This is a genomic window from Streptomyces sp. NPDC041940 (assembly GCF_055589465.1).
In genome coordinates, this window is the sequence record NZ_JBVJBP010000032.1 from 1 (window position 1) to 57,671 (window position 57,671).

At 71.2% G+C, this 57,671-nt stretch carries 43 protein-coding genes and 2 riboswitches (1 of these 45 running past the window's edge); of the genes, 24 read left to right on the forward strand and 19 right to left on the reverse strand.

All coding sequences use genetic code 11. The features are described from left to right. Positions 1-143 precede the first annotated feature (143 nt). From ACZ6I3_RS36570 to ACZ6I3_RS36590, 5 genes are all read right to left on the reverse strand, one after another. Positions 144-1,910, reverse strand: coding sequence for an ABC transporter substrate-binding protein (locus ACZ6I3_RS36570; RefSeq protein ID WP_469420651.1), 1,767 nt, complete (start codon positions 1,908-1,910; stop codon positions 144-146). 8 nt (positions 1,911-1,918) lie between these two features. Next, a complete protein-coding gene (locus tag ACZ6I3_RS36575; protein ID WP_469420653.1) occupies positions 1,919-2,917 on the reverse strand; it encodes an ABC transporter permease in 999 nt (332 codons plus the stop codon). 328 nt (positions 2,918-3,245) lie between these two features. Next, positions 3,246-4,046 carry an enhanced serine sensitivity protein SseB C-terminal domain-containing protein gene (locus tag ACZ6I3_RS36580; protein ID WP_469420655.1) on the reverse strand — a complete coding sequence of 267 codons (801 nt, stop codon included), beginning with the start codon at positions 4,044-4,046 and terminating at the stop codon, positions 3,246-3,248. Between the two features lie 163 nt (positions 4,047-4,209). Further along, the gene (locus ACZ6I3_RS36585) at positions 4,210-4,998 is read right to left on the reverse strand and encodes an enhanced serine sensitivity protein SseB (RefSeq protein ID WP_469420656.1); all 789 of its coding nucleotides are present in this window, start codon (positions 4,996-4,998) and stop codon (positions 4,210-4,212) included. Positions 4,999-5,220: 222 nt separating this feature from the next. Next, positions 5,221-5,889, reverse strand: a complete 669-nt coding sequence (locus tag ACZ6I3_RS36590; RefSeq protein WP_469420711.1) for an AAA family ATPase — start codon at positions 5,887-5,889, stop codon at positions 5,221-5,223. A 182-nt stretch (positions 5,890-6,071) separates the two neighbouring features. Then, positions 6,072-6,172, forward strand: a riboswitch (glycine riboswitch). A 1-nt stretch (position 6,173) separates the two neighbouring features. Beyond that, a riboswitch (glycine riboswitch) is annotated at positions 6,174-6,300 on the forward strand. A gap of 35 nt (positions 6,301-6,335) precedes the next feature. Between ACZ6I3_RS36590 and gcvT the strand changes: the two genes are divergently transcribed. The 6 genes from gcvT (at position 6,336) to ACZ6I3_RS36620 (ending at position 12,962) form a co-directional block, all read left to right on the forward strand. Further along, positions 6,336-7,463 carry a glycine cleavage system aminomethyltransferase GcvT gene (gene gcvT, locus ACZ6I3_RS36595; protein WP_469420657.1) on the forward strand — a complete coding sequence of 376 codons (1,128 nt, stop codon included), beginning with the start codon at positions 6,336-6,338 and terminating at the stop codon, positions 7,461-7,463. A gap of 134 nt (positions 7,464-7,597) precedes the next feature. Continuing rightward, positions 7,598-7,975: a glycine cleavage system protein GcvH gene (gene gcvH, locus ACZ6I3_RS36600; RefSeq protein ID WP_469420658.1), complete on the forward strand. Its 378-nt coding sequence runs from the start codon at positions 7,598-7,600 to the stop codon at positions 7,973-7,975. 14 nt (positions 7,976-7,989) lie between these two features. Continuing rightward, entirely contained in the window at positions 7,990-9,252 is a 1,263-nt protein-coding gene (gene glyA, locus ACZ6I3_RS36605; RefSeq protein ID WP_469420659.1) for a serine hydroxymethyltransferase, read from the forward strand. Positions 9,253-9,396: 144 nt separating this feature from the next. Further along, the gene (locus ACZ6I3_RS36610; protein WP_469420660.1) at positions 9,397-10,764 is read left to right on the forward strand and encodes an L-serine ammonia-lyase; all 1,368 of its coding nucleotides are present in this window, start codon (positions 9,397-9,399) and stop codon (positions 10,762-10,764) included. Between the two features lie 103 nt (positions 10,765-10,867). Next, complete coding sequence (locus ACZ6I3_RS36615; RefSeq protein WP_469420661.1) at positions 10,868-12,274, forward strand: MFS transporter; 1,407 nt, start codon at positions 10,868-10,870, stop codon at positions 12,272-12,274. A gap of 130 nt (positions 12,275-12,404) precedes the next feature. Beyond that, positions 12,405-12,962 (forward strand): glycoside hydrolase family 25 protein, encoded by a 558-nt coding sequence (locus ACZ6I3_RS36620; RefSeq protein ID WP_469420662.1) that lies wholly within the window; start codon positions 12,405-12,407, stop codon positions 12,960-12,962. A 120-nt stretch (positions 12,963-13,082) separates the two neighbouring features. On the opposite strand, the gene ACZ6I3_RS36625 is transcribed toward ACZ6I3_RS36620, so the two are convergent. Then, complete coding sequence (locus tag ACZ6I3_RS36625) at positions 13,083-13,295, reverse strand: EF-hand domain-containing protein (RefSeq protein ID WP_469420663.1); 213 nt, start codon at positions 13,293-13,295, stop codon at positions 13,083-13,085. Between the two features lie 48 nt (positions 13,296-13,343). Beyond that, positions 13,344-14,258 (reverse strand): MerR family transcriptional regulator, encoded by a 915-nt coding sequence (locus ACZ6I3_RS36630; RefSeq protein ID WP_469420664.1) that lies wholly within the window; start codon positions 14,256-14,258, stop codon positions 13,344-13,346. On the opposite strand from ACZ6I3_RS36630, the gene ACZ6I3_RS36635 reads away from it, so the two are divergent. Further along, positions 14,257-14,979 (forward strand): GNAT family N-acetyltransferase, encoded by a 723-nt coding sequence (locus ACZ6I3_RS36635; RefSeq protein ID WP_469420665.1) that lies wholly within the window; start codon positions 14,257-14,259, stop codon positions 14,977-14,979. The genes ACZ6I3_RS36630 and ACZ6I3_RS36635 overlap by 2 nt on opposite strands. A gap of 43 nt (positions 14,980-15,022) precedes the next feature. On the opposite strand, the gene ACZ6I3_RS36640 is transcribed toward ACZ6I3_RS36635, so the two are convergent. The 5 genes from ACZ6I3_RS36640 to ACZ6I3_RS36660 form a co-directional block, all read right to left on the reverse strand. Beyond that, complete coding sequence (locus tag ACZ6I3_RS36640; protein WP_469420666.1) at positions 15,023-16,201, reverse strand: YncE family protein; 1,179 nt, start codon at positions 16,199-16,201, stop codon at positions 15,023-15,025. Between the two features lie 123 nt (positions 16,202-16,324). Beyond that, complete coding sequence (locus tag ACZ6I3_RS36645) at positions 16,325-16,828, reverse strand: ATP-binding protein (protein ID WP_469420667.1); 504 nt, start codon at positions 16,826-16,828, stop codon at positions 16,325-16,327. 274 nt (positions 16,829-17,102) lie between these two features. After that, entirely contained in the window at positions 17,103-17,870 is a 768-nt protein-coding gene (locus tag ACZ6I3_RS36650) for an enoyl-CoA hydratase/isomerase family protein (RefSeq protein WP_189727742.1), read from the reverse strand. A 78-nt stretch (positions 17,871-17,948) separates the two neighbouring features. Continuing rightward, complete coding sequence (locus ACZ6I3_RS36655; protein WP_469420668.1) at positions 17,949-19,175, reverse strand: L,D-transpeptidase; 1,227 nt, start codon at positions 19,173-19,175, stop codon at positions 17,949-17,951. Between the two features lie 154 nt (positions 19,176-19,329). Next, positions 19,330-20,574 (reverse strand): L,D-transpeptidase, encoded by a 1,245-nt coding sequence (locus tag ACZ6I3_RS36660; protein WP_469420669.1) that lies wholly within the window; start codon positions 20,572-20,574, stop codon positions 19,330-19,332. Between the two features lie 187 nt (positions 20,575-20,761). On the opposite strand from ACZ6I3_RS36660, the gene glgX reads away from it, so the two are divergent. Together glgX and ACZ6I3_RS36670 are read left to right on the forward strand one after the other, a co-directional pair. Further along, a complete protein-coding gene (glgX, locus tag ACZ6I3_RS36665) occupies positions 20,762-23,014 on the forward strand; it encodes a glycogen debranching protein GlgX (protein WP_469420670.1) in 2,253 nt (750 codons plus the stop codon). 161 nt (positions 23,015-23,175) lie between these two features. Then, positions 23,176-24,582 (forward strand): sulfatase family protein, encoded by a 1,407-nt coding sequence (locus ACZ6I3_RS36670; protein WP_469420671.1) that lies wholly within the window; start codon positions 23,176-23,178, stop codon positions 24,580-24,582. Here the strand turns inward: ACZ6I3_RS36670 and ACZ6I3_RS36675 are convergent. The 4 genes from ACZ6I3_RS36675 to ACZ6I3_RS36690 are packed head-to-tail and all read right to left on the reverse strand — an operon-like array spanning position 24,579 to position 28,165. Then, positions 24,579-25,226, reverse strand: coding sequence for a response regulator (locus tag ACZ6I3_RS36675; RefSeq protein WP_469420672.1), 648 nt, complete (start codon positions 25,224-25,226; stop codon positions 24,579-24,581). The two genes, ACZ6I3_RS36670 and ACZ6I3_RS36675, sit on opposite strands and share 4 nt — an antisense overlap. Beyond that, positions 25,219-26,472, reverse strand: coding sequence for a sensor histidine kinase (locus tag ACZ6I3_RS36680; RefSeq protein WP_469420712.1), 1,254 nt, complete (start codon positions 26,470-26,472; stop codon positions 25,219-25,221). Before ACZ6I3_RS36680 ends, ACZ6I3_RS36675 begins: the two co-directional genes overlap by 8 nt. A 44-nt stretch (positions 26,473-26,516) precedes the next feature. Then, a complete protein-coding gene (locus tag ACZ6I3_RS36685; RefSeq protein ID WP_469420673.1) occupies positions 26,517-27,266 on the reverse strand; it encodes an ABC transporter permease in 750 nt (249 codons plus the stop codon). Beyond that, positions 27,263-28,165, reverse strand: a complete 903-nt coding sequence (locus ACZ6I3_RS36690) for an ABC transporter ATP-binding protein (protein ID WP_469420674.1) — start codon at positions 28,163-28,165, stop codon at positions 27,263-27,265. The genes ACZ6I3_RS36685 and ACZ6I3_RS36690 overlap by 4 nt, the downstream gene beginning before the upstream one ends. A gap of 184 nt (positions 28,166-28,349) precedes the next feature. Here ACZ6I3_RS36690 and ACZ6I3_RS36695 point away from each other — a divergent pair, with 184 nt between their 5' ends. The 7 genes from ACZ6I3_RS36695 (at position 28,350) to ACZ6I3_RS36725 (ending at position 40,229) form a co-directional block, all read left to right on the forward strand. Continuing rightward, positions 28,350-30,134, forward strand: a complete 1,785-nt coding sequence (locus ACZ6I3_RS36695) for an ABC transporter ATP-binding protein (protein ID WP_469420675.1) — start codon at positions 28,350-28,352, stop codon at positions 30,132-30,134. Further along, a complete protein-coding gene (locus ACZ6I3_RS36700) occupies positions 30,131-31,993 on the forward strand; it encodes an ABC transporter ATP-binding protein (protein WP_469420676.1) in 1,863 nt (620 codons plus the stop codon). Before ACZ6I3_RS36695 ends, ACZ6I3_RS36700 begins: the two co-directional genes overlap by 4 nt. A gap of 22 nt (positions 31,994-32,015) precedes the next feature. Continuing rightward, positions 32,016-33,770, forward strand: a complete 1,755-nt coding sequence (locus tag ACZ6I3_RS36705) for an ABC transporter ATP-binding protein (RefSeq protein ID WP_469420677.1) — start codon at positions 32,016-32,018, stop codon at positions 33,768-33,770. Next, positions 33,767-35,554, forward strand: coding sequence for an ABC transporter ATP-binding protein (locus tag ACZ6I3_RS36710; RefSeq protein ID WP_469420678.1), 1,788 nt, complete (start codon positions 33,767-33,769; stop codon positions 35,552-35,554). The genes ACZ6I3_RS36705 and ACZ6I3_RS36710 overlap by 4 nt, the downstream gene beginning before the upstream one ends. Before the next feature lie 152 nt (positions 35,555-35,706). Beyond that, the gene (locus ACZ6I3_RS36715) at positions 35,707-37,788 is read left to right on the forward strand and encodes a M4 family metallopeptidase (RefSeq protein WP_469420679.1); all 2,082 of its coding nucleotides are present in this window, start codon (positions 35,707-35,709) and stop codon (positions 37,786-37,788) included. A gap of 206 nt (positions 37,789-37,994) precedes the next feature. Continuing rightward, positions 37,995-39,638, forward strand: a complete 1,644-nt coding sequence (locus tag ACZ6I3_RS36720; protein ID WP_469420680.1) for a M4 family metallopeptidase — start codon at positions 37,995-37,997, stop codon at positions 39,636-39,638. 69 nt (positions 39,639-39,707) lie between these two features. Further along, entirely contained in the window at positions 39,708-40,229 is a 522-nt protein-coding gene (locus ACZ6I3_RS36725; RefSeq protein ID WP_469420681.1) for a DUF1990 domain-containing protein, read from the forward strand. Between the two features lie 120 nt (positions 40,230-40,349). Here ACZ6I3_RS36725 and ACZ6I3_RS36730 read toward each other — a convergent pair whose 3' ends face one another. Further along, on the reverse strand, positions 40,350-42,968 hold the full coding sequence (locus ACZ6I3_RS36730; RefSeq protein ID WP_469420682.1) for a glycosyltransferase family 1 protein: 2,619 nt from the start codon (positions 42,966-42,968) through the stop codon (positions 40,350-40,352). A 290-nt stretch (positions 42,969-43,258) separates the two neighbouring features. Here ACZ6I3_RS36730 and ACZ6I3_RS36735 point away from each other — a divergent pair, with 290 nt between their 5' ends. The 6 genes from ACZ6I3_RS36735 (at position 43,259) to ACZ6I3_RS36760 (ending at position 53,484) form a co-directional block, all read left to right on the forward strand. Continuing rightward, positions 43,259-44,461: a S8 family peptidase gene (locus tag ACZ6I3_RS36735; protein WP_469420683.1), complete on the forward strand. Its 1,203-nt coding sequence runs from the start codon at positions 43,259-43,261 to the stop codon at positions 44,459-44,461. A 215-nt stretch (positions 44,462-44,676) separates the two neighbouring features. Then, complete coding sequence (locus ACZ6I3_RS36740) at positions 44,677-46,797, forward strand: alpha-1,4-glucan--maltose-1-phosphate maltosyltransferase (protein WP_469420684.1); 2,121 nt, start codon at positions 44,677-44,679, stop codon at positions 46,795-46,797. After that, entirely contained in the window at positions 46,794-48,494 is a 1,701-nt protein-coding gene (gene treS / locus ACZ6I3_RS36745) for a maltose alpha-D-glucosyltransferase (protein WP_469420685.1), read from the forward strand. Before ACZ6I3_RS36740 ends, treS begins: the two co-directional genes overlap by 4 nt. 156 nt (positions 48,495-48,650) lie before the next feature. Beyond that, positions 48,651-50,093, forward strand: a complete 1,443-nt coding sequence (locus ACZ6I3_RS36750) for a maltokinase N-terminal cap-like domain-containing protein (protein WP_469420686.1) — start codon at positions 48,651-48,653, stop codon at positions 50,091-50,093. Between the two features lie 31 nt (positions 50,094-50,124). After that, positions 50,125-52,926, forward strand: coding sequence for a 1,4-alpha-glucan branching enzyme (gene glgB / locus ACZ6I3_RS36755; RefSeq protein ID WP_469420687.1), 2,802 nt, complete (start codon positions 50,125-50,127; stop codon positions 52,924-52,926). An 87-nt stretch (positions 52,927-53,013) separates the two neighbouring features. Further along, positions 53,014-53,484: a hypothetical protein gene (locus tag ACZ6I3_RS36760; RefSeq protein ID WP_469420688.1), complete on the forward strand. Its 471-nt coding sequence runs from the start codon at positions 53,014-53,016 to the stop codon at positions 53,482-53,484. A 94-nt stretch (positions 53,485-53,578) separates the two neighbouring features. On the opposite strand, the gene ACZ6I3_RS36765 is transcribed toward ACZ6I3_RS36760, so the two are convergent. Together ACZ6I3_RS36765 and ACZ6I3_RS36770 are read right to left on the reverse strand one after the other, a co-directional pair. After that, positions 53,579-55,840 (reverse strand): HelD family protein, encoded by a 2,262-nt coding sequence (locus ACZ6I3_RS36765; protein ID WP_469420689.1) that lies wholly within the window; start codon positions 55,838-55,840, stop codon positions 53,579-53,581. Positions 55,841-55,991: 151 nt separating this feature from the next. Next, positions 55,992-56,501 (reverse strand): Lrp/AsnC family transcriptional regulator, encoded by a 510-nt coding sequence (locus ACZ6I3_RS36770; RefSeq protein ID WP_469420690.1) that lies wholly within the window; start codon positions 56,499-56,501, stop codon positions 55,992-55,994. A gap of 45 nt (positions 56,502-56,546) precedes the next feature. Between ACZ6I3_RS36770 and ACZ6I3_RS36775 the strand changes: the two genes are divergently transcribed. Together ACZ6I3_RS36775 and ACZ6I3_RS36780 are read left to right on the forward strand one after the other, a co-directional pair. Next, positions 56,547-57,461: an NAD-dependent epimerase/dehydratase family protein gene (locus ACZ6I3_RS36775; RefSeq protein ID WP_469420691.1), complete on the forward strand. Its 915-nt coding sequence runs from the start codon at positions 56,547-56,549 to the stop codon at positions 57,459-57,461. A 1-nt stretch (position 57,462) separates the two neighbouring features. Further along, positions 57,463-57,671, forward strand: the beginning of a protein-coding gene (locus ACZ6I3_RS36780) for an aldo/keto reductase (protein ID WP_469420692.1). Its footprint extends 694 nt past the window's final position; 209 of the gene's 903 nt are visible here — the first part of the coding sequence; its start codon is at positions 57,463-57,465; its stop codon lies beyond the right edge, outside the window.

A 57,671-nucleotide genomic window follows, 5' to 3' on the forward strand; every position in this document is an offset into this window, starting at 1 on the left:
AAAAACCCACCCCCCCCCACCCACTACCACCGGCGCCCCCCCCCCCCCCCCCCCCCCCCCCCCCCCCCCCCCCCCCCCCCCCCCCCCCCCCCCCCCCCACCCGGTGCCTTCACCTGCCTTTCGAAAGGATCCGGCCTGCTGACTTACTTCGCGGAGCTCATCAGCAGGTAGTCGTACATGCCGAGGTAGGCCTGCGTCACCGTGACGTTGGCCGCGGACTTCGGCCTGAGCAGCAGGTTCTTGCGGTAGATGACGGGAACGACCGAGGCGTTGTCGAGCACCATCTTGTCGATGTCACCCCAGGCCTTGGTGCGGGCCGCGTCGTCGGTGTTGGCGATCGCGTCCGTCAGAGCCTTGTTGATCTTCGGGTCGTCCAGCTCCATCAGGTTGTTGCCGCCCGAGGGCTTGATGGCAGCGCCGTTGATGATCTGGTCGAGGAAGCCGTAGCCGGTCGGCCAGTCGGCGCCCCACGCCATCGAGAGCATGCCGAGCTTCTTGTCGTGGACGTAGCTCGGGACACCGGCGAAGTTGGAGAAGTACTTGCCGGAGGGGAACTGCTTGATCTCGACGTTGATGCCGATCTTCTTCAGCGACGCCTGGACGGCCGTGGCCTGCGCGATCTCGGCGGGCCGGTCGGAACGGGCCGTCAGGATCGTGTCGAAGCCGTTCGGCTTGCCGCACGCCTTCAGCGCCGCCTTGGCCTTGGCCACGTCACCCTTGTGACCCTCGGTCGCGTAGGTGTCGAACTTGGTGTAGCCGTTGACCGACGGCGGCAGCAGCGTGGTCGCCACATCGCCCTTCGGCGAACCGCCCATGGCGTCGAGAACCGACTGCTTGTCGAGGCCCCACTGCACGGCCTTGCGGCAGTCGGCGTTGTCGAACGGCTTCACGTTCACGTTGAGCGCGATGTACTGCGTGGCGCCCGCGTAGGAGCCGTCCGTCTGGGCGGCGAGCTTGCCGCGCAGCACCGTCGGCTGGGTCTGCGGCTGCACACCGGTGCCGGCCGCGTCAGCCGTGATCTTGTCGGCGATCAGGTCCTTGTCGACCGTGACCGGGTTGACCTTGAACTTGATGGTGATCTTGTCCGGCAGGGCCTTGCGGATCGGGTCCGTCTTGGCGTCCCACTGCTTGTTGCGCACGAGGGTGGCACTGCGGCCCTCGGCGTATGACTGGAACTGGTAGGGGCCCGTGGACTGGATGGCCTGCACGTACTTCGCGCCGGTGTCCTTGGACTGCTGCACCGGGGCCGTCTGCGAGAACGTCGCCAGGTAGTCGAAGTCGGCGAACGGCTGCTTCAGCTTGAAGACGATCGTCTGGTCGTCCGGCGTCTCGATGGACTTGATGCCCTCGGCGGACTTGTCCTTGTAGGGGCCCTTGTACTTGTCGCCGCCGTCCAGGTACGCCTTGAAGTACGTCGGGCCGTTGGACAGCGCCTCGGGCGCGAAGTTGGAACGCTCGATGGCGTACTTCACGTCCTTGGACGTCACCGGGGTGCCGTCCTGGAACTTCACACCCGTACGCAGCTTGTACGTCCAGGTCTTGGCGTCCGTGCTGGACTTGCCGAGGCCCTCGGCGAGGTCCGGCACGACCTCCAGGCCGTCCTTGCCCGCCGCCGGTTTGAACGTGGTGAGCGTTCTGCCGTAGAGGCGGGAGAAGTTCTGCACCCAGCCGTAGTACGTGTTGCCCGGGTCGAGCGAGTCGGGCACGTCCGAGTGCTCGTACGAGACCGTCCCGCCCTTCTTGTCCGACGCGTTGACGATCGAGTTCAGCGCGGCGTCCTTCTTGCCGCTGCCTCCCCCGTCGTTGTCGTCGCCTCCGCCGCCGCACGCGGCAGCACCCAGCGACAGTGCCAGGACCGACGCAACGCCGGCGGTCACCCTTCTCGTCTTCACCTGAGGAAGCCCCCTCATTCGATGGATCACTTGCTGCGAGGGTCGAGGGCGTCACGCAGCCCGTCACCCAGCAGGTTGAAGGCCAGGACGGTGATGAAGATCGCCAGTCCGGGCACGAACATGTACTGCGGATCAGCCGTGTAGAGATCCACAGCGTTGCTGAGCATGCCGCCCCAGGAGGCCTGCGGCGGAGCGATGCCGACACCGAGGAAGCTCAGCGCGGCCTCGAAGAGGATGTTCGTCGGGATGATCAGCGTCGAGTAGACGATGATCGGCGCGACGAGGTTGGGGAGCAGTTCCCGGAACAGGACGTACGGACCGCGTGCTCCGAGGCTGGTGGCCGCCTCGATGAACTCCCGCTTGCGCAGGGTCATGGTCTGCGCCCGCACGATGCGTCCGATGTACGGCCAGCTGAAGAAGCCGATCACGAAGATCAGCACGCAGATGCGCAGGGACAGGCCGTCGAGACCGAAGAAGCCGTCCTGCACCGCTGCCGAGATGGAGATGGCGAACAGCAGCAGCGGGAACGCGAGGAAGGTGTCCATCATCCGGCTGATGACGCTGTCGATCCAGCCGCCGTAGTAGCCGGCGACGACACCGAGCACGGTGCCGATGCACACGGACAGCAGCGTGGCGCCGCCCGCGACCAGCAGGGAGACCCAGGAGCCGTCGATGATGCGGGCGAGCATGTCCCGGCCGTACTGGGGGTCCACGCCGAGCGGGTGGTCCCAACTCATGCCTCCCCAGCCGCCCTTGGGTGCGAGCAGCGCGGGGTCGATGAGGTCCTGGTTGAACTTGTCGGGATCGAGGTTGAAGATCCACTGGATCGGCTTGGAGAGGATCGCCATCAGGACGAGCAGGATGACGACGACGCCTCCCGCCATCGCCACCTTGTCCCGCTTGAAGCGCATCCAGGCGATCTGGGTGAGCGAGCGCCCCTCGATCTGGCTCTTCTTGACCCCGGCGAGCACGGCCTCGGGCTGTGCTCCGGCTTCCGCCCCGGTGGTCTCGATCGGTGCGGTCACGGTGCGATTGACCCCTCTCGACCCGGCGATCGCCGAGCCCCTGGCTGCCGCTGTAGCGGTTTGTTTGTCTCGTACACGAGACCGACCCGGCCCGTGTCTTGCCGGGAGTCTTCAACGCTTTGGCGATCTGTTGCCAGACTTGGCGATGAAAGGATGCGTAAACGTGATGCTGTCTGCGGGGTTCCGTTATCCGGACAACGGGTAGCAGGGGTCGGACACGCTGCGACAGGGGCATATTAGGACAGCGATGCCCTTTTCACCCTTATCTACGCGCGGAGAGTTGAGCGGCTGTCGCGTTCCGGAACGGCTTCGCGAGATCCGGTGCGGGTCAGTACCTGCCCTGGGCAGGGGGGTACCCGTAGCCCGAGGCGGGGGCCTGGACGGGGGCGGTGGCGTGGGCCTCACGGTCGTAGAAGGGGCGTGCGCCGGAGCGCAGCCACATGGCGACCGGGTCGTGCTCGTCGGACATCGCGACGGTCGACACGGGCAGTCCGTCCGGTACCGCGCCGAGGGACTGCTGCATCATCGCGCGCACCGCGTCCACGGCCGGCGGCGAGGTGTCGTAGACGTCGAGTCCGATGGCGAGGTACGGCGCCCCGAGCGCGGGTTGGACCCAGGCGCGGCGCAGCGAGCGGACGGCCGGGGTGCGGTGGGCGTTCTGCGCGAGCAGGGCGTAGAACTGCGGGATCTCGATGGCCGGTTCGGACAGCCGCAGGGGTCCGGCGGGCTGGCGGTCCAGGCCCGTGGCGATGCGGCGCAGGTCGAGCCAGGGGATGCCGACGCCGCCGCCGGGGGCGTGCGGGTTGAGCCAGAGGCCGTAGCGGTCGGGGTAGAGGGCGCGGGCCACGTCGATGCCGTCGACGACCTCGTAACTGCGGTTCCAGCCGCTGGCCGAGAGCTCCTGCGCGGAGGTCACACAGGGGGCGTAGCCGTGGCCCTCGACCTCCATGTTTCCGTACTGGGCGTCGGGGGATCCGGCCTGGCCGTGCCACAGCAGCATCCAGATCTGGCCGCTGTGCGGGGTCGCGAGCGCGCGCAGGAGGGCCTCATAGGCGTCATAACGCCCGGGCGTGACCTGGCGCAGCATGTGCTCGACCTGTCCGGCCGCGGCCGTGCCGCTCGCGCTCACCTTTACCGCCCCTTCGTACAACGCCTCGACCGTGACCTAGCTTAAGCCCGCCCACCGACTAGGGACTTGCCCTCGTCCGGCGGGTGCGGGTCCGTCTGTGGCTTGTCGCGCCCACGCGGCGGAGCCGCATGGTGTCACAGCCCGCGCCCCTCAGTGCGTTGCCCTACCGCTGATAGAAGGGCCGGACCCTGTTTCGCATCCACTCGCCGACCGGGTCCTCCGCCACGTCCAGAAGCACCAGGTTGACCGGCCAGGGGGCCGGGGCGGCGGTGACGGCGCGGGTGAGGGCGTCCAGCGGGAGGGCGCGCAGGTCGCCTTCCCACTGGGAGAGTTCGACGCCGACGAACATCACCGGGTCGGCGGTCTCGATCGCGGCGAGGCAGCGACGGGCGGTGACGACGACGCCGATCGCCTCGAACTCGGCGGAGGCGGCGGCGAGGAAGTCCACCGGGTCGTCCTGCCAGTCGGGCTCGAAGAGGCGGACCCGGCCGCCGCTCGCGGGGCCGTCCAGCGGGGTCCGGCCGGCCCGGCACAGCTCGGCCACGGCCGGCGGCGGGAGCGGGATGCCGACGACGCCGCCCGGGTTGATGGCCATCCCCGCGTGCGGGGGCAGACCGCGGGCGAACTCCACGGCCGGCGCGATGGTGTACGACATGTGCGAGCCGACGACCTGGCGGAACTGCTCCTCGGAGCTGAACACCGGCACGTACGCCTGGCCGTCGATCTCGATGCCGGGGAGGTCGAGGGGGCCGCTCTGCGGGCCGCCGCCGCTGGGCAGCGGGATCCACACGAAACTCCGGCCGAGCACCTCGACGATCCGCCCGCCGGCCGAGGGGCCGGCGCCGAGGGAGGCCGAGAGCACCTCCTCCAGCTCGTTGCCGGGCCATCCGCCGTGCGGGTGGGTCTGCGTCTGCGCCGGGAAGTCCGCGGAGAAGTCCGCCGGGAAGTCCATCTGCCTACCGCCTGCCTGAAACCACTGCTGTGGCTCAAAGGCTAGCGGCTCGGGAACGACGGACGGCCACCCCGTGAACCACGAACCGCGGACACCCCTCCCGGGCCGGGAGCCCCTGCCCCACGAACACGGCTCACGGGCCACGCCCGACCGCCCCATGAACACCGGCTCACAGGCCGGGGACAGCCGGGCCCAGAAGCACCCGCCCGCCGGTCTGGGTGGTCAGCCGACGAAGCCGATGCGGTGCAGGGTGTTCGCCGCGTCGCGGTCGGCGAGGATCGCTGAGCCGCAGCCGGTGGGCAGTTCGCCCCGTTCGACCTCGCGGAGCAGCCGGGTGGTGGCCGCGCGGTGGCGCAGGAACGCGTACCGCGAGACGCCGCGGCCTCGGTCGCGCTGGCCGGCCAGGGCCTGCTCGGGGGTGACGTCGAGCATCAGCAGGTGGAGCGTGCCGCCCCGGCGGCGGGCCTCGCGGGCCAGCCAGCGGCGGACCCAGGCCTGTGTGCCGCAGTCGTGCACGACGACGGCCTCGCCCCCGCGCAGGGCGCGGCGCAGCCCGGCGTAGTGGGCGAGGCGGACGAGCGGACGGTAGACCGCGTACGGCAGGGCACGCGGCATACGGCGGGCCCAGTGGTCGCGGGTGTCCTGGGAGTCGATGCGCCGGCCCGGCACGGTGCGCCGCATCAGCGTGGACTTGCCGCTGCCGGGCAGGCCCGTGACCACGACGATGTCGCGGGGGCCGAACAGCAGCGCGTGCGGACCGCGGCCGGCGCGCTCGCGCAGATCGCGGACGACCGGCACCGGCTGCGGGCCGCAGGCCGCACGCGCCGGAGCGGTCGGCTGCTCGGGCAGCGCGATGCCCGACGTCGTGGCGTACGCGGTGGTCCTGTTCACCGTGATCGTCCTCCCCTGGGGCCAGGTACGGAGTCCCATGCCCGCCGAGTGTAAAGAGAAGGTAATGCCCGATGTCTCTGGATTTAGTCCTCTTCCTGCAACATCCCTGCTACAGGGTGGTCCCCCTGCCACCCCGCGACAATGCGTGCAATGATGTGCCCGCCAACTGCATACCGGCCGTTTGAATCCGCGCGGGAGAGTCCCCAGCACCGTCCGACGCTGGGGCGCCGAAGGAGCAAGTCCCTCCCTTGAATCTCTCAGGCCCCGTTACCGCGCGGGCGAGGCACATCTGAAAAGCGGGCCGCAGCCTTCTCCGGAGTCCGGGAAGCCGCGTGGCCCCACCCAAGGTGCAAGCCGTTGACCCGCGCGGTCATGGCGAACCTCTCAGGTTCCGATGACAGATGGGGAGGAACGACCTCGCCGTCATGCCTGGGAGACAACGACCGATGAGCAGTAGCAGTACAGGAGAACTCCGCCACACCGCGCTCGATGCCCTGCATCGTGCGCTCGGCGCGACGATGACCGACTTCGCCGGCTGGGACATGCCCCTGCGCTACGGCTCCGAGCGCGACGAGCACAACGCCGTGCGTACGAAGGCCGGGCTGTTCGACCTCTCCCACATGGGCGAGATCACCGTCACGGGGCCGGAGGCCGCCGCCCTCCTCGACCACGCGCTGGTCGGCAACATCGGCGGGGTCAAGCCCGGCCGCGCCCGCTACACCATGATCTGCCAGGCCGACGGCGGCATCCTCGACGACCTGATCGTCTACCGGCTGGCCGAGCAGGAGTACATGGTCGTCGCCAACGCCTCCAACGCCCAGGTGGTCCTGGACGCGCTGGTGGAACGTTCCGCCGGCTTCGACGCCGAGGTGCGCGACGACCGGGACGCCTACGCGCTGCTCGCCGTACAGGGCCCGGAGTCCCCGGGGATCCTGAAGTCCCTGACCGACGCCGACCTCGACGGCCTGAAGTACTACGCCGGTCTGCCCGGCACGGTCGCGGGCGTCCCGGCCCTCATCGCCCGCACCGGGTACACCGGCGAGGACGGCTTCGAGCTGTTCGTGAAGCCGGAGCACGCCGTCGAGCTGTGGCAGGCCCTGACCAAGGCGGGCGAGGGCGCCGGCCTGGTCCCGTGCGGGCTGTCCTGCCGCGACACGCTGCGCCTGGAGGCGGGCATGCCGCTGTACGGGCACGAGCTGAGCACCTCCCTGACGCCCTTCGACGCCGGGCTCGGCCGGGTGGTGAAGTTCGAGAAGGAGGGCGACTTCGTCGGCCGCGAGGCCCTGACCGAGGCCGCCGCACGCGCCGAGCAGAACCCGCCCCGCGTCCTGGTCGGACTCGTCGCCGAGGGCCGTAGGGTCCCGCGCGCCGGGTACCCGGTCGTCACCGGCGGCGAGGTGATCGGCGAGGTCACCTCCGGCGCCCCCTCCCCCACGCTCGGCAAGCCGATCGCGATGGCGTACGTCGACCCCGCGCACGCGGCGCCCGGCACACCCGGTGTGGCCGTCGACATCCGGGGCAGTCACGAGCCGTACGAGGTCGTGGCGCTGCCGTTCTACAAGCGCCAGAAGTAGAGACCGGCCAAGCGCCGGAAGCGGACACCGGCCGCGGGCCGCCACAGCGGTCCCGGGCGTCTCACCCCCGCTCACCAGCGGTTTCCTTCGTCAGCATTCATCAGCACTCCCGCGCGTACAGGAGAATCCAGGCCATGAGCAACCCCATAGAGCTGCGGTACAGCAAGGAACACGAGTGGCTGTCGGGCGCCGAGGACGGCATCTCGACGATCGGCATCACGGAGCACGCCGCGAACGCGCTCGGCGACGTCGTCTTCGTCCAGCTCCCCGAGGTCGGTGACGCCGTGTCCGCGGGCGAGACCTGCGGCGAGCTGGAGTCGACCAAGTCCGTGTCCGACCTCTACTCCCCGGTCTCCGGTGAGGTCACCGAGGTCAACGAGGACGTCGTGAACGACCCGTCCCTGGTGAACTCGGCCCCCTTCGAGGGCGGCTGGCTGTTCAAGGTGCGCGTCACGGACGAGCCGGGCGACCTGCTCTCCGCCGACGAGTACACCGCCTTCTCCGCCGGCTGAGGAGTCATAGCCGTATGTCCGTCCTGAACACATCCCTGCACGAGTTCGACCCGGCCGTCGCCGCCGCGGTCGACGCCGAGCTGCACCGGCAGCAGTCCACGCTCGAGATGATCGCCTCGGAGAACTTCGCCCCGGTCGCGGTCATGGAGGCGCAGGGCTCGGTCCTCACCAACAAGTACGCCGAGGGCTACCCTGGCCGCCGCTACTACGGCGGCTGCGAACACGTCGACGTGGTCGAGCAGATCGCGATCGACCGGGTCAAGGAGCTGTTCGGCGCCGAGCACGCCAACGTCCAGCCGCACTCCGGTGCCCAGGCCAACGCCGCCGCGATGTTCGCGCTGCTCAAGCCGGGCGACACCATCATGGGTCTGAATCTCGCGCACGGCGGGCACCTGACCCACGGCATGAAGATCAACTTCTCCGGCAAGCTCTACGACGTCGTCGCCTACCACGTCGGCGACGACGGCCGGGTCGACATGGCCGAGGTCGAGCGGCTGGCGAAGGAGTCCCGGCCGAAGCTGATCGTCGCAGGCTGGTCCGCCTACCCGCGGCAGCTGGACTTCGCCGAGTTCCGCCGGATCGCGGACGAGGTCGGCGCGTACCTGATGGTCGACATGGCGCACTTCGCCGGGCTGGTGGCGGCGGGCCTGCACCCGAACCCCGTGCCGCACGCGCACGTGGTGACCACGACCACCCACAAGACGCTGGGCGGCCCGCGCGGCGGTGTGATCCTCTCCACGGCCGAGCTGGCCAAGAAGATCAACTCCGCTGTCTTCCCCGGTCAGCAGGGCGGTCCGCTGGAGCATGTGATCGCGGCCAAGGCGGTCTCGTTCAAGGTCGCGGCCTCCGAGGACTTCAAGGAGCGCCAGCGCCGTACGCTGGAGGGTGCCCGCATCCTGGCCGAGCGTCTGGTGAAGGACGACGTCCGGGCCGTGGGCGTGGACGTCCTGTCCGGCGGCACGGACGTGCACCTGGTCCTGGTCGACCTGCGCCACTCGGAGCTGGACGGACAGCAGGCCGAGGACCGCCTCCACGAGGTGGGCATCACGGTCAACCGCAACGCGATCCCGAACGACCCGCGCCCGCCGATGGTGACGTCCGGTCTGCGGATCGGCACGCCGGCCCTGGCGACCCGGGGCTTCACGGCCGAGGACTTCGCGGAGGTCGCGGACGTCATCGCCGAGACGCTGAAGCCGTCCTACGAAGCGGACGCCCTGAAGGCCCGGGTGAAGGCCCTGGCCGACAAGCACCCGCTGTACCCGGGCCTGAACAAGTAACGCCTGCACAAGTAACGCCTGCACAGCAACACCTGCACAAGCAACACCTCACAAGTAACGAAGAAACCTTTCAGGGCGCCGTGCCCGCCACAAGCGGTCGCGGCGCCCGGCCCCACTGCACCACCCCCGTAGTCAGGAGTTCCCGTGGCCATCTCGGTCTTCGACCTGTTCTCGATCGGCATCGGCCCGTCCAGCTCCCACACGGTCGGCCCGATGCGCGCGGCCGGCCTGTTCGCCCGGCGGCTGCGCAACGAAGAGCTGCTGGAGTCGGTCGGCTCCGTCCGTGCCGAGCTGTACGGCTCGCTCGGCGCCACCGGCCACGGCCACGGCACGCCCAAGGCGGTCCTGCTCGGCCTGGAGGGCGACTCGCCCCGCACGGTCGACGTGGAGAAGGCCGACGACCGGGTCGAGGCGATCAAGACCGACGGCCGGCTGAATCTGCTGGGCGAGCACGAGATCGCGTTCTCCTTCGACGACGACATGGTCCTGCACCGCCGCAAGGCCCTCCCGTACCACGCGAACGGCATGACCCTGTGGGCGTACGACGCCTCGGGCGCGGAGCTGCTGACGAAGACCTACTACTCGGTCGGCGGCGGCTTCGTCGTCGACGAGGAGGCCGTCGGCGCGGACCGCATCAAGCTCGACGACACCGCCCTGAAGTACCCGTTCCGCACGGGCGACGAGCTGCTGCGCCTGGCCCAGGAGACGGGCCTGTCCATCTCGGCGCTGATGCTGGAGAACGAGCGCGCCTGGCGCACCGAGGAGGAGATCCGGGCCGGCCTGCTGGAGATCTGGCGGGTGATGGAGGCCTGCGTCGCGCGCGGCATGTCCCGCGAGGGCATCCTGCCGGGCGGCCTCAAGGTGCGCCGCCGCGCCGCGAACACCGCGCGCAAGCTCCGCTCCGAGGGCGACCCGCTGGCCCTCTCCATGGAGTGGATCACCCTCTACGCGATGGCGGTCAACGAGGAGAACGCGGCAGGCGGCCGGGTCGTCACCGCCCCCACCAACGGCGCGGCCGGCATCATCCCCGCGGTCCTGCACTACTACGTCAACTTCGTGCCCGGCGCCGACGAGGAGGGCGTGGTCCGCTTCCTGCTCGCCGCGGGCGCGATCGGCATGCTGTTCAAGGAGAACGCCTCCATCTCCGGCGCCGAGGTCGGCTGCCAGGGCGAGGTCGGCTCCGCCTGCTCGATGGCCGCGGGCGCCCTGGCCGAGGTCCTCGGCGGCTCACCGGAGCAGGTCGAGAACGCCGCCGAGATCGGCATGGAGCACAACCTCGGCCTCACCTGCGACCCGGTCGGCGGGCTGGTCCAGATCCCGTGCATCGAACGCAACGGCATGGCCGCGGTCAAGGCCGTCACCGCCGCCCGCATGGCCATGCGCGGCGACGGCTCCCACAAGGTCTCCCTCGACAAGGTCATCAAGACGATGAAGGACACCGGCGCCGACATGTCGGTGAAGTACAAGGAGACGGCCCGGGGCGGGCTGGCGGTGAACATCATCGAGTGCTGAGCGCCGTACCCACAGGCGTCTCACCATGCGGGAAGTCGATACCGAAAAACGAGATGGCTGACATCGTTGCAGGGTCCATGTTTCATGCGTGAAGGACCGATCGATGCCCGCCCCAGCCACTGCCCCGACGCCCGTCAACCCGCGGTCCCGCGTCCTCGTCGCCAGCCTCATGGGCACGACGATCGAGTTCTACGACTTCTACATCTACGCGACCGCCGCGGTACTCGTCTTCCCCCAGCTCTTCTTCCCGAGCAGCGACCCGACGACCGCGCTGCTGTCGTCCTTCGCGGTCTTCGGCGCCGCGATGGTGGCCCGCCCGATCGGCGCCGTCGTCTTCGGGCACCTCGGTGACCGGCTCGGCCGCAAGAAGACGCTCGTCGTCTCGCTCCTGACCATGGGCATCGCCACGTTCCTCATCGGCGTCCTGCCCACCTACGCCCAGGCCGGCTGGGTGGCCACCGCGCTGCTCGTGCTGATGCGGCTCGCGCAGGGGTTCGCGCTCGGCGGCGAGTGGAGCGGCGCCGCCCTGGTGGCGACCGAAAACGCCCCCAGCGGCAAGCGCGCCCTGTACGGCACCTTCCCGCAGCTGGGCGCCCCGCTCGGCTTCATCATCGGCAACGGCCTGTTCCTGGTCATCGGCGCGCTGCTGCCGTCCGCGGCGGGCGCCGACCCCTCGCAGCCCTCGGACGCCTTCGTCAGCTGGGGCTGGCGCATCCCGTTCCTGTTCTCCGCCGTGATGGTTGCGATCGGCCTGTGGGTGCGCTCCCGGCTCGTCGAGTCGGCGGTCTTCGCCAAGACCCGCGAGTCCGGCGGGGTGCGGCGGCTGCCGCTCGTCACCGTGGTGCGCGGCCACGGGAAGCAGCTGGTCCTGGGCACCTTCATCATGCTGGCGACCTACGTGCTCTTCTACCTGATGACCACGTTCTCGCTGAGCTACGGACGCACCGCGAAGGACGCCGCCGTGCCCGGACTGGGGTACGACTACACCACGTTCGTGCTCATGATGATCTTCGGTGTGCTGTTCTTCGCCGCGTTCACCCTGATCTCCGGTCCGCTCGCGGACCGGTACGGGCGGCGCACGACCCTGATCTGGATCACCGCCGCGATCCTGGTCTTCGGACTGGTCTGGGTGCCGCTGATCGACCTCGGCACGCTCGGCGTGGTGCTGTGGCTCGTCCTGGGCTTCACCCTCATGGGCATGACGTTCGGCCCGATGGGCGCGCTCCTGCCCGAGCTGTTCCCGACCAGCGTCCGCTACACCGGCTCCGGCATCGCGTACAACGTCAGCTCGATCCTCGGGGCGGCGGTCGCCCCGTTCATCGCCGTGGCGCTGTGGGAGGCCGGGGACGGCTCGCCGTGGCTGGTCGGCGTCTACCTCTCGGCGATGGCCGTGCTGACGCTGATCGCGCTCCTGCTCGGCAAGGAGACCAAGCACGTCTCCCTCGACGACCGCGAGGCCGTCCCCGCCGACGACGCGACCCGCGCCCCCGCTCCCTCCCCCACCTCCTGAAACCGACCGGCGTTCACCACCGCCGGGCCGCGAGCCTCCTCGCGCCCGGCGTACCGCCGCCGTCTCGGGGCATAACAACAACCCCCGAACCAAGGGAACTTCAGCCCCACCCGCACCAGAGGGAGCCCCCATGCTGCGCGGCATCGACGTGAGCGCCTACCAGTCCTCCTCCTACGGCACCGACGGCCTCTCCTTCGTCTTCGTCAAGGCGACCGAGGGGCGTTCCTACGTCAACCCCAAGCTCGCCGCCCAGACGAAGCGGGCGCGTGACGCCGGACTGGTCGTCGGCTTCTACCACTTCCTGTGGCCCGGCAACCTCACCGCCCAGGCCGAGTACTTCGTCGGCAAGGCCCCGGACCGGGCGGGCGACATCCTCGCCGTCGACTGGGAGACGACCAGCAACGGCACGCACGCGAGCAACGCGGAGAAGGACCTGTTCATCCGCAAGCTGAAGGACCTCCGGCCGAACAACCAGGTGGTGCTCTACTGCAACCGGAACTTCTGGCTGACCGTCGACAAGACCTCCTACGCGGGCGACGGCCTGTGGATCGCCGACTACGTCTCCGCGGGCAAGCCCCGCATCAAGGCGAAGTGGCGCTTCCACCAGTACACCGACGACCCGCTGGACAAGAACGTGGCCGACTTCGAGAGCAAGGCGGCGCTGCGGAGATGGGCCGAGGACGCCTGACCGGCGGGACGGCCGCTGGAGCGTGCGTGCGGCTCGCGGGGCATGACGAGGGGCCCGGTCCGACCTGGGTCGGACCGGGCCCCTTCGTTCAGGAAGCGGAGCGCCTCCGGCAGCGGGCGACTACTTGTTCAGGTAGGACCAGAACTCGTCGAAGCTCAGCTGCTTGTCGCCGTCGAGGTCGCGGGTCTTGATGACGACCTCGGCGACGGACTCGGTGACGTTCCAGTCACCCGACCGGGCCAGGGCGGTCTTGAACTCGGCAGCGGTGATGTATCCGTCGCCGTCCGTATCGATCCGCTCGAACTGCTTGCGTGCTTCCTCGATGTCCGCCACCGATCCGCCCCTACTCTCGTGTTCTGCGTCGTGCTGACGCAGGTCAGATTAACTGGCCGTGCGTGCCTCCAGCGCGGCGACCACCCAGGCGAACTCCTCGTCGTAGGTCGGCTGGGGGCCGAGGCCGTTGACGAGGGCCTGGAGTTCGCGGTAGCGGGCGACCCGTACGTCGGATGCGGCCGAGAGGCGTTCGAGTACGGCGGCCCGGTCGGTGTCGCCGAGCAGATCCCTCAGGACGCCGTCGGCCTCCGGTGCCCCGGGGGCGATGCCGCGCTGCCGGGCGTCCGCGGCGAGCTGTACGAGCCGGCTGATGAACCACAGGGACGATCCGGCCGGTACGTCCGGCCCCCGGTCGGCCGCGTTGAACTCGATCATCTGCCGCATCTGGGCGCGGAAGCCGGGGTCCTGGATCAGCTCGGCGAGCTCCACCCAGGCGTCGACCTGCTCGGGAGTGGGGTCGTCGGGCAGCTCGGCGGCCGCGAGACGCAGCCGGTGGCGGATGTCCGGGTCTGCCGTGTCGATCCCCTCGAAGACCTCCGCCATGAAGTCCTCGACGATCTGCCGCCGTTCGGCCGTCGAGAGCCGTGCCAGTCTGTTCATGAGTGTCATCTCCTCCTCGCTGGAGCCCCGCTTCGCCACCGTCGACAGCACCGCGCGGGTCACCGTGAGCGACCGGATCTGTGCGTCCAGCGCGACCACGTGCGCTGCGGCGACCTGCGCGACCGTCGTCTCGCCGGCCAGGACCCGGCGGACGTCCGCCAGGCCGAGGCCGAGTTCGCGCAGGGTGCGGATCAGCTCCAGGCGGGCCACGGACGCGGCGTCGTACAGCCGGTAGCCGCCCGCGGACCGGGCCACCGGGGGCAGGGCACCCTCGTCGGACCAGTAGCGGATGGTGCGCACGGTCAGCCCGGTGACCCGGGCCAGTTCCCCGATGGTGAGCATTCCGGTGCCGTCGTCGATCATGTCTGCGAGTCTGGGCCCTCCAGTGGGTGGAGACTCAAGGAGCGCGTCGGTGGCGGACACTCTGCAGGGCATTCTGGACGCGGCGGCCCGAGGCGTCTTCCCGCCGGCGGACGGCGGGACGACGATCGTGAACCAGCCCTCGCACCGGGACGCGGGGGTCCTCGCCTTCACGGCCCACTCGGTCGTCTTCACCGACGAGGATCCCGGGTGGATACGCCGGACGCTGGCCGGCACCGACTGCGACGGTCTCGCGGCCACGATGAACGCCCGTTTCCTGGCGGCCCTCATGGACCGGACCGGGCGTACGTCCGACACGATCGACGTGCTGCTGACCGGCGCCGCGCTGCCCGGGGAGCCTCCGCTCGCGTTGACGGAGATCGACGATCCCAGTCATCCACGGGTGGTCTCCGCACGCCGTCGGCGGGACGACGTGCGGGTGTGGGCGGCGGACGGCGGGGTTCTCGTCCTCGGCCGCGGGGTGGCCGGGCGGTGGGAGGTCGCCGTCGAGGTGGCGGAGGAGGCGCGGCAGCGGGGGCTGGGGCGGCGGCTGGTGGCGGCGGCGCGGCACCTGGTCGGGGACGCCCCGGTGTGGGCCCAGGTGTCGGCGGGGAACGCCCGTAGTCTGCGGGCGTTCCAGGCGGCCGGCTACCGGCCCGTGGGCTCGGAGGCGCTGCTCAGTGCCAGGGCTCGGAGTGCGGATTGCTCTCGCACTTGCTCATGATCGCCGAAGTGTCGACTTCCCTTCGGTGGACGGCAGATGGCGCTCACCGGAAGATGCCCGTGTGGCCGAGGGAGTAGCGGCCGGGCTGCGGGTAGACCGCGAGGCCGTGCGGGCCGCTGCCGACGGGGATGCGGGCGAGCTGGGCGCCGGTGCGGGTGTCGATGGCGTAGACCTCGGCGTCGTAGCGGCCGGAGAGCCACAGGACCTTGCCGTCGGCGGAGACGCCGCCCATGTCGGGGCTGCCGCCGTCGGGCAGGTCCCACTTCTTGGTGAGCTTGTTCCGGGTGAAGTCGAAGACGGAGACGGTGCCTTCGCCTCGGTTGGAGACGTACATCTCGCGGGAGTCGCGGCTGACGTAGAGGCCGTGGCAGCCCTTGCCGGTGGGCAGCAGGGTGGGCTCGGTGAACCGGTCGCCGTCCAGGACCCACATCCCGTGGGCCATCATGTCGGCGATGTAGAACCTCTTGCCGTCCGGTGAGACCTTCACGTCCTGCGGCATGGCGCCCTCGAACGGCAGCCGCTGCTGCCCCACGACCTTCATCTTCTCGGTGTCGACCTTGAGCAGCTCGCCGCTGAACTCGCAGGAGACGATGAAGTAGCGGCCGTCGAGGGAGAAGTCGGCGTGGTTGACGCCGTAGCAGGAGACCGGGACGGTCTTCTTGATCTCCATGGTGTGCGGGTCGCGGAAGACCAGCTCGCGGTCGAGGGAGGCCATCACGACGGCGTACCTGCCGTTGGGCGTGAAGTAGAGGTTGTACGGGTCGTGGACCTCGACCTCCTTGCCCGCCTTGCCGGTCTTCGGGTCGATCGGGGTGAGGGTGTGGCCGCGGTTGTTGTTGACCCAGAGCGTCTTCAGGTCCCAGGAGGGCACGACGTGCTGGGGCTGCCGGCCCACTCGGATGGTCTCGATGATCTCGTACGTCTTCGGGTCGATGACGGAGACGGTGTCGGACTCGGTGTTGGGGACGTAGACCCGGGACGGGAAGCCCTTGACCACGGGCGACAGCTTGTTGGGGCGGTCGGCCGCGTACACGTCCTTGGGGTCGAGGACGGGTGGCATGCCCGGCAGGCCCTGGACGGTCTTCTTCTCGGCCGGAGCGGGCACGGCGGCCTTGGTGGGGCGTGTCCCGGAGGTCCGCTCCTCGCCCTGGGTGCCGCAGGCGGCGAGGACGGCGAGGGCGGCGCCCGCGACGAGGGTGCTCTTGAGGAAGTGGCGGTGCATTGGACCATTTAAGGGGCGCTTCGCAGGGAAATCGGTGATTCGCCCGATCGACATCCAGGTGAGTCGTCGCAGGTCACACCCCCGGTCGAGCCCGTGCCGCCGCCGGTGGGCCGTGAGCGGGCGTCAGCGGTCGGCGACCCGCATCTCGAACCACGTCGTCTTTCCCCGGGGCAGCAGATCGACCCCCCAGCGGTCGGCCAGCTTGTCGACGAGGAAGAGGCCCCGGCCGCTGACGTCCATCTCCTGGACCGGCATCAGACAGGGCAGCCCCCGGGAGGGGTCGCGGACCTCGACACGGATCCAGCCCCGGCGCCGGTGCAGACGCAGCCCGAAGACGCGGGCGCCGGTGTGGCGTACGGCGTTGCCGACCAGTTCGGAGACGAGCAGGACCGCCTCCTCGGTGATCTTGGGGGTGAGTCCCCAGTGGCGCAGGACCACGACTTGAGTGAGCCGTCTGGCGGTGGCGGCGGACTCGGGGCGGGACGGCAGTGGAACCTCTGCCTCCGTCGGATTGCCGTACAACTCCAGTGCCTTGAGCGCCCGTTCGTCCTCGACGGTCGGCGACCAGCGCGCCGCGGCCGCATGTGCGTGTCCCCGCGGCTGTTCCATACCCTCCAGCCCCGCCATGCCCCCCATCATGGCCGTCCGGGGCGCCCGACGGGGCCGTTCCCTGGGAATAGACCCCCCGGAACGGGCCCCGAAACGGCAGTCCAAAGGCATATGCCATGGGCACTTCGGAGCCTTCCACGGCCCGTGTGACCTGCGGATACGGCCTGCTTGGGGGCAAGCGACGACGCATCCCGACCAGACAGGCTTAAGGCTCCCTTAAGGCTGCGATAAACCGCCCCTTCGAGGGATCCGGATCAGACGCCGTGTCAATTGCAAGCCCCTGGAGGGGTGTTCACAGGAACTTGGCCTTGCCCGGCCCCTCCTCCACGAAGCTGCGCATGCCGCGCTCGCGGTCCTCGGTGGCGAACAGGCCCGCGAACCAGTTGCGTTCGATGGTCAGGCCCGTCTCGATGTCCGTCTCCAGGCCGGCGTCGATCGCCTCCTTGGCGGCGCGCAGCGCGAGGGCCGGGCCCTGTGCCAGCTTGGCGGCCCAGGCGTGCGCCTGCGCGTACACCTCGTCGGCGGGGACGACCCGGTCCACCAGGCCGATCTCCCGGGCCTCGTCGGCCTTCACCATCCGGCCGGTGAAGATCAGGTCCTTGGCCTTGGAGGGGCCGACCAGGCGGGCCAGGCGCTGGGTGCCGCCCGCGCCGGGGATCAGGCCGAGCAGGATCTCGGGCTGGCCGAGCTTGGCGTTCTCGCCGGCGATGCGGTAGTCGGCGCACAGCGCGAGTTCGCAGCCGCCGCCGAGCGCGTAGCCCGTCACGGCCGCGACGACCGGCTTGGGGATGCGGGCCACCGCCGTGAAGGAGTCCTGCAGGGCGCGGGCGCGCAGGACCATCGCGGCGTGGTCCATCGCCTGCATCTCCTTGATGTCCGCGCCGGCCGCGAACACCTTCTCGCCGCCGTAGACCACCACGGCCCGCACGTCGTCGCGGCGCGTGGCCTCCTCGGCGAGTTCCTTCAGCCGGTCCTGTGTGGCGATGTCCAGCGCGTTCATGGGCGGGCGGTCGAGACGCAGCGTGCCGACGCCTTCAGCGACTTCGAGAGAGACGGTCATGGGCAGCAGGTTAACCAGGACTAACGCCGAAGGCCCCGGTGCGGTCCGTCACACCGGGGCCTTCAGGTCATCGTGGAGCTACTTCTTCCACTTCTCCCACGACATGTTCCAGCCGTTGAGCCCGTTGTCCGGGTCGACGACGCGGTCCTCGGAGTTCTTGACGACCACCACGTCGCCGATCATCGAGTGGTTGAAGAACCAGGCGGCCGGCACCTTCTTGTCCCAGCCGCCGCGCACGTCGCGCAGGCCGATGCAGCCGTGGCTGGCGTTGTACTCGCCGAAGGCGCCGCCCGCCCAGTAGTTGCCGTGCAGGAAGGTGCCGGAGGTGGTGAGGCGGATCGCGTGCGGGACGTCCTTGATGTCGTACTCGCCGCCGTAGCCGACGGTCTCGCCGTTCATCCGGGTCACCGGGAGCATCTCGCTGACGACCATCTGGCCGTTCCAGGTCTCCATGCCGGGCTTGCCGGTGGTGACCGGGATGGTCTTGAACAGCTTGCCGTCGCGCATGACCTTCATCGTGAGCTTCTTGGCGTCCACGACGGAGACCTGGTTGCGGCCGATGGTGAAGTCGACCGTCTTGTCCTGCTCGCCGTAGACGCCGGAGCGCCCCTCGACGCCGTCGAGGTTCAGGTCGACCGTCACCTTGGTGCCGGTCTTCCAGTACTTCTCGGGACGGAAGTCGAGACGGTCGTTGCCGAACCAGTGGCCCTCGACGTCCACGGCCGGCTCCGTCTTGATGCGGATGGCCTTCTCGACGTCGTCCGGGTTGGTGATGCCCCGGTCGAAGCGGATGGAGAACGGCATCCCGACGCCGACCTTCGAGCCGTCCTCGGGAGTGAAGGTGCCGGTGAAGGTGTTCTTGGGCGTCAGCGTGGTGAAGTCCGCGTCCTCGGCGGCCGTGCGGCCCTCGGAGTCCTTGGCCAGCGCGTGGACCGTGTACTTGGTGGCGGCGGCCAGATGGCCGGCCGGCGTCCAGGTGGCGCCGTCGCCGGATATCTCGCCGTCGACCTTCTTGCCCTTGGCGTCCTTGACCTCGACCTCGGTCAGTTTGCCCTTGGCGGCCGTGACCTTCAGCTTCCCGCTGGTGTCGACGGACTTGGCGCCGTCCTTGGGGGTGATGCTCACCACGGCCTCGGACTGTTTGCTCTGCGCGGTGTCCGAGCCCTTGCCGGTGCCCCCGCCGGCACCGGCTCCGCTCTCCCCGCCGCCACACGCCGTGACGGCGAGGAGCATCCCGCCGAGTATCAGCGCGAGCAGTCCGTGCCTGCCCCCAACCGACGCCCCCGATATCGGTCGCCCGTTCAAGTCGTTCTCCCCTCCCCGGGCCTGGTCAGGCCCACAACCCCTGCGCGTCCCCCGCGCCCCGGCGCATAGTAACCACAAGGTGCCGGGCACCGGCGGCCCTCGAATGTCACTGTTCCGTCCCAACGGAACGCCGGGTCGATCCGCCCCTGTCGGACTACTTCACCGCACTGCCCGCTTTCCACGCGTTCCAGCCCATGTTCCAGCCTCCGAGGCCGTTGTCGGGAGCGACCTCCTCGTCCTTGCTGTTGACGACCTCGACGACGTCCCCGACCAGGCTGCGGTCGAAGAACCAGCCGGCCGGGGTGGCCGAGCCGCCGCCCTTCACATCGCGCAGTCCGATGCAACCGTGACTGACGTTGCTCCGCCCGAAGACGGTGTGGTCCGCCCAGTAGTTGCCGTGCAGGAAGGTGCCGGAGTCGGTCAGGCGCATGGCGTGCGGGACGTCCGGGATGTCGTACTCGCCCTTGCCGTCGCGCTTCTTGAAGCCGACGGTGGCGCCGTTCATGCGGGTGACGTCGAGCATCTCGGTCACCACCATCTTCCCGTTGTACGTGGTCGTCTCGGGGGCGCCTGCCGTGACCGGGACGGTGGCGAGGGTCTCGCCGTCGCGCCGGACCTCCATGGTGTGCCGGGCGGCGTCGACCACGGAGACCTGGCCGCGGCCGACGGTGAAGGAGAACGTCTTGTGCTGCAGACCGTAGACCCCGGGCGCGCCCTCGACGTCGCGCAGGCGCAGGTCGACGGTGACCTGGGTGCCGGGCTTCCAGTAGTCCTCGGGGCGGAAGTCGAGGCGGCTCCGGCCGAACCAGTGCGGGCGGATCTCGACGGCCGGGCGGGAGGTGACCCGCACCGCGCGTTCGACGACGGCCCGGTCGACGATCTCCCGGTTGAACTCCAGGGAGACGATCATGCCGGTGCCGACCGTGGCACGGTTCTCCGGGGCGACGTAGCCGATGAAGCGTTCCTCGGGGACGTACGTCGTGAAGGTGGTGTGCCGGGCCGAGCGGTGGCCGTCGCCGTCCACGGCCACCGCGTCGACCGTGTACTCGGCGGCGAGCCCCAGGCGCTTCTCGTCGGGCTCCCAGGTCAGGCCGTCGGGCGAGACCCGCCCGGGCACCGGGGACTCCTGCGCGTCCTGGGACCGGGTGACCTTCACCGACTCCAGCCTGCCGTCGGGCACGCGCACCCGCAGCGTCCTTCCGGGGCGCACGCCCCTGCTGCCGTCGTCCGGCGAGACCTTGATGACGTCCTCGGGCGCCGGGGGCGCGCCGAACGCCCCGGCGATCCCGCCCGCGTCGTCCGAGGTACAGCCCGTGGCCCCGGCCAGCAGCCCTGCCCATGTCACTACGGCGGCCAGCGCGGCCCTCGCGCGCCGCGCGCGCCCTTGTACGTGCCTCACGGGTACCCAACGACCGGCCGCGTCCCCGGGAAACGACCATGCCCGCCCCCGGTGAAACGTGAGTGCGACCCACGCTCTGGGCAGAACAGTGGGGAGGACGACGCGCAGGGGAGCCGCGGCCCGGGCCGCAGTACAGGACCGCACCCCTCTGTCACCCGTCGTTCCACGAGCCGCGGGAGGCTGACAGGTGTCCAGCGCAGCCGAGCAGGAGGCGGTGGCCGGCCGTCAGGCCACCGGGAACGGGCGCCAGGCCGCCGCCGCGAACGGCGTACGGCGGCCCGCACCGCCGCCCATGGTGCCCGTCTGGCCGGGCGCGTCGACACCGCTGGGCGCCCGGTTCCGGGTCGGCCCGGACGGGGTGGCGGGGACCAACTTCGCGTTGTGGGCGGGCGGGGCGGAGGGGGTCGAGCTGTGCCTCTTCGACGAGGCGGGCAAGGAGTCGCGGGCCCGGCTGACCGAGCTGACCCACGAGATCTGGCACGGCTTCGTCCCGGGGGTGCTGCCCGGACAGCGCTACGGCTACCGGGTGCACGGCCGCTGGGACCCGTGGACCGGCGCCCGCTGGAACCCGGCGAAGCTGCTCCTCGACCCGTACGCGCGGGCGGTGGACGGCGACTTCGGCCTGCCGCCGGAGGTGTACGGGCATGTGCGCGACTGGCCGCAGCAGCATGTCGCCGACACCGTGCGCGACGACCGGGACTCGGCGCCGTACGTCCCCAAGGGCGTCGTCGTCCACGATGACGACGACTGGGCCGACGACCGCCGGCCGAAGACGCCGTGGGCGGACTCGGTGATCTACGAGGTGCACGTCAAGGGCTTCACCGCGCTGCACCCGGGCATCCCGGAGGAACTGCGCGGCACCTACGCCGGGCTCGCGCACCCGGCCGCGATCGAGCACCTGGTGAGGCTGGGCGTGACGGCGGTGGAGCTGCTGCCGGTGCACCAGTTCGCGCACGAGGACCATCTGCTGCGCCGGGGCCTCGGGAACCACTGGGGCTACAACTCCGTCGGCTACTTCGCGCCGCACGCGGCCTACGCCGCCTCCGGGACGAGGGGCGAGCAGGTCGGCGAGTTCAAGCGCATGGTGCGCGCCCTGCACGCGGCCGGGATCGAGGTCATCCTCGACGTGGTCTACAACCACACGGCGGAGGCGGGCGAACTCGGCCCGACGCTGTCCCTGAAGGGCATCGACAACCGCGGCTACTACCGCCTCCAGGACGACCCCCGCCGCTACGCCGACTACACCGGCTGCGGCAACACCCTGCACGTGGTCCAGCCGCAGGTGCTGCGCCTGATCACGGACTCGCTGCGGTACTGGGTGACGGAGATGGGCGTGGACGGCTTCCGCTTCGACCTGGCGGCGGCGCTGGCCCGCTCGATGCACGACGTCGACATGCTCTCCCCGTTCCTGGCGGTCATCGCCCAGGACCCGGTGCTGCGCCGGGTGAAGCTGATCGCCGAGCCGTGGGACGTGGGGTCGGGCGGCTACCAGGTGGGGGCGTTCCCGCCGCTGTGGACGGAGTGGAACGACCGGTACCGCAACGCCGTACGGGACTTCTGGCGGCACGCGCTGCCGGACGTACGGGAGATGGGCTACCGCCTGTCGGGCTCCAGCGACCTGTACGCCTGGGGCGGGCGCAGGCCGTACGCGTCCGTCAACTTCGTCACCGCGCACGACGGCTTCACGCTGCGCGACCTGGTGTCGTACGAGCGCAAGCACAACGAGGCCAACGGCGAGGGCAATCGCGACGGCACGAACGACAACCGGGCCTGGAACTGCGGCGCCGAGGGCGAGACGGACGACGAGGGGATCAGGGCCCTGCGGCGCCGGCAGCTGCGGAACCTGCTGACCACGCTGCTGCTGTCCACCGGGGTGCCGATGCTGGTCGCGGGCGACGAACTGGGCCGCACCCAGCGGGGCAACAACAACGCGTACTGCCAGGACAACGAGATCAGCTGGGTGGACTGGGGTTTGCTGGAGGACCCCGGATGGCGCGCCCTGTTCGAGCTGACCTCCCGGCTGATCGAGCTGCGCCACCGGCACCCGGTGCTGAGGCGCCGGGCGTTCTTCTCGGGCCGTCCCCAGACCGCGGACGGGCTGCGCGACCTGGCCTGGTTCACGTCCCGGGGCACGGAGATGACGGAGCAGGACTGGTACGCACCCGCCGCCACGCTGGGGATGTATCTGTCCGGCCGGGACATCCCGGGCCGGGACGAGCGCGGGGCGCAGATCCTGGACGACAGCTTCCTCGCCGTGCTGCACGCGGGCGAGGGGCCGGTGCGTTTCGAACTGCCGGGGCCGCCGTGGGCGGAGCGGTACGAGGTCGTCGTCGACACGAGCCTGGAGGAGCAGGGGGAGGCACCGGGCGTGGAGCACCGGGCCGGGACGGAGATCATGATGCCGTCGCGGGCGGTGCTGCTGCTGCGGGTGGCGGGGTGAGGCATCGTTTCGCCGGTAGGGCTGCCGCTTTGTTGCGGGGCGTTGCGGGTCCGTGAACTCGGCGGGGATCTTCTTGACCCCGTCGTCGGACCGCTGGCAGCGTCCTTGCTGAGCCGTGGCCGCCCTCCCCCTCACTCCTCTCCGAGTCTCCAGGACCCCGCATGCCCGAAATCTCCCGTCGTGCCCTTGGTGCCCTCGTCGGCGGTGGTGCCGTGGGTGCCGTCGCCGGTACGGCCGCCGGTGCCGAAGCCGTCCCCGCCGAGCGGCCGTTCAGGGCCCGCCCCGGTGCCGGGTCCGGGCGCCGCCCCAACGTTCTCGTCATCCTGGGCGACGACCTCGGCTGGGCCGACCTGTCCTCCTACGGCGCCCCGCACATCAGGACGCCCAACCTGGACCGGCTGGCCCGCCAGGGCGTGCGGTTCACCGACGCCTACTCCGGCTCGTCGACCTGCTCCCCGACCCGGTTCAGCCTCTACACCGGGCGCTATCCGGGCCGTACGAAGGGCGGGCTCGCCGAGCCGATCGCCGACCGGTCGCAGGGCCTGGACCCGGGCCACCCCACGCTCGCCTCCCTGCTGAAGAAGGCGGGCTACGCCACCGCGCTCATCGGCAAGTGGCACTGCGGCTGGCTGCCCGACTACAGCCCCACCAAGTCCGGCTGGGACGAGTTCTTCGGCAATCACGGGGGCGTGCTGGAGTACTTCTCCAAGCTCGGCCAGCTCGGCGGCCACGACCTCTACGAGGGGGACGCCGAGTACGAGGACCTGCGGTACTACACGACGGTGCTCACCGAGCGGGCCGTCGAGTACGTCGGCCGGGACCACGACCGGCCCTGGCTGCTCAACCTCAACTTCACCACCCCGCACTGGCCCTGGCTCGCCGAGGGTGACGAGGAGACCGGCGCCGAGATCGCGGCGAAGATCCGGGCGGCGACGTCACAGGCCGAGGTCAGCAAGGCCCTGCACCACTACGACGGCGGCTCGGTCGCGAAGTACACGCAGTTGGTTCAGAGCCTGGACGCGGCCGTCGGCGAGGTGCTCGCCGCCCTGCGCCGCTCCGGGCAGGAGGAGAACACCGTCGTGCTGTTCGCCAGCGACAACGGCGGCGAGCGCTGGTCGTACCTGTGGCCCCTCAGCGGCCAGAAGTTCTCGCTCCAGGAGGGCGGCATCCGCGTGCCCGCGATCCTGCGCTGGCCCGCCCGGATCGACGGCCGTCAGGTGAGCCACGAGCCGAACTTCTCCCCCGACTGGACCGCCACCCTGCTGGAGCTGGCCGGTGCCCGGCCCGACCCGGGGTATCCCCTGGACGGCACGAGCCTCGCCGGGTACCTGCTGCGGGGCGAACGGCTCCCCGAGCGGGACCTGTTCTGGCGCGTGCGCGGCAATCGGGCGCTGCGGCGCGGCGACTGGAAGTACTACCGGGACGCCGAGGGCACCGACCACCTGTACAACCTGGCCGAGGACCAGCGCGAACAGGCCGACCTCGCCCCCGACCAGCCGGAGTTGCTCACCGAGCTGAAGACGTCCTGGGAGAGGACCGCGGCGGGCCTGCTGCCGTACCCGGGCTAGCCGAGGATGCCCCGCTCGTATGCCGTGGCCACCGCCGCCGCACGGTCCTTCACGCCCAGTTTCGCGTAGAGATGCGTCAGGTGTGTCTTGACCGTGGCCTCGCTGATGAAGAGTTCACGGGCGATCTCGCGGTTGGAGGTGCCCTTGGCGACGAGGGCCAGGACCTCGCGCTCGCGGGCGGAGAGGGTGTCGCTGCCGGGGGTCCGGGGAGTGCGGACCGCCGAGACCAGGCGGGAGGCCACGGCCGGGGAGAGGACGGTCCGGCCCTCCGCCGCCGCGCGGACCGCCGCGAACAGTTCGTCCCTCGGGGCGTCCTTCAGGAGGTAGCCCGTCGCGCCCGCCTCTATCGCGGGGAGGGTGTCGGAGTCGGTGTCGTAGGTGGTCAGGACGAGGACCTTGGCGCGGGCGCCGGTGCGGGTCAGCTCGCGGATGGCGTCCACGCCCCCGCCGCCCGGCATGCGCAGGTCCATCAGGATCACGTCCGGGTCCAGGGCGGCGGCGAGCGCGACCGCCTCGACGCCGTTCGACGCCTCACCCAGGACGCGGAAGCCCGGCGCGGACTCGAACATGCCGCGCAGGCCGTCCCGTACGACGGGGTGGTCGTCGACGATGAGCAGGGTGATCGCGGCGGCGTCGTCAGTCATGGCGGACCAACGGTACGCGAGCCGAGACGGCCGTACCGTGGCCCGGCTCCGACTCGACGGTGAGGGACCCGGCGACGCGTTCGGCGCGGGCCCGCATGCCGTCGAGGCCGAAGCCGCCGGCTCGGGTGCGTTCGGGGACGGCGAGCGGGTCGAAGCCGCGGCCGTCGTCGCGGATGTCGAGGATGACCTCGTCGCCGAGGAAGGACAGGGTGACACCGACCCGGCCGGCGGCCGCGTGCCGGGCCGTGTTGGACAGGGCCTCCTGGACGATCCGCAGGAGCGTGGCCGCGATCTCCTCGTGGAGTTGCTCGTCGGTGCCGGTGACCGTGAACTCGGCGCGCACCCCCGTCCGTTCGCCCCACTCGGCGACCGTCTTCTTAAGGGCTTCCGGCAGTCCGGCGTCGGCCAGCGCCACGGGGGCGAGGTTGTGCACCGAGCGGCGGGCCTCGCCGAGGCTGTGCCGGGCCAGGTCCGAGGCGCGTTCGAGATGGGTGCGGGCCACGGCCAGGTCCGGGGCGTTCGCGACGACCTGGAGCTGGGCGATGATGCCGGTCAGACCCTGGGCGATGGTGTCGTGGATCTCGGCGGCCAGCCGCCGGCGCTCGTCGGCGACTCCGGCCTCCCGGGCCTGCACCAGGAGCTGGGCGTGCAGGGCGGCGTTCTCGTCGAGGGCCTGCTGCAGGGCCGCGTTGGTGCGCTCCAGCTCGGTGATGCTCGCGGTCTGGATCCGGGTGCGTTCCTCCTCCCGCGCTGCCAACTGGCCGAAGACGACCAGCAGCCCGATGTGGACGCAGAGCAGTGCGCCGAACACCGCCCAGTTCAGCGGCCCGTGCAGGGGCATGCCACCGGACTGCGACCCCGCGATGGTCACCGCGGTCGCCAGCAGCCCGAGTTTGAGGGGGCGCCCCCTCAGCAGCCGGTCGGGGCCGACGAATCCGGCGGCGGCGTAGAAGGCGAAGAACGGGTTGAACCAGCTGAGCGCGAATCCCAGCGCCCAGCGCACGAAGTAGTAGCAGGCGCCCGGCACCGACGGGACCAGGGGCCGGCCGCGGGACCAGCGCCCCCACCACACCTGGAGGGCCACCGCTGCGCCGACCAGGACGACGGTGGCGTACCGCTCCACCGTGGTCATGCCGACCGCGTCGACCGTGGCCGCGGCGAGCACGGTGCCCGCCGCGAGCATCCCGTACGGCCCCCAGCGGAAGTACGCCGCCCACCGCTGCTCCACACCCGCCACGTCCGTCATGCCCACAGTGTCGGCCACGGCCGTGTCCCCTCCCCGGGCACCGGTCACTCCCAGCGGAACCAGCGCGCGGCCGACGCCGAGAGCACCGCGGTCCACGCGACGAGGACGGCCAGGTGGCCCCAGCCGGGCCAGTCGCCCCCGGCGGCCTGGTCCAGGGCCCGGGCGGCGGCGCCGAACGGGGTGCACTGGACGATGCGGCCCAGCACGTCCGGCATGGCCTGCACGGGCACCCACACCCCGGCGCAGAACATCATCGGGAAGGACACCGCGGTCCCGATCGCGGTCGCGATCTTCGTCGTGCGGGCCCGTGCCGACATCACCGCGCCCAGCGAGATGGCGGCGAGCACGGCGAGGAGCAGCGCGAGCAGGTACCCGACGGGCTGTTCGGGCAGGCGTACGCCGTAGGCGAGCCGTCCGACGGCGAGCGCGAGCAGCGCGGAGGCCAGGGCCGCCACGCCGTTCACCAGCATCTGGGCGGCCAGCAGGGCCGAGGGCCGGACGGGAGTCGTGGACAGCCGGCGCAGGATGCCGTTCTCGCGGTAGCCGGTGAGGGTCGGCGGCATCGCCTGCACCCCGGCCATGATGAGGGCGACCAGGACGCAGACGGGCACGTAGACGTCAACGATCCGCAGCCCGCCGAGTCCGTCCTGCGCCTCGCGGAAGGACGGCACGGAACCGAGGATGCCCAGCAGCAGGGCCGGGAACAGCAGGATCCAGAAGAGACTGCCCGGCTCGCGCCGGAAGAGCCGGAACTCGCTGCGCAGAACAGCGGGGTTGATCAGTGCCGTGCTCATGCCGAGGCCTCCGTGAGGTCCAGGAACGCGTCGTCCAGCGTGGCGTCGGTGACGCGGAGTTGACGGGCGGTGATGTGGTGGCGGGCGAGCAGCGACAGCACGGCGTTGACCGTGTCGTCCGTGCCGGACAGCGTGATCCGGCCGTCCTTGTTCTCGACGGCCACCAGGGCGGGGAGCGTGTTCAGCTCATGGTCGTCCAGGGGTGTGGACGGGGTGAAGCTGATGACGGTGGCGCCCGCCGAGCGGCGGATCAGCCCGGACGGGGTGTCCAGGGCGGCCACCCGGCCCTTGTCGATCACCGCGATCCGGTCGCAGAGCCGCTGCGCCTCCTCCATGAAGTGCGTGACGAGCAGGACGGTGACACCGTTCGCGCGGATGTCCTCGATGAGCTGCCAGGTGTCGCGGCGGGCGCGCGGGTCGAGGCCGGTGGTGAGCTCGTCCAGGACGACGACCCGGGGGTCGCCGATCAGGGCGAGCGCGATGAACAGGCGCTGCTTCTGGCCGCCCGACAGCTTGGCGAACCGGGTGGTCAGCTTCTCCTGCAGGCCGAGGCGTTCGGCCAGCGGACGCCAGTCGACGGGGCGCGGATAGAACGCGCTGTAGAGCTCCAGCGCCTCACGGACGGTGAGTTTGGGCTGGAGCCGGCTCTCCTGGAGCTGGGCGCCCAGGACCTGGGCGACGCGCTCGTGGTCGGCGACCGGGTCGAGGCCGGTGACGCGGACCCGGCCGGAGTCGGGGACGCGCAGGCCCTCGACGCACTCGACGGTGGTGGTCTTGCCGGCGCCGTTCGGGCCGAGGATCCCGAAGATCTCGCCCTCCTCGACGGCGAAGGAGACGCCGTCCACGGCCGGGCGGCCGGCATAGGCCTTGCGCAGGTCGGTGACTTCGATGACGGGCATGGACCGAGGGTCCCGGTGCGGCGGGTCCGCGCACATCGCCCGTCGCGCTCGAACGGGCATCAGCCGATCGGCTGATGCCGGCCATAAGACCCCCCGAAAACGCAGGTCGTAGGACCAAGGACGGACCCGGACTCGGAGAAAACTCGGTGGGCAGTGTCAGTGGCGATCCGTAGGCTCACTGCTGATGGCCACGACATCTGCCCCCGCCCCCGACCGTTCTGCCGTGCGCACGCTGCTGCGCCTGTGGCCGTACGTGCGGCCCGCGCGGGCACGGCTGTTCAGCGCCGTGTTCGTGGCGATAGTCGCCTCCAGCACGGGCCTGGTGATCCCGCTCGTCCTGAAGTGGATGGTGGACGGGCCGGTCGCCGAGCGGGACCCGGCCGGGGTGTGGCTCGGGGCGCTGCTCCTGCTGCTGCTCGGCTTCGCGGAGGCCCTGCTGTTCGGGCTGCGGCGCTGGCTGGTGGCGCGGCCGCTGGCGCACGTCGAGGCGTCGATGCGGGCGGATCTGTACCGGCACCTGCAACGGCTGCCGGTGTCCTTCCACGACCGGTGGGCCTCCGGGCAGTTGCTGTCGCGGGGGATGACGGACCTGATGCTGCTCCGTATGTTCCTCGCCTTCCCGTTGACGTTCCTGCTGGTCAACGGGGTGACGATAGTGATCGGAGTGGTCATCATGCTGCTCCAGGACTGGACGCTGGGGCTGGTGATCCTCGGGCCCGCCGTGCCCGTGATGGTGACCTGCGTGGTCTTCGAGAAGCGGTACGCCGAGGTGGCGCGGCGCGCACAGGACCAGGTCGGCGATCTGACGACGGTCGTCGAGGAGAGCGTGCTCGGCATCCGCGTCATCAAGGGGTTCGGACGCCACCGGAGCCAGGCGCGGGCGTTCCGGGACCTGTCGGGGAAGCTGCGCGGCACGGAGCTGCGCAAGGCGCGGCTGCTGGCGGCGATCTGGGGCGTCATCGTGACACTGCCCGAGATGGCGATCGGCGCGGCGCTGGTCGTGGGGGTCGTGCAGGTCGCCGACGGGGGCTTGTCGGCGGGGACGCTGGTGGCGTTCCTGTCGACGGCGCTGGCCCTGCGGTGGCCGGTGGAGTCGATCGGCTTCCTGCTGGCGATGAGCCAGGAGGCGGCGACGGCGACCGAGCGGTACTTCGAGGTGATGGACGAGGAGGTGGAGGAGCGCCGGGTCACGGTGGGCGGCCGGTCAGCATCCCTGGGAGACAGAGGACTTCGCTTCCACGGCGTCACCTTCCGCTACCCCGACGCCCCGCCCGATGCCCCGCCCGTCCTCCAGCACATCGACCTCCACATCCGCCCTGGCGAGTCCATGGCCCTGGTCGGCTCCACCGGCAGCGGCAAGACCACCCTCACGGCACTCATCCCCCGCCTCTACGAACTGACCTCGGGCCGCATCACCCTCGACGGCGTCGACATCACGGACCTCTCCAGGGAAGCCCTGCGCGCCAAGGTCGCCGTCGCCTTCGAGGAGCCCACGCTCTTCTCGGCCGCGGTCGGCGACAACGTTCTCATGGGGGCGGCCGACGGCACGGCCGGGACGCCGGAGCTGGAGCGCGCCCTCGCCGTCGCCCAGGCCGGCTTCGTGCACGCCCTGCCGCAGGGGACCAGCACCCAGGTCGGCGAGCAGGGCCTCAGCCTCTCCGGCGGGCAGCGGCAGCGCCTCGCGCTCGCCCGGGCGGTCGTCGGGCAGCCGGAGTTCCTCGTCCTGGACGACCCGCTGTCGGCACTGGACGTGCACACCGAGGCCGCGGTGGAGGCCGCCCTGCGGGACGTCCTCGCGGACACGACCGCGCTGATCGTGGCGCACCGCCCCTCCACCGTGCTGCTCGCCGACCGGGTCGCGCTGCTGTCCGGCGGCCGGATCGCCGCCATCGGCACCCACCACGAACTGCTGCGGACGAACGCCGAGTACGCGCACCTGATGTCAGGGGAAGAGGAGGGCGCACGATGACGGCGGCCACCGGCACACCGGCCGACAGCAAACCCGACGACGAACCCGCCGACCGGACGCCCGCCACCGGAGACCCCTTCGACCAGGACGTCCTGCCCACTCCCCCGGGCGCCACCGCCGCCCTGCTGCGCTCCCTGCTCACACCCCTGAGGGCCCGGGTCACGGTCACGACGGTTCTGCTGCTGCTCCAGCAGGCGGTCGTGCAGGCGGGCCCGCTGCTCGTGGCGTACGCCATCGACCGTGCCGTACCGGCGTTCCGGGCCGGTGACCACGGGCCGCTGATCACGGTGGGCGCCGGCTATCTGGCCTGCGCGCTGGCCTCGGGCGCGCTGCAGTACGCCTTCGTCCTCGCCGCGGCCCGCGTCAGCCAGGACGTGCTGCTCGACCTGCGCGGCCGGATCTTCCGCCACGCGCAGGCGCTGAGCGTCGACTTCCACGAGCGCTACACCTCGGGCCGGCTCATCTCCCGCTCCACGGCGGACGTGGAGTCCCTGCGCGAGCTGCTGGAGGAGGGCCTCCAGGAGCTCGTGACGGTCGTCCTGTCCTTCGTCTACATCTCGGCGATGCTGCTCTGGCTCGACCTGGGCCTCGGGGGCGTGGCGGTGGCGTCCCTGGTGCCGCTCTACGCCCTCGTGCGGCTGTACCAGCGGCGGGCCGGGCGGGTGTACCGGGCGCGGTCCACCGCCATCGCGGCCGTCATCGTGAAGTTCGTCGAGACGATGAACGGCATCCGGCCGGTGCGCGCCTTCCGCCGCGAGGCCGTCAACGACGCGGACTTCGGCGTGCTCAACCAGCGGCACGAGCGGACCAACGGCACCGCGCTGCTGGAGATGGCCCGCTACGTCACCGGCTCGCGGCTGGTCGCCAACTCGGCGGTCGCGGCGATCGTGCTGTGGGGCGCCTACCGGGTCGCGGGCGGCACGCTGGCCCTCGGTGTGCTGGCGGCGGCCGTGCTGTACCTGCGGCGGCTGTACGACCCGATCGACCGGCTCGGGATGTTCCTCAACTCGTACCAGTCGGCGGCGGCCTCGCTGGAGAAGATCGCCGGGCTGCTCGCCCAGACCCCGTCCGTCCCCGAGCCGGCGGACCCCCGGCCGCTGCCGCCCCTGGCGAGCGAGCTCCCGGGCCGCGAGGTCGTCTTCGACGGCGTCAGCTTCGGCTACCGCACCGGCGGCGAGGTGCTGCCCGGCTTCGACCTCACGATCCCGGCCGGGCAGACGGTCGCGGTCGTCGGCTCCACCGGCGCCGGAAAGTCGACGCTGGCCAAGCTGCTGGCCCGGTTCTACGACCCCTCCGAGGGCCGGGTGCTGCTGGACGGCGTCGACCTGCGCGACCTCGCGGTGCCCGAGCTGCGGCGCGGGGTGGTCATGGTGACGCAGGAGTCGTTCCTGTTCTCCGGCACGGTCGCCGAGAACATCGCGATCGGCCGCCCGGACGCGACCCGCGAGGAGATGGAGCAGGCGGCGAAGGAGATCGGAGCGCACGACTTCATCAGCGCCCTGCCCGACGGCTACGACACCGACGTACGCAAGCGCGGCGGCCGTATCTCGGCCGGGCAGCGGCAACTGGTGGCGTTCGCGCGGGCGTTGCTGGCCGACCCGGCGGTGCTGATCCTCGACGAGGCGACCAGCTCGCTGGACATCCCGGGCGAGCGCGCGGTGCAGCGGGCGATGGCGACGGTGCTGAGGGGGCGCACGGCGGTGGTCATCGCGCACCGGCTCTCGACCGTCGAGATCGCGGACCGTGTCCTGGTGATGGAGCAAGGGAAGATCGTCGAGGACGGCGGACCGGCCGAACTCGTGGCGGGCACGGGCAGGTTCGCCGATCTGCACCGGGCCTGGCGGGACAGCCTCGCGTAGTGCGGCGGCGGAGGGCGGGCGGATGATCGACGCGTACGAGGACCCCGGCACACCGGATCGCCGTGGCGGTGGCCGCTACCTGTGGTGGCTGGTCGCCCGGCAGCCCTGGCGGTGTGCGGCCGGGGCCACGTTCGGCACCGTGTGGATGGTGCTGCTGGCGGCCACGCCGTATCTGATGTCCCGGGCGATCGACGACGGTCTCGAGCCCGGCGACATGGGCGCGCTGGCCCTGTGGAGCGGGGCGCTGTTCGCGGTGGGCGCGTTCAACGCCTGGCTGAGCATCATGCGGCACCGCACGATGACCCGGGTGCGGATGGACGCCAACTTCCGCACGGTGAAGGTGGTCGTAGGACAGGCGGTGCGACTGGGCGCCTCCCTGCGGCGGCAGGCGGGCGCCGGGGAGGTCGTCACGATCGGCGTGGGCGATGTGCAGACGGTCAGCCAGTCGCTGACGGTCGTGGGGCCCGGGGTCGGCGCGGTCGTGGGGTATCTGGTGATCGCCGTGCTGCTGGTGTCGGTCTCGGGGGTGGTCGCGCTGGTCGTGCTGCTCGGCATTCCGGTGCTCGCGCTGCTGGTCGGTCCGTTGCTCGGCCGGTTGCAGGGGTCGGAGGCGGAGTACCGCGAGCGGCAGGGCGTGCTGACCGCGCGGATCGGCGACCTCGCGGGCGGACTGCGGGTCCTCTCCGGCCTGGGCGGCAAGCAGCTGGTGGCGGACGCCTTCCGGCAGGACTCACGGCGGCTGCGTGAGCAGGGGTATCGGGTGGGGGCGGTGGCGAGCTGGGTGCAGGCACTGGGGGCCGGGCTGCCGACCCTCTTTCTCGCGGTGGTGACCTGGCTCGCGGCCCGGCTCGCGGCGCAGGGCGACATCACGGTGGGTCAGCTGGTGTCCGTCTACGGCTATGCGGCGGTGCTGGTGTGGCCGGTGGCCTTCCTGGTCGAGTGCGGCTACCAGATCAGCCGTGGCGTGGTGTGCGCACGCCGGGTCGTACGGTTCCTGCGCCTTGAGCCGATGGCCGACACGGGCACGCTGGACGCGCCGTCGGAGCCGTCCGCCCTGTACGACCCGGAGTCCGGGGTCCGCATCCTGCCGGGCCGGCTGACGGCCCTGGTGTCGGAACACCCGGCGGACGCGACGACGCTGGTGGACCGCCTGGGCCGCTACGCCCCGTCGAACGCGACGTGGGGCGACACTCGCCTCGACGACATCGCGCTGAACCAGATCCGGTCACGCATCCTGGTGGCCGACCATGAGTCCGACCTGTTCGCGGGAACCCTGCAGGACATGATCGCCCCGCCTCTAAGGGGCGCGGGGAACTGCGCGAACAACCACAACGCACCCGCGGCCGCCGAACAACCCGACATGGCCCCCCTGAAGGCGCTCCACGCGGCCGCAGCCGATGACATCATCCAGTCACTCCCGAACGGCCTCGACACCCCCATGGACGCCCAGGCCAGAAACCTCAGCGGCGGCCAGCGCCAACGCGTCCGCCTGGCCAGAGCCCTCCTCACCGACCCGGAAGTCCTCTTGGCCATCGAGCCCACCTCAGCCCTGGACGCCCACACCGAGGCCACGGTCGCAGCCCGGCTGCGGACGGCGAGGGAAGGCCGCACCACGGTCGTGACCACCACCTCGCCCCTCGTCCTGGACCGCACGGACACCGTCCACTACCTCAAGGACGGCAAGGTCGAAGCCTCCGGCACCCATCACGAACTGCTCGCCACCGACCCCGGCTACCGGGCCCTCGTCGCGAGGGACACCGAGGAGGTCGTGGGATGAGCCACGGTCACCTGCCGGTCGCCGAACGGGCCGACGTCCGGCGCGCCCTGGCCGGCCTCGTGCGCGCCGACGCCCGCGCCTTCGGTGTCGTCCTCGGCCTGAACGCCCTCGCGGCCGTGGCCGCGCTGGCCGGGCCGTGGCTGCTGGGCCGGATGATCGACGAGGTGCGGGCCGGGCGCGGGACGGCCGCCGTGGACCGGCTGGCCCTGCTCCTCCTGCTGTCTGCCCTGGCACAGGTACTGCTGGCCCGCTGGGCCCGGTACGTGGGGCACCGCTTCGGGGAGCGGACCCTGGCCCGGGTGCGGGAGCGGTTCGTGGACCGGGCCCTGACCCTGCCCGCGTCGGTCGTGGAGCGGGCCGGCACCGGTGACCTGACGGCACGCGGGACGGCGGACGTGACGACCGTCGGCAACACCCTGCGCGACGCGGGTCCCGTCCTGCTCGTCAACCTGGTCCAGGCGCTCTTCCTGGTCGCCGCGGTGTTCCTGATGGACCCGCTGCTCGGCGCTCTCGCGGTGCTGGCGCTGACGCCGATCTGGATCGCGCTGCGCTGGTATCTGCGCCGGGCCCGGGACGGGTATCTCGCCGAGGGCGCCGCCGTCTCGGACGTCGCGGAGGTCGTGGCGTCGACGGCGGCCGGGGCACGCACGGTGGAGGCGTTCGGGCTCCAGGAGCGGCGTACGGCCGCGAGCCGGGACGCTCTGGAGACCTCCCGCCGCACCCGCTTGTACACGCTGTTCCTGCGCTCGGTGTTCTTCCCGGTGATGGAGACGTCGTACATCCTCCCGGTCGCCGGAGTGCTGGTGGTCGGCGGCGCGCTGCACGCGTCCGGCTCGATGAGCCTCGGAGCGGTGGTGGCGGCGGCGCTGTACCTGCACCAGTTGAGCGCGCCGCTGGACGAGGTCCTGGTACGGATCGAGCAACTCCAGGCCGGCGGCGCCTCCTTCGCCCGGGTGGAAGGGCTCGCCCTGGCTCCGCGCGCACCCGGCGAGGGCGAGTGTCCCGACCCGGCCGACGACCGCATCGACGTCACCGGCGCGCGCTACGCCTACGACGGGGGTGTCGAGGTGCTGCGCGGCGTCGACCTGACGGTGACGCCCGGGGAACGGCTGGCCATGGTCGGGCCCTCCGGGGCCGGCAAGACCACGCTGAGCCGGCTGATGGCGGGCATCGACGCGCCGACCGCCGGCGCGGTGACGGTCGGCGGCGTGCCCGTGGTCGGGCTCGGACCGGAACGGCTGCGCCGCCAGGTCGTCCTGGTCACCCAGGAGCACCATGTGTTCCTCGGCTCGGTCCGTGACAACCTGCGGATCGCCGAACCGGCCGCGAGCACCGCGCAGTTGTGGGACGCGCTGGCCGTGGTCGGCGCCGACACCTGGGTGCGGGAGCTTCCGGAGGGCCTGGACACCCGGCTGGGCCTGGGCGGTTGCCGCACCGACGGCTCGCAGGCCCAGCAACTCGCCCTCGCCCGGGTGGTGCTGGCGGATCCGCACACGCTGATCCTGGACGAGGCGACCGCCCTGCTCGACCCGACGACCGCCCGGCACACCGAGCGCGCCCTGGCCGCCGTCCTCGAGGGGCGCACCGTCATCGCCGTCGCCCACCGGCTGCACACCGCGCACGACGCCGACCGGGTCGCGGTGATGGAGGACGGCCTGCTGACCGAACTCGGCACGCACGACGAGCTGGTGGCGGCCGACGGGGCGTACGCGGCCCTGTGGCACTCCTGGCACGGGGACCTGCCCGAGGGCCGGGAAGGGTCCGGACCGCAAGAGTCCGTATAACGAACATGAACTTCCGGTCAACGAACCCTTTCCGGCCATACTGTTGACGCGGTCCTGACAGAAAGCGCACTCCCCTGCCACGCTTCCCACGACTGCTCCACAGAAACCCCACTGCAACACCTCCACCTCCCCAGGCCGGGCGACCCCCGGCCATGCAGAAGGAGTCCGTGTTGAGAAGCAGTTCCTCGCACAGAGGCACCTCCCACAGACGCACTCCCCACACCCCTCGCCGTACCGCGGCCGTGGCCCTCGCCGGCGTCGCCGCGCTGATCGCCACCGCCGTCCAGGCCGGCACCGCCACCGCGGCCCCGGAGGACAGGGCACCGGCGGCCGCGAGCAAGGCGAAGCCGGGCTCGGAATCGGTCAAACTCACCCCCGCCCAGCGCGCCGCCCTGATCCGGGAGGCGAACGCGGGCAAGGCCGAGACCGCGAAGGACCTGGGCCTCGGCGCCCAGGAGAAGCTGGTCGTCCGCGATGTCCTGAAGGACCGCGACGGCACCGTGCACACGCGCTACGAGCGCACCTACGCGGGCCTGCCCGTCCTCGGCGGCGACCTGGTCGTCGAGAGCACGAAGGCGGACGCCACCGCGGCCGTCACCAAGGCCACCCGCGCCGCGATCAAGCCCGCCACGACGAAGACGGCGGTGTCCGTCGCCAAGGCCCGGCAGCAGGCCCTGACCGCGGGGAAGGCCGACGAGGCCAAGAGCCCGGACATCAACCGCGAGCCCCGCAAGGTGATCTGGGCCGCGAGCGGCAAGCCGGTCGTGGCGTACGAGACGGTCGTCGGCGGCTTCCAGCACGACGGCACCCCGCAGGAACTGCACGTGGTCACCGACGCCACCACCGGCGCGAAGCTGTACGAGTGGGAGGCCATCGAGACCGGGACCGGCAACACGGTCTACAGCGGCACGGTCGACCTCACCACCACCCAGTCCGGGTCGACGTACAACCTCACCGACGGCGCCCGCGGCAACCACAAGACGTACAACCTCAACCGCGGCACCTCCGGCACCGGCACCCTCTTCTCCGGCCCCGACGACGTGTGGGGCAACGGCACGCCCTCCAACCTGGAGTCGGCCGGCGCCGACGCCCACTACGGGGCCGCGCTGACCTGGGACTACTACAAGAACGTGCACGGCCGCAGCGGCATCAAGGGCGACGGCGTGGGCGCGTACTCCCGGGTCCACTACGGCAACAACTACGTCAACGCGTTCTGGTCGGACAGCTGCTTCTGCATGACGTACGGCGACGGCTCGGGCAACGCGAACCCGCTGACGTCGATCGACGTGGCCGCCCACGAGATGACCCACGGGCTGACGTCGAACACCGCGGGCCTCAACTACAGCGGCGAGTCCGGCGGTCTGAACGAGGCGACGAGCGACATCTTCGGCTCGACCGTCGAGTTCTACGCGAACAACTCCTCCGACGTCGGTGACTACCTCATCGGCGAGGAGATCAACATCAACGGCGACGGGACCCCGCTGCGCTACATGGACAAGCCGAGCAAGGACGGCGCGTCCAAGGACAGCTGGTACTCCGGCATCGGCTCGATCGACGTGCACTACTCCTCGGGCCCGGCGAACCACTTCTTCTACCTGCTGAGCGAGGGCAGCGGCACCAAGACGATCAACGGTGTCACCTACAACTCGGCCACCTCGGACGGGCTTCCGGTCACCGGCATCGGCCGGGACAAGGCGGAGAAGATCTGGTTCCGCGCGCTGACCACGAAGTTCACCTCGACGACCAACTACGCGGGCGCCCGCACCGGCACCCTCGCCGCGACCGGTGAGCTCTACGGCACCGACAGCGCCGAGTACAAGGCGGTCCAGCACGCGTGGGCGGGCATCAACGTCGGCACCCGTCCCGGCGACGGGGGCGGCGGCGGTACGTCCTTCGAGAACGCCGCCGACGTGGCGATCCCGGACCGGGGCGCGGCGGTCACCTCGCCGGTCACCGTCACCGGCCGGACGGGCAACGCGCCCGCCAACCTCCAGGTCGCCGTGGACATCGTCCACACCTACATCGGTGACCTCAAGGTGGATCTGGTCGCCCCCGACGGCACGGCGTACACGCTGAAGGGCTACAACACCGGCGGCAGCGCGGACAACATCAACGAGACCTACACGGTGAACGCCTCCTCCGAGGTCGCCAACGGCACCTGGCAGCTGCGGGTCCAGGACAACGCGGCCATCGACACCGGCTACATCAACAGCTGGAAGCTCACCTTCCCGTAGGCCGGCGGGCCTCTGAGTCAGGGCGCCGCCCCGGTGGGTTCGACTCCCCCGGGACGGCGCCCGCTTCACATGCCCGGACCCGTCGGACTGTCGTCGATTTCCGGCCAACATCACGCGTTACTCCTGACATGTACGCGCCCTTGGTGCCACTCTTCCCCCACCCGCCGCACAGCACCCCAGCAGTTCCCCCACATCAAGGAGCTCGTGTGACCCCCCTCTACGCGCGTCACAAGCGCACCACCCTGGCCATCGCCACCGCCGTCGCCGCCGGCGCCCTGCTCACCACCGGTCTGACCTCCGGCAGCAGCGTCGCCGCCGACTCCTCCTCCAAGCCGGTCCTCGCCGCCGCCCCCGTCCTGCTCTCCGCGCCCGCCCGCACGGCTCTCGTCAAGGAGCAGCAGGCGGACGCCCCGAAGACCGCCGACGAGATAGGCCTCGGCGAACAGGAGAAGCTGGTCGTCAAGGACGTCGTGAAGGACGCCGACGGCGCGGTCCACACGCGCTACGAGCGCACCTACGCGGGCCTGCCGGTCCTCGGCGGCGACCTCGTCGTGCACGAGTCGAAGTCCGGCGCGGCCAAGGGCGTGACCAGAGCGACGAAGGCCGCCATCAAGGTCGCCTCCCTCAAGCCGGCGGTCGCCGCCGCCAAGGCCGAGAAGCAGGCCGTGACGCTCGCCAAGGCGGCCGGCTCGGAGAAGACCGAGGCGAACTCCGCTCCCCGCAAGGTGATCTGGGCCGCCGACGGCAAGCCCACGCTCGCCTACGAGACCGTCGTCGGCGGCCTCCAGGAGGACGGCACGCCGAACGAGCTGCACGTCGTCACCGACGCCGCCACCGGCAAGAAGCTCTACGAGCACCAGGCCATCGAGACCGGCACCGGCAACACCACGTACAGCGGCAAGGTCGACCTCACGACCACCAAGTCCGGGTCGACGTACAACCTGACGGACAGCACCCGCGGCGGCCACAAGACGTACAACCTGAACCGCGGCACCTCCGGCACCGGCACCCTGTTCTCCGGCGCGGACGACGTCTGGGGCACCGGCAACCCGTCCAACCTGGAGACCGCCGCCGCCGACGCGCACTACGGCGCCCAGGTGACCTGGGACTTCTACAAGAGCGCCTTCGGCCGCAGCGGCATCCGCAACGACGGCAAGGCCGCCTACTCACGCGTCCACTACGGCAACGCCTACGTCAACGCCTTCTGGTCGGACAGCTGCTTCTGCATGACCTACGGCGACGGCGAGGGCAACACCAACCCGCTGACCTCGCTCGACGTGGCCGCCCACGAGATGAGCCACGGTCTGACGTCGGCCACGGCCGGCCTCAACTACAGCGGCGAGTCCGGCGGTCTGAACGAGGCCACCAGCGACATCTTCGGCGCGGGCGCCGAGTTCTACGCGAACAACTCCTCCGACGTCGGTGACTACCTCATCGGCGAGGAGATCGACATCAACGGCGACGGCAGCCCGCTGCGCTACATGGACAAGCCCAGCAAGGACGGCTCGTCCAAGGACGCCTGGTCCTCCAGCCTCGGCGGCGTGGACGTCCACTACTCCTCCGGTCCCGCCAACCACTTCTTCTACCTGCTGTCCGAGGGCAGCGGCTCGAAGACCATCAACGGCGTGACCTACAACTCGCCCACCTCCAACGGCTCCACGGTCACCGGCATCGGCCGCACCAAGGCGCTGCAGATCTGGTACAAGGCGCTGACGACGTACATGACGTCGACGACCAAGTACGCGCAGGCCCGCACGGCGACCCTGAACGCGGCCTCGGCGCTCTACGGCGCGAGCAGCACCGAGTACAAGACGGTCGCCGCCGCCTGGTCCGCGGTCAACGTCGGCTGACCGAAGGACGACCCACGGGCGGTACCCGGAGCCACGGCGGCTCCGGGTACCGCCCTACTCTTGGGGACCATGTCTTCGGAGGACTTCACCTACGCCGATGTCGGCGCCACCCGCGAGGAGCACTTCTGCCCGCCGGGCTTCCACCCCATGAACGTGCGCACCCGCCTGGGGGAGGGCGAGGAGGTCTTCCAACGGGCCTCGGAGGCGGTGCTCACCTGGGAGATGCACCGGGCCATGGGCGTCGGCCTGGACGCGAGCGCGGAGCGAGCCGCCCCCGGCGTCGACGTCACCGTCACCCTCGCCGGCATGATCAAGGCCCCCTGCCGCGTGGTGTGGACCCTGGAGGAACCCCGCAGGGCGGGCTGGGCCTACGGCACCTTGCCTGGCCACCCGGAGAGCGGCGAGGAGTCCTTCGTGGTCGACCGCACGGGAGACGGCACGGTGTGGCTGACGGTGAACGCGTTCAGCCGCGCGGCCAAGTGGTACGCGAGGGCGGGCGGCCCGGCGACCAGGGGGTTCCAGCACGCGTATGCCCGCCGCTGCGGCACAGTCCTACGGAACATCGCAACGCAGGGTGGTGACGGCACCTAGGGGCGCGGGGCTGTATCTATTTGCTACTCCGCCGCGCGCACCTAGGGGCGCGGGGCTGTATCTGTTTGCGGCTCCGCCGCGTGGGCGCGACCAGCCCCCACGCGCCCGCAGACGGCGAACTCACCGCATCAACAACCCCGCAGCCGAGACCAGCTCCTCAGAAGGCCCGGCCACCAAGCCCAACTCCGCACTGGAGGCGAGCAGCCGGTGAGCCGGCAGGATCCGCACCGTGTACCCAAAAGGCCCGGTGCGATCCAGCGACAAGGCCCCTTCATACACCCACCGCCCGTCCTCCCCGGGGGACCCGACCGGCTTCAGGGACACAACCGCCGCATCCCCGATCCGGTCCTCCTCGTCCACCCGCCCCGACACCACCTGAACCTCGACATCATCCGGCCCGAGATCCCCGAGCCCGACCCGCACCCGAAGCCCCAGCGTCGTACCCAGCTCCGCCAGCGCCTCCGACACCGACGTCTCCACATGGTCGACGGTGACCCCAGGCCAGGCGGCCCGCACCCTGCCCTTCCACTCGGCGAGCTCACGCGCGGGGTCCGGCCCCATCGAGCGATGCGCGAGGGCCGCCGGCGCGTAGAGCCGCTCGACGTACTCGCGGACCATGCGCCCGGCCAGCACCTTCGGCCCGAGCAGGCTCAGGGTCCGGCGGACCATCTCGATCCAGCGGTCGGGCAGCCCGCTGCGGCCGCGCTCGTAGAAGCGGGGCGTCACCCGCTGCTCCAGCAGGTCGTACAGCGCCGCGGCCTCTATGTCGTCGCGGCGGTCCGGGTCGGTCCCGACACCGTCGGCCGTGGGGATGGCCCAGCCGAAGTCGGGCTGGAACCACTCGTCCCACCACCCGTCGAGGACGGACAGATTGAGACAACCGTTGAGCGCCGCCTTCATGCCGGACGTGCCGCAGGCCTCCAGCGGCCGGAGCGGATTGTTCAGCCAGATGTCACAGCCCGGGTACAGCTTCTGCGCCATGGCCATGCCGTAGTCGGGCAGGAACACCAGCCGGTGCCGCACGCGCGGGTCGTCCGCGAACCGCACCAGTTCCTGCACCAGCCGCTTCCCACCGTCGTCGGCGGGGTGCGCCTTGCCCGCCACGACGATCTGGACCGGCCGCTCGGAGTGCAGCAGCAGGTCCATCAGCCGGTCACGGTCGCGCAGCATCAGCGTCAAACGCTTGTACGAGGGGACGCGCCGGGCGAAGCCGATGGTGAGGACGTCCGGGTCGAGCACGCCGTCGATCCAGCCCAGCTCGGCCGTACCGGCGCCGCGCTGCCGCCAGGAGGCCCGCAGCCGCTCGCGCACCTCGGTCACGAGCTGCTCGCGCAGGCCCCGGCGCAGCTCCCAGATCTCCTGGTCGGGGATGTCCGCCACCGAGTCCCAGCGTTCCGAGCCGCCGACGGTCAGCGCGTCCTCGGCGCGCTGCACGCCGATCTGCCGGGCGCCGAGCCGGAACACCTCCGGGGCGACCCAGGTGGGCGCGTGCACCCCGTTGGTCACGGACGTGATCGGCACCTCGTCGGCGTCGAAGCCGGGCCACAGGCCGGAGAACATCTCGCGGCTGACATTGCCGTGCAGCAGGGAGACGCCGTTGGCGCGCTGGGCCAGGCGCAGGCCCATCACGGCCATGTTGAACAGGTTGGGCTCCCCGCCGGGGTAGGTCTCCATGCCGAGCCGCAGGACGCGCTGGACGTCGATGCGGGGCAGCTCCGCGTCGGGGCCGAAGTGGCGGGCGACCAGCTCGCGGTCGAAGCGGTCGATGCCGGCCGGGACCGGGGTGTGGGTGGTGAAGACCGTCCCGGAGCGGACCGCCTCCAGCGCCGCGTCGAAGTCCGAGCCCGCCGCGCAGAGTTCGGCGATCCGCTCCAGACCGAGGAACCCGGCGTGCCCCTCGTTGGTGTGGAACACCTCCGGAGCGGGGTGCCCGGTCAGCCGGCAGTACGTCCGGACCGCCCGCACACCTCCTATCCCCAGCAGCATCTCCTGCAGCAGCCGGTGCTCGCTGCCGCCGCCGTAGAGCCGGTCGGTCACACCGCGCTCGCCGAGGTCGTTCTCCTCGACGTCCGAGTCCAGCATCAGCAGCGGGACCCGGCCGACCTGCGCCAGCCAGATCCGGGCGCGCAGCTGCTTGCCGCCGGGCAGGGCGAGTGCGACCTGGGCGGGGGTGCCGTCGGGCTCCTCCAGGAGGACCAGGGGCAGCTCGTTCGGGTCGAGGACGGGGTAGTGCTCCTGCTGCCAGCCGTCCCGGGAGAGGGTCTGGCGGAAGTAGCCGTGCCGGTAGAGCAGCCCTACGCCGATCAGGGGTACGCCCAGGTCGCTGGCGGCCTTCAGATGGTCGCCGGCCAGGATGCCGAGGCCGCCGGAGTACTGCGGCAGGGCGGCCGTGACGCCGAACTCGGGTGAGAAGTAGGCGATCGCGGCGGGAAGTTCCTCGGGCTGGGCCTGGTACCAGCGGTCGCCGGTCATGTAGTCGTGCAGATCGCCCGCGACCGAGGCGAGGCGGCGCAGGAACCGGCGGTCCTCGGCCAGGGCCGCGAGCCGCGCGGGCGGCACGCTGCCCAGCAGCCGGACCGGGTCGCGCCCGGAGGCGGCCCAGCGCTCGGGGTCGACGGACTGGAAGAGGTCACGGGTCTCCGTGTGCCACGACCACCGCAGATTGCGGGCCAGATCGCCGATCGGCCGGAGGGGGTCGGGGAGAACGGGTCGGACGGTGAATCGACGGATCGCCTTCACGGGTTCCACCTCGGCGCGTTCGCTGGTTGACGCAGGGCTTTGACACAGGGCTTCATCGACGTCTCCTACCGACAGTACCGGCGGATGTGCCGCCGCCGCTGAGGCTCCGCCGTCGGACCCCCGATCGGCCTGAACAGCACCATTCACGGATATGGCCGATTCCACCCCCATAGGCGTCCTTGTGGTGTTTCACGCGTCACGAGAGGCTGCCTCTGGCGTACCGGCCCGCGCCCGCCGCACGCGGCGTCGCACGGCCGCCGTACGCCGAGTCGAGGAGGGGAACTCGGACCATGGCACGGACGCGTACACGGCGCCCGCGCTGGACGGGGGGCCTGGCCGCGGCGATCTCCGCCGCGGTGTTTTCGGCCATCACCCTGCCCGCGCACGCCGTACCGGAAGGGCGGATACTCGGCGCCGGAGGACCCGGCTCCGTGCACGGCAGCTATCTGGTGACACTGAAGGAGGGCACGCGGGCACCCTCGGGGGCCGGAAGGAGCCTGGCCGAGACCTACGGGGTGGACATAAGCCACACCTACGGCACGGTCCTGAACGGCTACGCGATCAGGGCGAACGCGAGACAGGCCGCGCGGCTCGCCGCCGATCCCCGGGTCGCCTCGGTCGTGCAGGACACCCGCGTACGGCTGGACCGGGCACAGCGGACCCCGGCGTCCTGGGGGCTGGACCGCGTCGACCAGCCGAGTCTGCCCCTGGACCGGAGCTACACCCCGCCCGAGTCGGCGGGTGCCGGGGTGACGGTCTACGTGATCGACACCGGCGTCCGGACCACCCACCGGGACTTCGGGGGCCGGGCGAGCCACGGCTGGGACTTCGTGGGGAACGACAAGGTCGCGGCGGACGCCAACGGCCACGGCACGCACGTGGCCGGCACGGTCGCCGGGAAGACGCACGGCGTCGCCGGGAAGGCCCGGATCGTCTCCGTACGCGTCCTGGACGCGGCGGGCGCGGGCACCACGGCCCGGGTGATCGCCGGGATCGACTGGGTGACCCGGCACGCGAGGAAGCCCGCGGTCGCCAACCTCAGTCTGGGCGGCCCGCGCAACGACCGGCTGGACGCCGCCGTCCGCGCCTCCATCGCCTCCGGCGTCAGCTACACGGTCGCCGCGGGCAACGACGGCAGGCCGGCCGGGCTGTACTCCCCGGGCGGCGTCCAGCAGGCGATCACGGTCGGCGCGACCGACCGCAGGGATACAAAACCGGCCTTCTCCAACCACGGTCCGGCCCTCGATCTCTTCGCCCCGGGCGTCGAAATCACCTCCGCGGCCGCCGCGAGCGACACCGCGCGGGCCACGTTCTCGGGCACCTCGATGGCGTCTCCGCACGCGGCGGGCGCGGCCGCGCTGTATCTGGCCGATCATCCGAAAGCGACTCCGTCCCAGGTCGGGAGGGCTCTGACCGCTGGAGCGGCGACCGGGAAGATCTCCGGCCGGGGTATCGGTTCGCCGGACAAGTTACTGCGGGTGCCGCACCCGTAGGGCGAAGGAGCAGCCACACACAGGGGCCGGCCTCGTCCGTCGCGGACGAGGCCGGTCTTGTGTGTCGACATACGCGTGAGTAGTTAACAAAGTGCCGGATTGCCCACCCGAATAGGGTGGGAAGGCTCCTGCGGGTACCCCTCTCAGGAGCACCACGCAGGACCCACCTCCCCATAGACCTCCGCCCACCCACGTTGACGCGGACAGGAGCGGTCATGCCCGCCAAGCACCCTTCGTCACCACCCCCGACCCGCCGCACCGGGGCGCACGCGCCCGGCGGCGAGGCACCCCCCGTGCGCCCGGCCGACGCCGGTCCACCGGTCCCGCAACCACCCCCCGTGGGCGAGGCGACCGCCGTCGGGCGCATACCCGTGCTCGATGTCCGCCCGGTCGTCCAGCACGGACGCCGGCCGGCCAAGGCCGTGACCGGCGAGACCTTCGACATCTCGGCGACCGTGTTCCGGGAGGGGCACGACGCGGTCGCCGCCAACGCCGTCCTGAAGGACCCCGAGGGCCGACCCGGGCCATGGACACCCCTGCGGGAGCTGGCCCCCGGCACGGACCGGTGGGGCGCCACGGTCACCGCCGGGAAGCCCGGCCTGTGGACGTTCACCGTGGAGGCGTGGGGCGACCCGGTCGGCACCTGGCGCCACCACGCGCAGATCAAGATCCCGGCCGGCATGGACACGGACGTCGTCCTGGAGGAGGGCGCGCGCCTCTACGAGCGGGCCGCCGGCGGCGTACCCGAGGAGGACGCCCTGCGGGACGTGGTCCTGGCCGCTGTCGACGCCCTGCGCGACGAGAGCCGCCCGGCGGCCTCGCGGCTGGCGGCGGCGTTGACGCCTGAGGTGGAGGAGGTGCTGGCCCGGCATCCGCTGCGGGACCTGGTCACCACCTCCGAGCCCCTGCCGCTGCTGGTGGAGCGGGAGCGGGCCCTGTACGGCTCCTGGTACGAGTTCTTCCCCCGCTCCGAGGGAACCCGGCAGCAGCCGCACGGCACGTTCCGCACCGCAGCCCGCCGCCTCCCGGCGATCGCCGCGATGGGCTTCGACGTCGTCTATCTGCCCCCGATCCACCCGATCGGCACGACCTTCCGCAAGGGCAAGAACAACACCCTCTCCCCCGGCCCCGACGACGTCGGCGTGCCCTGGGCGATCGGCTCCCCCGAGGGCGGCCACGACGCCGTCCACCCCGCCCTGGGCACCCTGGAGGACTTCACCTGGTTCGTGAACCAGGCCCGGGACCTGGGCATGGAGGTGGCCCTCGACTTCGCGCTGCAGTGCTCCCCCGACCACCCCTGGGTGCAGAAGCACCCCGAGTGGTTCCACCACCGCCCCGACGGCACCATCGCCTACGCCGAGAACCCGCCGAAGAAGTACCAGGACATCTACCCCATCGCCTTCGACGCCGACCTGGACGGCCTGATCGCCGAGACCGTGCGGGTGCTGCGGCACTGGATGGACAGCGGCGTGCGGATCTTCCGCGTGGACAACCCGCACACCAAGCCGGTCGTCTTCTGGGAGCGGGTCATCGCGGACGTCAACCGCACCGACCCCGACGTGATCTTCCTGGCCGAGGCCTTCACCCGCCCGGCCATGATGGCCACCCTGGCCCAGATCGGCTTCCAGCAGTCCTACACCTACTTCACCTGGCGCAACACCAAGCGGGAACTGACCGACTACCTCACGGAACTCTCCGGCGAGGCCGCGACCTACATGCGGCCGAACTTCTTCGCCAACACCCCCGACATCCTGCACGCCTACCTCCAGCAGGGCGGACGCCCCGCCTTCGAGGTCCGAGCCGTCCTCGCCGCGACCCTCTCCCCGACCTGGGGCATCTACTCCGGCTACGAACTGTGCGAGAACACCCCCCTCAGGCAGGGCAGCGAGGAGTACCTCAACTCGGAGAAGTACCAGCTCACCCGCCGCGACTGGGACACCGCCGAACGCGAGGGACACACCCTCACCCCCCTGCTGACCAGGCTCAACACCATCCGCCGGGAGAACCCCGCCCTCCAGCAGCTGCGCGATCTCCACTTCCACGACGCGGACCAGGAGGCGGTGATCGCCTACTCGAAGCGGAAGGGTTCGAACACGGTTCTGGTGGTCGCCAACCTCGACCCCCACCACACCCAGGAGGCGACGGTCTCGTTGGACATGCCGCAACTCGGCCTGGACTGGCACGAGTCGGTGCCGGTGCGGGACGAGCTCACCGGCGAGACCTATCACTGGGGCAGGTCCAACTACGTGCGTCTCGAACCGGGCCGGAGCCCCGCGCACGTCTTCACGGTGCTGCGACCGTCCACCCCGCAGATCGGAGGGTCACCCACAACATGATCGTCAACGAACCCGTTCCGGACACGTTCGAGGACACTCCTGCCAGGGACCGCGACCCTGAGTGGTTCAAGCGCGCCGTGTTCTACGAGGTGCTCGTCCGCTCGTTCCAGGACAGCAACGGCGACGGCGTCGGTGACCTGAAGGGCATCACCGCCAAGCTCGACTACCTCCAGTGGCTCGGCGTCGACTGCCTGTGGCTGCCACCGTTCTTCAAGTCGCCCCTGCGCGACGGCGGCTACGACGTCTCCGACTACACGGCCGTGCTCCCGGAGTTCGGCGACCTCGCCGACTTCGTGGAGTTCGTCGACGCCGCCCACCAGCGCGGCATGCGCGTGATCATCGACTTCGTCATGAACCACACCAGCGACCAGCACCCCTGGTTCCAGGAGTCACGGAAGGACCCCGACGGGCCCTACGGCGACTACTACGTGTGGGCCGACGACGACAAGCAGTTCCCGGACGCGCGCATCATCTTCGTCGACACCGAGGCCTCCAACTGGACCTTCGACCCGGTCCGCAAGCAGTACTACTGGCATCGTTTCTTCTCCCACCAGCCGGACCTCAACTACGAGAACCCGGCCGTGCAGGACGAGATGATCTCCGCGCTGAAGTTCTGGCTGGACCTGGGCATCGACGGGTTCCGGCTGGACGCGGTGCCGTACCTGTACCAGCAGGAGGGCACCAACTGCGAGAACCTCCCGGAGACACACGACTTCCTGAAGCGGGTGCGCAAGGAGATCGACGCCCAGTACCCGGACACCGTGCTGCTCGCCGAGGCCAACCAGTGGCCGGAGGACGTCGTCGACTACTTCGGCGACTACCCGAGCGGCGGCGACGAGTGCCACATGGCCTTCCACTTCCCGGTCATGCCGCGCATCTTCATGGCCGTACGACGCGAGTCCCGCTACCCGGTCTCCGAGATCCTGGCCAAGACCCCGGCCATCCCCTCGAACTGCCAGTGGGGCATCTTCCTGCGCAACCACGACGAGCTGACCCTGGAGATGGTCACCGACGAAGAGCGCGACTACATGTGGGCCGAGTACGCCAAGGACCCCCGCATGCGCGCCAACATCGGCATCCGGCGTCGTCTCGCCCCGCTGCTCGACAACGACCGCAACCAGATCGAGCTGTTCACGGCCCTGCTGCTGGCCCTTCCGGGCTCGCCGATCCTGTACTACGGCGACGAGATCGGCATGGGCGACAACATCTGGCTCGGCGACCGGGACGCGGTGCGCACGCCGATGCAGTGGACGCCCGACCGCAATGCGGGCTTCTCGTCCTGTGACCCGGGGCGGCTGTCCCTGCCGACGATCATGGACCCGGTCTACGGCTACCAGGTCACGAACGTCGAGGCCTCGATGTCCTCGCCTTCGTCGCTGCTGCACTGGACCCGCCGCATGATCGAGATCCGCAAGCAGAATCCCGCGTTCGGACTCGGCACGTACACCGAGCTGCCCTCCTCCAACCCCGCGGTACTGGCGTTCCTCAGGGAGTACGAGGACGACCTGGTGCTGTGCGTGAACAACTTCTCCAGGTTCGCCCAGCCCACGGAGCTGGATCTGAGCGCCTTCGAGGGGCGGCACCCGGTGGAGCTGTTCGGCGGGGTGCGCTTCCCGGCCATCGGCGAGCTGCCGTACCTCCTGACCCTGGCGGGCCACGGTTTCTACTGGTTCCGGCTCCGCGGGGACACCGTATGAGGGCCGCGTGAGGCCCGGCACGGCCTGCTGAGGCCTGATCCGCGGGGCAGGCCGCCAATCCCCCGCGGCGGGGCGTTTCTCCTGCCCCGCCCGGGGCACGCATGAAGGACACCCCACCCGGTGACGCATCACACATGGGTGAAAGGACGCGACGTCATGTCGGAAGCCGTCACACGCACCGTCACCACCCCGCCCGGCCTTCTCGCCTCCCTCGATCCACTGCTGCGGGAATGGCTGCCACGGCAGCGCTGGTTCGCCGGCAAGGGCCGTCCGGTCACCGGGTTCACGCTGGTCGAGGCCACCGAGCTGCTCCCCGCAAGTGCCAAGCTCGGTCTGTACCACCTGCTGGTCCGCGCCCATCAGCCGCTCGTGCCGTCCTCCGGCGCGCCCGGCCATCCCGGCGACTGCTACCAGCTCCTGATAGGCGTGCGCGAGGCGCTGCCGCCTCGGCTGGCGCCCGCGCTGATCGGACACGTGGCGACGGGGCCGCTGGCCGGCCGTACGGTCTACGACGCCCTGCACGACCCCAGGCCCGCCGAGCTGCTCCTGGAGGCGTTGCGCACCCAGGCCCGGATCGGCAGGCTCCGCTTCGAGCGGGACCTCGGCCAGGACATCCGGTCCGGGCTGGTGCCGCGCGTGGTGACCGCGGAGCAGTCCAACTCGTCCGTCGTCTACGGAGATACGTTCATCCTCAAGCTGCTGCGCCGGATCGTGCCCGGGGTCAACCCCGATCTGGAGCTGCCGCTGGCACTGGCCCGCGAGGACTGCCCCCGGGTGCCCGCGCCCACGGCCTGGATGGTCGCGGACATCGACCCCACGGCGGACCCGGTGATCTCGGCGGGCCCGGCGGACGTCGCCGGCCAGCCGTATGTGCTGGGGGTGCTCCAGCCGTTCGTGCAGGGCGCCTCCGACGGCTGGGAGCTGGCGTTGCGCGAGCTGGCCAAGGGCGAGGACTTCGGCGCCGAGGCACGGGCGCTGGGCCGGGCCACCGCCGAGGTGCACACGGCGCTGGCCCGCGCACTGCCGACGGTCACGCTCGGTCACATGCAGCTCCGGCTCATGGTGGACGGCATGCTCGAGCGGCTGGAGGCGGCCGTCCAGGCGGTGCCCGCGCTGCGGCCCTACGCCGACGGGCTGCGGTCGGCGTTCACGGCGCTGGGCGATCTGGCCGCCGAGGGCCGCACCTGGACCGCGCAGCGCGTGCACGGCGATCTGCATCTCGGGCAGTGCCTGCGTTCCCCCTCCGGCGAGTGGTGGCTGATCGACTTCGAGGGCGAGCCGGCCCGGCCCCTGCCCGAGCGGCGTATGCCGCAGCCGGCGGTGCGGGACGTCGCCGGCATGCTGCGGTCCTTCGACTACGCGGCCCGCTCGGCCGATCCGCCCCACCCGGACTGGGCCGAGACGTGCCGGTCCGCCTACTGCTCCGGCTACGCGGAGGCCTCCGGCCGCGATCCGCGCACCGACCCGGTGCTGCTGCGCGCCTACGAGACGGACAAGGCGATCTACGAGGTGGTGTACGAGGCCCGGCACCGCCCCGACTGGCTGCCGGTGCCGCTGGCCGCCATAAGCCGGCTCTCCTCGTCCGGCCACCTGACCTGACTGACCCACCTGCGCCCAGGAGGCTGCGCCCGTGACCCCCCGCTCCGAGTCCAGCGGTTCGCACCCGAAGAAGACGGCCGGGGAGAAGATCCCCGAGCAGCCGACGGCCGCCCAGCGGAAGAGTTCCGCGAAGAAGACGGCGGTACCGAAACAGGCGGCGAAGAAGGCCGCCGCCAAGAAGGCGGCTTCGGCGCAGTCACCGGCGAAGAAGACGACTGCGGCGAAGACGACTGCCGCGAAGAAGGCCGTCGCGAAGAAGGCGGCTCCCGCGAAGGCGACCGCGGCGAAGGCCACTGCCAAGAAGGTGGCCGCGACGAAGACGGCCGCCAAGAAGACCGCGGCGAAGAAGACGGCCGCCGAGAAGACGACGGCCAAGAAGGCTGTCGCCGAGAAGGCCACGACCGTGAAGGCCGGGTCCGCCAGGGCCACGGCCGCCGGCGCCTCTGCCACGAAGGCCGCGGCCAAGAAGACAACCGCCAAGAAGACAACCGCCAAGAAGACAACCGCCAAGAAGACCCCTGCCACGAAGGCCGCAGCGAAGAAAGCCCCTGCCAAGACAGCCCCCGCCAAGACAGCGGGCGTCAGGAAAGCCGCTGCCGAGAAGACCGCCCCCGCCCAGGTCGTCCCGCCGGAGATGGAGATCGCCGTCTCGCCCGCCGTCGACGCGGTGGACCGGGAGCGGCTGCTCGGCGGGACGCATCACGATCCGCACTCCGTGCTCGGCGCGCACCCCGTGCCCGGCGGGGTCGCGTTCCGGGCGTTCCGGCCGTACGCCCTGTCGGTGACGGTGGTCGCCGGGGAACTGCGGGCGGAGCTGCACGACGACGGCGAGGGGTTCTTCTCCGGGCTGCTGCCGCTGCGGGAGGTGCCGGCGTACCGGCTGCTCGTCGCGTACGAGGGCACGCTCCTGGACACCGAGGACGCCTACCGCTTCCTGCCCACGCTGGGCGACCTCGACCTGCATCTGATCGGCGAGGGCCGGCACGAGGAACTGTGGACGGCGCTGGGCGCGCACCCGACGATCCACGAGGGCGTGACCGGCACCCGTTTCTCGGTGTGGGCGCCGAACGCGCAGGGCGTGCGCGTCGCCGGCACCTTCAACTTCTGGGACGGCACCGGCCACGCCATGCGGTCGCTGGGCTCGTCGGGTGTGTGGGAGCTGTTCCTGCCGGACATCGGCGAGGGCGAGCTGTACAAGTTCGACATCACCCGCCCCGACGGCTCGAAGACGCTGCGCGCCGACCCGCTCGCCCGGCGCACGGAGGTGCCGCCCGCGACCTCGTCGGTCATCACGTCCTCGGCGTACGAGTGGGGCGACGACGAGTGGCTCGCCCGGCGCGCCGAGGCTCCGGCGCACGAGGCGCCGTTCTCGGTGTACGAGGTGCATCTGGCCTCCTGGCGCCCGGGACTGACGTACCGGCAGCTGGCCGATCAGCTCCCCGGGTACGTGAAGAACCTGGGCTTCACGCATGTCGAGCTGATGCCGGTCGCGGAGCATCCCTTCGGCGGCTCGTGGGGCTACCAGGTCACCGGCTTCTACGCGCCGACGGCCCGGCTCGGCACGCCGGACGACTTCCGGCACCTCGTCGACTCGCTGCACCGGGCCGGTATCGGCGTCCTGATGGACTGGGTGCCGGCGCACTTCCCGCGCGACGACTGGGCGCTGGCCGAGTTCGACGGGCGGCCCCTGTACGAGCACGAGGATCCGCTGCGGGCCGCGCATCCCGACTGGGGCACGCTGGAGTTCGACTTCGGGCGGCGGGAGGTGCGCAACTTCCTGGTCTCGAACGCCCTGTACTGGTGCGAGGAGTTCCACATCGACGGCCTGCGCGTGGACGCCGTCGCCTCGATGCTCTACCTCGACTACTCGCGCGAGGCGGGGCAGTGGACGCCCAACGAGCACGGCGGCCGGGAGAACCTGGACGCGGTGGCGTTCCTGCAGGAGATGAACGCGACGGTGTACCGCAGGGTGCCCGGCGTGGTCACGATCGCCGAGGAGTCGACCGCCTGGGACGGAGTCACCCGGGCCACCCACCACGAGGGCCCGAGCGGCTTCGGCGGGCTCGGGTTCGGGCTGAAGTGGAACATGGGCTGGATGCACGACTCGCTCCAGTACATGAGCCATGAGCCGGTGCACCGCAAGTACCACCACCACGAGATGACGTTCTCGATGGTGTACGCGTACAGCGAGAACTACGTCCTGCCCATCTCGCACGACGAGGTGGTGCACGGCAAGCGCTCCCTGGTGTCGAAGATGCCCGGCGACTGGTGGCAGCAGCGGGCCGGGCACCGGGCCTACCTCGGCTTCATGTGGGCCCACCCCGGCAAGCAACTGCTTTTCATGGGGCAGGAGTTCGCGCAGGGCGCCGAGTGGTCGGAGGCGCACGGCCCGGACTGGTGGCTGCTGGACCCGGGCTACGGGGCCGAGCCCGACCACCGGGGCGTGCGCGACCTGGTCCGCGACCTCAACACCGTCTACCGGGCCACCCCGGCGCTGTGGCGCCTCGACACCGACCCGGCCGGTTTCGAGTGGATCGTCGGGGACGCCGCCGACGACAACGTGCTCGCGTTCCTGCGGCTGGATCCGGAGGGCACCCCGATCCTGGCGGTGTCGAACTTCGCGCCGGTCGTCCGCCCGGACTACCGCCTTGGCGTGCCCGAGGACGTCCCCGCCTGGCACGAGGCCGTCAACACCGACGCCGCCCGCTACGGCGGCGGCGACATCACCAACCCCGACCCGGTCAAGCCCGAGGCCCAGCCCTGGCACGGCCGCCCGGCCAGCATCCGCCTGACCCTGCCGCCGCTGTCGACGGTGTGGCTGCGCCCGGCGTAGGCGGCCGCCGCCCGTTGTGACACCGCTGTGACGGGAGGTGTGGCTTCCGCCACAGCCCGTGCGGCCGGGCCCTGGTGGGGTGGCGGCATGCTGATCGGTCTGGGCATCTCCGTCGTCTGTGCCCTCGGCGCACTGGTCGCGGCCGCGGGAGTCGTCGCGATGGCGTTTCCCGGCCGTCCCGAGCCCTGGCTGCCGCTGCTGCTGCGCCGCGCGGCGACGATGTTCGCCTGGGCGGCCGTGTCCGTCTACTCCCTGGGGCTCTTCGCCGTGCTGGAATCGGAGTGGGAGTTCGGCGAAGGGGCCTCCTCGGTCCCGGCCCGGGCCTGCCTCGACGGCTTCGACCGGGACACGGTCCAGGGCCTCTCCCACCACCGGGCCTCGTACCTGCCCCTGCGCTTCGACTGCGTCCGCCAGGACGGCACCGTCTACACCGCGGACCCCTCCTACCTGTGGATGAACTGGGCGAGCATGTCCTTCGCCCTGTCCGCCGCCGGGCTCGCCATCAGCGCGGGCTACGCGACCGAGTTCCGCGCGCGCAAGAGCGCGGCGGACTCCTGAGGGCCTGGGGGGCACGCCCTGCGGGAGCCGAGGCCGCTGCTGTGAGCGGCGGCATCGAGTCCCGCAGGGCGTCGGAGAGCCCGTGCCGGCCGGGCTACCCGAAGTGTTCGGCCAGGGCCTTCGGCAGCTCCCCGGTGTGCAGCACGCCGAGCCGCTGGGTGGCCCGGGTCAGGGCCACGTACAGGTCGCTGGTGCCGTAGCGGCCGGGCTCGACCACCAGGACGGAGTCGAACTCCAGGCCCTTGGCCTGGCGCGGGTCGAGGAGGACGACCGTCTGCGTGAGGTCGGGTTCGGCGCCCGCCGTCACGCCGTCCAGCCGGGCGGCGAGGCCGCGGTGGAGGTCGCGCGGGGCGATCACCGCGAGCCGCCCCTCGGCCGGGGTGAGTTCCCCGACCGCCTTGGCGACGGCGCCCGGGAGGTCGTCGGTGGCCCGTGCCCACGGCCGTACACCCGTGGAGCGGACCGAACTCGGCGGCTCGAACCCCGGGTGCTCGGCGCGGACCACGGCCGCCGCGGCGTCCATGATCTCAGCCGGGGTGCGGTAGTTGACGCCGAGGCGGGTGTGCTCCCAGCGGTCCTCGACGTACGGGGCGAGGATGCCCGCCCAGGAGCCGACACCGGCCGCCTCCGCCGTCTGCGCGGGGTCGCCGACCAGGGTCATCGAGCGGGTCGGGCTGCGCCGCATCAGCAGCCGCCAGGCCATCGGCGACAGCTCCTGCGCCTCGTCGACGATGATGTGCCCGAACGCCCAGGTGCGGTCGGCCGCCGCCCGCTCGGCGGCGCTGCGGTGGTCGTCCTCCTCGTGCCGCTCGGCGAACCGCTCGGCGTCGATGACGTCGTGCGCGGACAGCACCTCGCTGCCGTCGGGGTCGCTGTCCTCCTTGTCCTCGAACTCGTAGGTCCGGGAGGCGTACGACACCTCCAGCACGCCCTGCGCGTAGGCGATCTGCTCCTCCCGCTCGCGCGCGGCGCGCTCCCGGGCCAGCCGGTCGTCGTCGCCGAGGAGTTCGGCGGCCTCGTCGAGCAGCGGCACGTCCGCGACCGTCCAGCGCCGGGTCACCGGGCGGCGTACGGCCTCGGCGTCCTCGGCGGGCAGGAACTCCTCGGGCGCGGCGAGGAAGTCGGCGACGAGCCGCTGCGGGGTGAGCACCGGCCACAGCTGGTCGATGGCGGACCAGACGTCGGGGTTGTCGGCGATGTCGTCGCGGATCTGGGTGATGTCGCTGGGGTCGAGCAGGCTGGACCCGTCGAAGGGGTCGGTGCCGATCCGCTCGGCGTACAGGTCGGTGAGCGCGTTGAGGATGTGGCCCTCGAAGTGCTCGCGGGCCGCGTTGTGCGGCAGCTTGGCGGCGCGGGTGCGCTCGCGGGCGACGTTCACCAGACCGTCGTCGAGCATCAGGACCTCGCGGTCGTGCTCGATGGCGATCACCGGGTCGGGCAGCGCCTGCCGGTCCCGGACGACCTCGGCGAGGACGTCGGCCATGCCGGCCCGGCCCTTCACGGCGGCGGCCTCGGGCGTGTCGGTCGCGGTCGCCTTCACGCCGGGGAACAGCTCGCCGACGGTCGCGAGGAGAACGCCCGTCTCGCCGAGGGAGGGCAGCACCTCGCCGATGTAGCCGAGGAACGCCGGGTTGGGTCCGACGATGAGGACCGCCCGCTTGGCGAGCAGCTCGCGGTGCTCGTACAGCAGATAGGCGGCGCGGTGCAGTGCGACGGCCGTCTTGCCGGTGCCCGGACCGCCCTCCACCACCATGACGCCGCGGTGCGGGGCGCGGATGATGCGGTCCTGGTCGGCCTGGATGGTCTGCACGATGTCGCTCATCCGGCCGGTGCGGGCCGAGTCGAGCGCGGCGAGCAGCACGGCGTCGCCCGTCGGGTCCTCGTGGCCGGTGCGGGTCTCGTCGCCGAGGTCGAGGATCTCATCGTGCAGGTGGGAGACCCGCCGGCCGTCGGTGGCGATGTGCCGCCGGCGCCGCAGGCCCATCGGGGTGTGGCCGGTGGCCAGGTAGAAGGGGCGGGCGACGTCGGCACGCCAGTCGATCAGGACGGGGGTGCGCTCGGCGTCGTCGGTGCGCAGCCCGATCCGGCCGATGTGGTGCGTGACGCCCGAGGTGAGGTCGATCCGGCCGAAGCACAGGGAGCCGTCCACCGCGTTCAGCGCGGCGAGCAGCCCCGAGCGCTCGGCGACGAGGATGTCCCGCTCGAGTCTGGCCTGCATGGGCGTGTTGCCCTGGGCGAGCGCGTCCGTGACGGAGGACTCGGTGTCGCCGCGCAGGGCGTCCACGCGTGCGTACAACCCGTCGATGAATTCCTGCTCCTGCCGCAATTCATCGTCCGGAAATTCGGTGTTTGACAATTCCACTCCCGCCCGGATATACTGTGCTCACTGAACTTCACGTGACTTCCTTCAGGTTGAAGTCACGAACAAACAAATATACGCCAGGAAATCCCCCGAGCGCAATTGCTCGGGGGATTTCCTGTTGTGCGCGTATTCCTTGACGCCCGCGTCAAGGCACCAGCGGTTTCCGCTCCACCGGGGAGGTCAGCACGATCGACGTCGTCGTGCGCCCCAGCGCGGAGACGCCCTCCAGGACCTCCTCCAGGTGGACGGTGTCCCGGACGGCGACCTTGAGGATCCAGCAGTCCTCGCCGACCACGTGGTGCACCTCGGTGACCTCGGGCCGCTCGATCAGCTCCAGGGTCCTCGGGTGCTTGAGGTTGTAGCCGCCGTGCGGGTTGACCCGGATGAACGCCTGGATGCCGTAGCCGAGGCGGGCCGGGACGACCTGGGCGCCGTAGCCGCTGATCACGCCCGCGGCCTCCAGTCGCCGCACCCGCTCGGTGACCGCCGCCGGGCTGAGCCGGACCCGGCGGCCCAGCTCGCTGAGCTTGATGCGGCCGTCGGTCTGGAGCAGGTGGAGGATCTGCCGGTCCAGCGCGTCGAAGACCACCGAGGTTTCGTCGGCGGTGGCGCGCAGATGCCGTGGTTCTTTCGGCGTGGCGGCCTGAACTCCCATGGTTCCCCCTTCAGTACATGGATGTACGCCAGGAGAATTATGGCCATGGAAAAGGTCAGGAACGTACTGGTCATCGGTGGAAGCCGCTACATCGGCAAGCGTCTGATCGCACGGCTGCGGGACGAAGGGCACCGGGTCAGTGTGCTGAACCGGGGGTCCGCCCCGCCTCAGGCCGGGGTGGAGCAGCTGGTCGCCGACCGGGACGACGAGCGGTCGCTGACCGCGGCGCTGGGCTCGCGCGCCTTCGACGTCGTCGTCGACCAGGTCTGCTACACCCCGCGCCAGGCGGCACTCGCCCGCCGTGTCCTCACCGGCCGTACCGGCCGCTATGTGATGACCTCGACGGTCGAGGTGTACGAGTACGAGGACTCCCCCGCCCTCGTGCGCGAGGAGGCCGTCGACCCGGCCACGGTGTCTGCCGATCTCGAACTGCCCTGGGACGACCCGGTGTTCCTGGAGGCGCACTACGGGGAGGGCAAGCGGCAGGCGGAGGCGGTCCTCGCGGCCGACGGCCCGGCGCTGCCGTACACGGCGGTGCGGGTGGCCCATGTGCTGGGCGGGGGCGACGACTTCACCGGACGGCTGGCCCACTACGCGGAGCGGATCCGCACCGGCGAGCCGATCACCGTGCCGGTGGTGAACCGGCCCGCCACGTACATCCACGTCGAGGAGATCGCGGACTTCCTGGCCTGGGCGGCGGGCGAGGAGTTCACCGGGCCGGTGAACGCCGCCTCGCACGGGACGCTGAGCACCGAGGAGTTGTGCGACGCGGTGGCCGCGCACGTCCCGGGCGGCCGGGCCGTGTTCCGGCCCGTGGACGTCGGCGAGGTCTCCCCGTTCTCCTTCCGCCGCTCCTACGGCATGGACAACAGCCGTGCCACCCGGCTCGGCCACACCTTCGCCGACGCCCGGCAGTGGTTGCCGCGTGCCGTCGCCGAGACGCTCGGAAAGGCCGGCTGAGATGCGGTACAGGAGACTGGGCGGGCTGCCGGTGAGCGCGATCGGGCTCGGCGCGATGCCGCTGTCCCTCGAAGGCCGGCCGGACGAGAAGCGAGCCCTGGCCACCGTGCACGCCGCGCTCGACGCGGGCGTGACCCTCCTGGACACGGCCGACTCCTACCAGCTGCCGGGCGCGGAGCCCGGCCACAACGAACGTCTGCTGGCCCGGGC

Coding starts and splice junctions, on each gene's coding strand:
- ACZ6I3_RS36570 (WP_469420651.1), bottom strand. CDS start 1,910: ATGAGGGGGCTTCCTCAGGTGAAGACGAGAAGGGTGACCGCCGGCGTT.
- ACZ6I3_RS36585 (WP_469420656.1), bottom strand. CDS start 4,998: ATGGACTTCCCGGCGGACTTCTCCGCGGACTTCCCGGCGCAGACGCAG.
- gcvT (WP_469420657.1), top strand. CDS start 6,336: ATGAGCAGTAGCAGTACAGGAGAACTCCGCCACACCGCGCTCGATGCC.
- gcvH (WP_469420658.1), top strand. CDS start 7,598: ATGAGCAACCCCATAGAGCTGCGGTACAGCAAGGAACACGAGTGGCTG.
- glyA (WP_469420659.1), top strand. CDS start 7,990: ATGTCCGTCCTGAACACATCCCTGCACGAGTTCGACCCGGCCGTCGCC.
- ACZ6I3_RS36615 (WP_469420661.1), top strand. CDS start 10,868: ATGCCCGCCCCAGCCACTGCCCCGACGCCCGTCAACCCGCGGTCCCGC.
- ACZ6I3_RS36620 (WP_469420662.1), top strand. CDS start 12,405: ATGCTGCGCGGCATCGACGTGAGCGCCTACCAGTCCTCCTCCTACGGC.
- ACZ6I3_RS36635 (WP_469420665.1), top strand. CDS start 14,257: ATGTCTGCGAGTCTGGGCCCTCCAGTGGGTGGAGACTCAAGGAGCGCG.
- ACZ6I3_RS36630 (WP_469420664.1), bottom strand. CDS start 14,258: ATGATCGACGACGGCACCGGAATGCTCACCATCGGGGAACTGGCCCGG.
- ACZ6I3_RS36640 (WP_469420666.1), bottom strand. CDS start 16,201: ATGCACCGCCACTTCCTCAAGAGCACCCTCGTCGCGGGCGCCGCCCTC.
- ACZ6I3_RS36645 (WP_469420667.1), bottom strand. CDS start 16,828: ATGGCGGGGCTGGAGGGTATGGAACAGCCGCGGGGACACGCACATGCG.
- ACZ6I3_RS36650 (WP_189727742.1), bottom strand. CDS start 17,870: ATGACCGTCTCTCTCGAAGTCGCTGAAGGCGTCGGCACGCTGCGTCTC.
- ACZ6I3_RS36670 (WP_469420671.1), top strand. CDS start 23,176: ATGCCCGAAATCTCCCGTCGTGCCCTTGGTGCCCTCGTCGGCGGTGGT.
- ACZ6I3_RS36675 (WP_469420672.1), bottom strand. CDS start 25,226: ATGACTGACGACGCCGCCGCGATCACCCTGCTCATCGTCGACGACCAC.
- ACZ6I3_RS36680 (WP_469420712.1), bottom strand. CDS start 26,472: ATGACGGACGTGGCGGGTGTGGAGCAGCGGTGGGCGGCGTACTTCCGC.
- ACZ6I3_RS36685 (WP_469420673.1), bottom strand. CDS start 27,266: ATGAGCACGGCACTGATCAACCCCGCTGTTCTGCGCAGCGAGTTCCGG.
- ACZ6I3_RS36690 (WP_469420674.1), bottom strand. CDS start 28,165: ATGCCCGTCATCGAAGTCACCGACCTGCGCAAGGCCTATGCCGGCCGC.
- ACZ6I3_RS36695 (WP_469420675.1), top strand. CDS start 28,350: ATGGCCACGACATCTGCCCCCGCCCCCGACCGTTCTGCCGTGCGCACG.
- ACZ6I3_RS36700 (WP_469420676.1), top strand. CDS start 30,131: ATGACGGCGGCCACCGGCACACCGGCCGACAGCAAACCCGACGACGAA.
- ACZ6I3_RS36705 (WP_469420677.1), top strand. CDS start 32,016: ATGATCGACGCGTACGAGGACCCCGGCACACCGGATCGCCGTGGCGGT.
- ACZ6I3_RS36710 (WP_469420678.1), top strand. CDS start 33,767: ATGAGCCACGGTCACCTGCCGGTCGCCGAACGGGCCGACGTCCGGCGC.
- ACZ6I3_RS36715 (WP_469420679.1), top strand. CDS start 35,707: ATGCAGAAGGAGTCCGTGTTGAGAAGCAGTTCCTCGCACAGAGGCACC.
- ACZ6I3_RS36725 (WP_469420681.1), top strand. CDS start 39,708: ATGTCTTCGGAGGACTTCACCTACGCCGATGTCGGCGCCACCCGCGAG.
- ACZ6I3_RS36735 (WP_469420683.1), top strand. CDS start 43,259: ATGGCACGGACGCGTACACGGCGCCCGCGCTGGACGGGGGGCCTGGCC.
- ACZ6I3_RS36740 (WP_469420684.1), top strand. CDS start 44,677: ATGCCCGCCAAGCACCCTTCGTCACCACCCCCGACCCGCCGCACCGGG.
- treS (WP_469420685.1), top strand. CDS start 46,794: ATGATCGTCAACGAACCCGTTCCGGACACGTTCGAGGACACTCCTGCC.
- ACZ6I3_RS36750 (WP_469420686.1), top strand. CDS start 48,651: ATGTCGGAAGCCGTCACACGCACCGTCACCACCCCGCCCGGCCTTCTC.
- ACZ6I3_RS36760 (WP_469420688.1), top strand. CDS start 53,014: ATGCTGATCGGTCTGGGCATCTCCGTCGTCTGTGCCCTCGGCGCACTG.
- ACZ6I3_RS36770 (WP_469420690.1), bottom strand. CDS start 56,501: ATGGGAGTTCAGGCCGCCACGCCGAAAGAACCACGGCATCTGCGCGCC.
- ACZ6I3_RS36775 (WP_469420691.1), top strand. CDS start 56,547: ATGGAAAAGGTCAGGAACGTACTGGTCATCGGTGGAAGCCGCTACATC.